This window comes from Ferdinandcohnia sp. SAFN-114, from assembly GCF_059415045.1.
On sequence record NZ_JBPFDQ010000002.1, the window covers coordinates 57672 to 115342 of the forward strand.

Below are 57671 nucleotides of genomic sequence, written 5' to 3' on the forward strand. Positions count from 1 at the left end.
AAACGCTCTTCATTTGCTTTGATTCCTGATAGACAATAATCAGTAAATGCTCTGAATGCGTTATTCATAATGCTAAGTGATTGCAATAAATTAAATGCTAAAACTGGTTCCATTACATTCAATTCTAGTTGGCCAGCTTCAGTTGCTAACGAGATTGTATGATCATTTCCTAGCACTTGGAAGGCTACTTGATTAATCATTTCAGGCATAACTGGGTTTACCTTACCTGGCATAATGGATGAACCTGGTTGTCTTGCTGGTAAGCTGATTTCGCCGAGACCTGCACGTGGTCCTGAGGCCATTAAACGTAAATCATTTGCGATCTTTGACATACTCATCATATTTATTTTTAACGCAGCTGATACTTCTGCGTATGCATCGATATTTTGGGTAGCATCGACTAGATGTTCAGCACCTACTAAAGGCAGTCCACTAATTTCTGCTAGATATTTGACAACATTTTCGATATATCGTGGTTCAGCATTTAGCCCAGTTCCTACAGCTGTAGCTCCCATATTGACTTCATACAAATGCTGACGGGATTGTTGAATACGCTTTATATCACGTTCTAAAACACGGGCATATGCAGCGAACTCTTGTCCAAGTCGAATCGGCACTGCATCCTGAAGATGAGTTCTTCCCATTTTAATGATATGGTCAAATTCTTGCGCTTTTTGTTGGAAAACGCCTTTCATATATTCCATTGTGCTTAGTAATTTTTCAATTAAGTTAAGTGTGGCAATATGAAGTGCCGTTGGAAATGCATCATTTGTAGATTGAGACATATTCACATGGCTGTTAGGACTAACTTCATTATATTTTCCTTTTTCATGTCCAAGGATCTCTAATGCACGATTAGCAATGACTTCGTTAGCATTCATATTAATAGACGTACCTGCTCCACCTTGGATAGGGTCTACAATAAATTGATCATGCATTTTTCCGTTAATAATTTCATCTGCAGCTTGTACAATTGGTTTACCAATACCTTCATATAGATGCTTCACATCCATATTTGCTAAGGCTGCTGCTTTCTTAACCATAGCTAATCCGATAATTAATTCTTCATGGATACGGTAACCAGTTATCGGAAAATTTTCAACTGCACGTATCGTTTGGACGCCATAATAGGCATCAAATGGAACCTCTTTTTCTCCAAGAAAATCCTTTTCTATTCGAACTTGGCTCATGATGTCCTCTCCCTTTTACATATACATTCTAGTAGTATTTAATTCTCTTTCCTACTAGTTTGCAACTGTCATCCACCCCATTATAACATGTATTTTTTACTTACCAACTAAAACCGCTTACAATTTAAATAATCTATTATTTGGAAAAGTCCAAGCCTAGGTTTGTCCGGACTAAATGATGAAAAAGCGGAATAGTATATACTAAGTATTCCGAAACTTTTCTCACGCTCATTCGTAATAAACGGTATCAGCAGTTTGAGGAAGGAGGGATGAACAATGGTACGATACATCACATTTGCGCTCCTTGTTACTGCCGTAGAGGTAGCAATTCTTTATGGAGTTTCCCTCTATTTAGATGCAAATACGTTAACTACCTTGTTTATTGGCTCTTGTTTTTTTATAATAGTCGCAATCTTAATGGGCTCCTCAGGCGATATCTTTACAAAAAACTCAGAGATGGCCGTTTTTAATACATTTCTCGGTAGTTACAGAGAAAAGCATGAAAAAGTCCGACTTCGAATTAGTCCATTTTTAACAGGATCTATCCTTTGTTTGATTTTGTATTTTGTATTGGATTATTTTATGTAGATTTAAAATTAATATCAGCATCTATCCATTTTGGAGATAGGTGCTTTTTTACGTCATTACAATTTCCCGTTGCAGCCTTCTCATTCTAAATAGATAATCATAGCAGAAACTTTTTTTAGATGGAATAAATCTTTTTTCAAATCTTTTCGTCTTAGATAATTGAGGTGATAAAAATGCCTGAGGATCAAGAACTAATTGAAGAAATCCTGCAAGGTAGTCAAGCGGCGATGGAGGTTTTGACAAGGAAGTATTATAAATCGATATACGCTTTTGTCTATCGAAAAGTGGGAAACAAGGAAATGGCGTACGATTTAACACAGGAAATTTTCATAAAAATGATGCAGCGGATTAAGTCTTATTCAAATAAAGGTAGTTTTAAAAGCTGGCTCTATACAATTGCCGTCAATCATTGCCGTGATTATTGGAAGAGTGCTGATTATAAACAAACCACTAAAATAACAGAGCTTCAAGATTCAATTAAAAGTACAAACAGTGATGTTCCCTACATATTTGAACGAAAGGAATCGCGGGAGCAGGTAAAGGCAGCGATTAATCGCTTACCAGATATTCAAAAAGAAGCCGTGATTCTGAAATACTATCATGACATGAAAATTAAGGAGATTGCCGACATCACGAAAGCGAATGTGTCGACCGTTAAATCAAGATTGAAGCAAGGCCTTGGGAAACTTGCAACATCATTAGAGAGAGGTGAGGGAAATGATCAAAAACGACAGACAAACCATTAAATTTGAGATCGATGATGAGATTTTAGAATTGGAACAGGAATTGGAAATGTCCCTTGACGAGTTTGATGTCGAATTTCCAAGTGAATCTGAAATTATGATGACAGTTGATGAGCTCCGTCCTCACGTTCCTAAAATAGAAAATAAATGGGATACACTTGTTGCCAGTGTGTCAACCGTAATGAAGTATTCTACAAGGGAAGTCTTTTATTTTTCACCATTGTTTTGGGGGTTAAATCTATTATTTTTACTAATCGGAGTAACTTCAACTCTATTTTACGAGGTAGATCCATATCTCATTATGCTGTATGTGGCTCCACTCCCAACATTCATCGGGATGATTGAAATATTTAAGAGTGGAAATACCGAGATGGCTGAACTAGAGATGTCATTTAAATTTAGCCTACAAGAAATTATTTTATCGAGAATGGTTGTTGTAGGAGCCTTCAATATTACCCTGAATATCCTTTTGACGATTAGTTTTGCAGTCCTTCAACCTGAGGTGATGATTGGAAAATTAATTCTTTATTGGGCGACACCATTTACGATCGTTACAGCGATCATGTTAGTGGTAGCTTCAAAATTTCGTGGATCATACACGCTAACTGGTGGACTAGTTGTTTGGACAGTTGTTGCTCTTTTTCTTGTACAACAAGATGTGATGGAAAGAATCGAAACGGTTTCAGCTGTTGTATATATTTTTGTAACTGTTGCTGCAACGATATTTATCTTGATTAAAATGAGTAGAATTTACAAAAGGGGAATTTCATATGAATTTAACCGTTGAAAATGTTTCAAAAGTCTTTGATGATAAAAAGGCTCTGGACTCTTTACATTTAGAATTTACAACAGGGGTGTACGGGATTTTAGGGGCGAACGGGTCAGGAAAGACGACATTGATGCGCATTCTTGCTAGTGTTATGAAGCCGAGCTCCGGAAGAGTATTGCTAGACGGTCAAGATATTTCGGTTTTGGATTATCGATATCGAGATGTCATCGGATATTTGCCTCAGCATGTGGGTCTTTACAAAAATTTTACAGCTGAAAAGTTTTTGCTTTATATTGCAACGTTAAAAGGTCTGTCAAAGGAAGACGCAAAAGCAAAGGTCATGGAAACATTGGAATTGGTAGGATTAACTGAGCACGCCAAGAAAAAGGTAGGGAAGTTTTCAGGCGGAATGAAGCGACGTGTCGGAATTGCGCAAGCTCTGTTAAATGACCCGAAAATTCTGATCGTAGACGAACCAACGGCAGGACTTGATCCAAAAGAGAGAATCCGGTTCCGAAATTTGATATCAAAAATCTCAACAAACCGTATTGTATTGGTATCCACACATATTGTGTCAGATATCGAATTCATTGCGAAGGAAGTTTTGATTTTAAAGTCAGGAAAACTGATTCAAAAGCAGACACCTCAATCGTTATTAAAAGGAATCGAAGAAAAGGTTTGGTCTGTCACAGTTGATACTGAATCTGAAACTACAAAGTTTCAATCTATATATAAGGTTGGCAACATTGCTCGTGTTGGGGATAAATTCAAGTTACGGATTTTAAGTGATGTTAAACCTCATCTAAATGCTGTAAATGAACATCCAAATCTAGAGGATCTATATCTCTACTATTTCGATGAGGAGGTCGCATAAATGGAGCTATTTAAATTTGAGTTATATAAAATTTTTAAGCAAAGAATGGTCTATGTTACGTTTCTTTTGTTGATTGTTTTTTCGACGGGATTCACCTATTATCCTAGTGCTGATCAAGAAAGAGCAATTTATAAGGATTGGGAAGGGAAAGTTACTGAGGAAAAACTTGAAGTTGCTGCAAAGGGCAATGAAGAGTTAATGAAAAAGCAAGACGAAATGATGGAAACCGATCAGTGGTTATCTGAAGATGAATGGACCCTGATGGGAGTTTACGAAAATCTCGCGTATGGCCATCAGGTGGAATTGAATGCTCAGGAAAAAATCAAAGAGCTAGCAGGGGAAAATAAATATAATACCGAGCTTCAAACAGCCATGCTAAAAGAGATCGATACCTCTTATTTCGCCTATAGCAAAGGTCCTGCAGAAATCATTGATTTTGCAAGTGTTTTTTCGGTATTCATCACCGGGGCAATGCTTTTGGTGGGGCTTTCTAGTATGTACACCCAGGAATATAGCACGGGGGTGGACAACTATATTCTTAGCTCAAAAAAGGGTAGAGGATCATTGCTAGGTGCCAAAATTGGAGCTGCCTTAATTTATACCGCTATTGTTGTAGTAGGGTGGGAGATTTTTAATATTGCGTGGAACCTTATTCAATATGGGAATAGTGGCTGGGAAACGTCCATCCAATATACATTTAAATACTATTTTTCGCCATATAGTTTTACAATGTTAGAGTACCATTTACTGCAATTAGGGTTCCATTTGTTCGGTGCGTGTAGTTTTGCCATTATGATTGTGCTTATCTCGTCTGTATGTAAAAATGCTTTGGTTTCACTTATCATAAATGGTGCTATCTTTGCGATACCATACTTTTTGGTAGAAACACTTCAACTTCCTAATTGGGTAGAGGATATCTTCCAATTTTCGTTTATATATTACATGAATGTTGAGCCATTTTTTGATGATTTTAACACAATCAATCTGTTTGGATTCCCTGTCCTGTATTCGATTGTTGCGCTTGTTGTGATGATTGGGGTTATCGTTGTGATTCCAATTTTAACATCACGCGTTGTGAAAAATAAGGAAGTTACTTCTTAAGTTAATTCACCTGTCCTGTGGGCGGGTGATTTTTTTATATAAAGAGGAAAACCCTTCGGTAAAGATCAGCGAATCCCGTTCATAAGCGGAATGAAGAGGAAAACTCCGCGGAAGTAATCGACGAATCCCTTTCATAAACAGTATGAAGAGGAAAACCTCGCAGAAAAAATCACAAATCCCCTTTATTAGCAACTAAGCAATTTCAGCACTATACCAATTTTGTTAAAACCCCCGTAATTTCATCCACCCCATGCATGATACCTAAAATACTGGAAAACCTAAACCCAAACTTACTTATTTAGGAAATGAGGGTTTATTGTGGCAAATGAGAAAAAGCTTCCCGAAGCACCCGAGCCTTTATGGAGAGTCGATGTTGACATTCCGGATTTTCCTCCACTCGAGGAAAATCTTGACGTAGATGTTGTGATTGTAGGTGGGGGGATTGCAGGTATAACCTCCGCGTATGTCTTAGTTAACGAGGGATTGAAAGTCGCCTTATTAGAGGCGGATCATCTACTAAATGGTACTTCCGGACACACGACTGCAAAAGTTACAGCACAGCATGATCTCATCTATGATGAAATCATTACAAATTTCGGAAAAACCACAGCGAGGCTATATTATGAAGCAAACACGGATGCATTAAATTTTGTCAAAAAAACAGTAGAAGAGCACCAAATTGAATGCGATTTTAAAGAACAGGATGCATACCTTTACTCCACAACGGATGAGTATGCACAAAAGATTGAGAACGAAGCCCAAGCCTATGAAAAAATTGGAATTGATGGTGGTCTCGTAGACAGTATTCCTTTTGACATTGAGATAAAAAACGCAATTGTGATGAAAAATCAGGCACAATTCCATCCAGTCAAATATTTAGCTCATCTTGTCAAAATCATTAAAGAAAAAGGTGGACTCATTTTTGAACATACGGTTGCGGTCAATGTTGAAACGGGGGAAAAAACTACCGTACTTACTCGCAATAATAAACGAGTATCCGGTGGTTTTGTCCTTGCGTGTTCTCATTTCCCATTTTACGAAGGAACGGGGCTTTATTCAGCAAGAATGAAAGCATCGCGTTCATACGCTGTTGCCGTTAAAGCGCAGGAGAGTTACCCGGGTGGCATGTATTTAAGTGTTGATAAGCCAACCCGTTCGATTCGATCTGTTTCAACGAATGGAGAAGAGTACATTGTTCTTGGAGGCGGAAGCCATCAAACGGGTGAAAGAACGGACACAAAGGAAGATTACAATTCCTTACGTATTTTTAGTGAACAGGTTTTTGAATTAGAGGATATTAAATACCACTGGTCAGCACAAGATCTTGAGACACTGGACAAAATTCCATATATCGGGGAGTTAACAACCAGTGAACCAAACATTCTAGTCGCAACTGGTTTCCGTAAGTGGGGCATGACAAACAGTACCGTGGCTGCCTTACTATTTAGAGATATTATTTTGAAACGAAATAATCCATATCGCGATTTGTATTCACCAGCTCGATTCTATGCACATCCTTCTCTGAAAAATTTCTTTGTGAACAATGCGAAAGTGGTGAAGCATTTAGTACAAGGAAAAATGGAAATTCCTCAAAAAAATGTGGATGACATTCAGAATGGGGAAGGTGCCGTAATCTCCATAGATGGGCAGCGAAAAGGGGCTTACAAAGACGAAAGTGGGAAACTATACATTGTTGATACAACTTGTACCCATGTTGGCTGTGAATGTCATTGGAATAATAGTGAAAAATCCTGGGATTGCCCATGTCATGGATCACGTTTCTCCTATACGGGTGAAGTTTTAGAAGGGCCGGCAGAAAAGCCACTACAGCAATACGATTACACAATGCTAGATAACTTAACATCAGAGGATTCTGGTTATTAAAAGAATCAGGTGCTTCCTACGGGAGGTGCCTGATTCTTTTCTATTACCGCACCAAAGCGGCGGGTGGACCACAGGGACGGTTCCTGTGGTCCTGAAAAGTTGAGAACCATGAGAACCGTCCCCGTGGTTCCGTGGTTCCATATTACTGCACCAAAGCGGTGAATCTATGTGAAAGACTATAATACTAGTTAAATTAGATATTTTGGCTTGTACATTTTGGGTGTGAAAAATATTTTGTGGTAGTAAATAACCGAATATTACAAAAGATATTGACGGTCACAACTGGAAAATTGTAGTGTAATGGAGGCAGAGGACATTTCAATTTTTACAAACGTCAAACGCATTTTACATCTTCTCAACAATTCCTCATCAACCGATTTCACAAAATACATAATCTTGACAGTCAAAAGTGAAAAAGTCATCAACTTAGTCGACTTTTTTTACTTTTTTTCTGTATATACACGATACATAGAAGGGAGTGTGCCACTGACTTATATCATACGAGTTGTTTTTCAAAACTAAAAACGGAGGTATGTAAATGAAGAAATTAGTCAGTTTTGCGATTGTGCTTTTACTCGTTTTAACGATGTTTGCAGGTGTAACTTTTGCCGAACAGCCTGACAATGCGGGGAAAGGGAACCAAGACTTTGTTGAAGGCGAACTAATCGTTTCAGTGGAACCGAAACAAAAGGGCAATTCGGATTTCACTATCCAGAGCGCAGATAGTCTGACAGGCCAGGATGATGCGTTGAAAGCAAAAGGATTCTCAATCATAGACACTCTCCATGTAGAAGATACTTCAGTCAAACCACTCCTAAATAAAAATTTTAACAAAAAAGTAGTCGAGAAAATGGGCTTAGTCTACTTAGTCAAATACTCTCCGGACCAGTTCAAATCTAGTAATATGGCAATACAAGAATTGCGTAAAGAGTTAATGGATCTTGGTTTCAAAGTTAGATATATTTCCGAAAACTATAAGATGATGGCCATTGAAGGAACAGCAACAATTCAAGCTGTTCATCAAAATCAAAAATGGCATTACGACATGATTAAGGCTCCGCAAGCATGGACAGTTACGAATGGTTCAAGTGCTGTAAAAATTGCCGTGTTGGATACTGGAATCGACCATAACCATCCTAGTCTAGCCAATTTTGTGAACACGAGCTTAGGAAGAACCTTCGTCGGCGGAACAACGATGGATGTTCAAGGCCATGGAACTCACGTTGCTGGAACGATTGCAAGCTATGGATCAGTATCGGGTGTCATGCAAAATGCAAGTCTTATCCCAGTGAAGGTATTAGGTGATGATGGGTCAGGTTCCTTATATGGAATTACACAGGGTATTTTATATGCGGCGAATATTGATGCAGATGTCATCAATATGTCTCTTGGTGGGGGAGGCTATAATCAAAGTATGGATGAGGCGGTGCAAACTGCAACCTCACAAGGAACGATTGTTGTAGCAGCTTCTGGTAATGACGGGGCATCGAGTATTTCGTATCCAGCCGCTTATAGTAGTGTAATTGCGGTAGGGTCGGTAACATCGAACCGAACACGCTCAAGCTTTTCAAACTATGGATCAGGTTTAGAGCTTATGGCACCAGGCTCGAATATTTACAGCACCTATCCAAATAGTCGCTATACATCCTTATCCGGTACATCAATGGCGACTCCACATGTGGCAGGGGTAGCGGGATTAATTAGAGCGGCCAATCCGAATATTTCAGTCTCACAAGCTAGACAAATCCTTCGAGATACAGCACAAGAGGCTGGTAGCTCCACGCAATACGGGTATGGGATTGTTGATGCCCATGCAGCAGTTGTAGCGGCTTCTGGAGGCGGTGGAACAACACCTCCACCACCAACATCAACTGAAACAGTTACAACTGTATCCACAAACTACAGCTACTATTATCGTGGAGAAAACGTCTATGTCACAAGTACAGTAAAAGATTCAAATGGAGCTGCGCTTGCAAATGCCTCCGTGAATTTTAAAATCACACGACCAAATGGAACAACGGTAACATCAACTGCAACAACTAATTCGTCAGGTGTAGCAACTTGGTCGATCGGCACGAGCTATTCAACCGCAACAGGAACATATCGACTTGACGCAACTGCTTCAAAGAGTGGATATTCAAGCAGTACGGGTTCTACAACGTTTAGAGTTTACTAATTATTTGCCATAACAAGTCTATTTTTAAGGAGTCTCGCCTTTAGAGACTCCTATTTTTATTGTTTATTTGTTAACTAAAAATAAAATAAGGTTGACAAATAAACTGTTTTCTCATTATTTTAATTATATAGATAAAAGGAGGAGGCTAAGGAAATGAAAAGGAAGTTATCAACGATTGATATTAGTTTAGTAGGGATGTTTGTAGCGTTAATGGCAATCGGAGCCAATATTACATCAATTGCGCCATTTATGGTTGTTGGCGGTGTGCCCATCACGTTGCAAACCTTTTTCGCCATCTTGGCGGGGGCGATTTTAGGTAGTCGTCTTGGTGCGATCAGCATGTGTGTGTATGCATTTGTAGGCTTAGTAGGGGTTCCTGTATTTGCTAAGTTTAGCGGAGGATTTACTCATTTATTGAGTCCGACTTTTGGTTTTATTGTTTCATTTATTTTTACGGCATATATAACAGGAATCATGATCGAAAAGAAAAAGGCGCTTCATACATATATTGTTGCTTCCCTCATTGGGATGTCCATTAATTATCTTTTCGGAACGAACTGGATGTATTTTTCTTATCAATTATGGGCGGCGGCCCCAGAAGGATTTACGTATTCGATGGCATGGTTGTGGATGATTGTCCCGTTACCAAAAGATATCGTCCTCGCGATTGTAGCAGGGTTATTCGCGCATCGCTTTGAACGGACACTGGTTAGTCGGGGCTATTTTGCAAGTTTGAAAAAATCAGTTAATTAAAAAAGGTGGAGGAGAAAACAGATGAGTAAATGGAATCAATTAGCGTTAAAGGTGATCGATGGCTATGAATTAAGAAATGATGAGGCGTTAGATATCTTAAACTCCCAAGATGAAGAAATATTAGAGTTGCTTCATGGTGCTTACGTGATTCGTCATCATTACTATGGTAATAAGGTGAAGTTAAATATGATTATTAATACAAAATCTGGGCTATGTCCGGAAAATTGCGGGTACTGCTCACAATCTAGTATTTCAACTGCACCGATTGAAAAATATCGAATGATGGATAAGGAAGAAATTTTGAAAGGGGCTGAAAAAGCTCATCAAATGCAAGTTGGCACCTATTGTATCGTTGCAAGTGGACGCGGACCTAGTAACAAGGAAGTCGACCACGTTGTATCTGCAGTAAAGGAAATCAAAGAAAAATATGATTTGAAAATTTGTGCTTGTCTAGGAATCTTAAAATCGGATCAAGCAAAAAAACTAAAAGACGCGGGTGTTGATCGGTATAATCACAACCTTAATACATCTGAAAATCACCATGAAAGTATTACAACCTCACATACCTATCAAGACCGGATTGATACCGTGGAAACCATTAAAGCGCAAGGAATCTCACCTTGTTCCGGAGTAATCGTGGGAATGAGAGAATCAAAGCAAGACGTTGTGGATATGGCAAAAAGCTTACGCGTCTTAGATACCGATTCCATACCGGTCAATTTCTTGCATGCGATTGATGGAACACCTTTAGAGGGTACAAACGAGCTGAATCCACGATATTGCCTGAAGGTACTGTGCCTTATGCGCTTTATCAATCCAACAAAGGAAATACGCATCTCAGGAGGAAGAGAAGTAAATCTTCGAAGCCTTCAACCACTTGGCCTCTATGCAGCAAACTCAATCTTTGTAGGAGATTATCTCACAACTGTTGGCCAAGAAGGCTCGGCTGACCACAAAATGCTAAAAGACCTCGGCTTCGAAATCGATTGGGAAGGTAAACTGTCCCAAAATAAAGTGAAAATGACAATTGATTAAGGTGAATTAGGTACTTTCCTTTTGGGGAGTACCTTTTTTAGTTTCGTAATCTAGGAATGAATCACTAAATGTGTCGTGAGTGTAAATTTTATTGAGAGTCGTTTTACTTTTACTATGAAAATAAACCTAGTTCCCTCGAATCAACCTAAAAAAGAATCTCGAAATACTATCCCTATTTTTCTACTAAATCCCAAGTATTTTACATTTAATTCCAAAAATAAAAGCCGTTATTCCTGTTTTAGCCCATTTACAAAAAACACGATGCACATTAATACTATCTTAAAAATGTACAAGCATAATTGCGTTGTAAATAACTTTTAGGATTCAAATTAAAAGGAGCGAATAAATGATGGATCGACGTAAATTCTTAACGTATATGGGTAGTGGAACGGCAGCGGTGGTGGCAGCAACATCTGGACTGGGAGTACTAGCTCCTAAGGCAAGTGCAGCAACAGCTAATCATTTAATGGATGGAAAACCAAATGGCAAGGGGAAACCACTTACGGTCCCTTTTAAAGAAATTGATCGTTCATGGGAAAATGAATTACTCCTACCAAAGGGATATAACTATAATATTATCGTTTCTTATGGCGATGTGATTAATTCGAAAGGGGAAAAATTTGGTGACGCGGCTGACCTTACCGTCTATTTTCCAATGGACGCGCTAAAAGGCGGTACAAATTCGGAAGAAGGTTTAATCTGGGTTAACCATGAGTTCCCTGAACCAGATAATTATATGAATATATTAGGAATTAATCCGGATACATACAAAAAAGAAAATCTTGCACAATATCCAGCCTTTCTAAAGATGCAGAAAGAATCTGTTGGTGGTTCTGTTATCCATGTAAAAAAGGAAAAAGGAAAATGGGTATTAATCCAAGATGATACATATAATCGACGTGTGGATGGGTCAACTCCAATTCAACTGACTGGACCTGCAGCTGGAAGCTCTGCTGTAAAAGGAGCGAAAGTAGTGGAAGGTTCACTTGGAAACTGTAGTGGTGGACGCACACTTTGGAATACAGCTCTTTCTTGCGAGGAAAACACGGAATATGGTGATGATTATGGCTGGCCAAACTTTACTGATGAGCACTATGGCTGGGTAATGGAGGTTGATCCATTTAACATTGATGCACCTGTTCGCAAACATACAGCTCTTGGACGCTTCGCACATGAAAATGCTGCAATGGGACAAACAAAAGATGGCAGAGTGGTTGTCTATATGGGTGACGATAGTCGCGGAGAAAGTTTCTATAAATTTGTGAGTAAAAAGAAATTCAATCCAACTAATCGAGAAGCAAACTTTAATATTTTGGAAGAGGGTACATTGTACGTAGCAGACCTTGGCAAACAAACATGGATTGCATTAGATTATGAAACAAATTCTAAACTACAAAACTATGAAAAAGATGGGAAAAAGTTTTTTACAAGTCAAGCGGATGTACTAACATATACGCGCGAAGCAGCTGCAGCTGTAGGGGCGACTAAGTTAGATCGTCCAGAAGACGTAGAAATCCATCCAATTGACGGAAGTGTATTCTTAGCACTAACAAACAACTCTAATCACGGAAATTTCCATGGCCAAATTTACCGTTTCGTTCCTGCAAATGGTGATCATGGTAGTGATAAGTTTACGTTTGAAGTATTTATAGCGGGAGGTCAACAAAGCGGGATAACTTGTCCGGATAACCTTCACTTTGATAGTAAAGGAAATCTTTGGGTAGTCGAGGATTTTAGTGCTACCGAGGATAATGTGTATTCAGAATATAAAAACTGCGGTGTCTTTATGGTTCCGACGGATGGGAAAAATTATGGAGATCCATTCCAATTTGCATCAGGTCCGAAAGGCTGTGAGGTTACGGGCCCTTGGTTAACTCCGGATGAGCGGACTTTATTCCTAGATGTCCAACACCCTGCTACATGGAACCCATATCCAGGCAAAACATTTGGTCGTTCATGCTTGGTAGCTGTTCAAGGCGGGGCATTTAAATAATCGATTACGTAAGGTTGAGGTGTAAGCGGGAAAGGATCGTTTACACCTTTCTGTAAAAGACGAGAGGAGTATTTTGCATGATTGTCGTGTGTAAACAGCATGTGAATCAAGGCTTAGAAATGATATTTCTACCACATATCCAACCGATTCCAGACGAAATGAGAATCTCAGGAAGTTTTAAATGCCTGATCTGCGAGCAGAAGGCGGATTATAAATTATTCAATTTTGAAAACCATCGAAAATCAGCCATTAAAAAAGCGATGTAAACAAGGAGGAACTATTAATGCTGCAAAATATTGGAATTCCAGGTCTTATTCTAATTCTCGTGATTGCGTTAGTTATCTTTGGTCCGAAAAAGCTACCCGAAATTGGACGTGCTTTCGGAACAACATTAAAGGAATTTAAAAAATCAACACGTGAATTGGTTGGGGAAGATGAAGAAAAACCAAAAGAAGAACTTCAAAGAACTGAAAAGAAATCAACAGCCATTTAATGAGATCACTGTAGATGTAAGTACCTTACTTGCATCTTTTTTTAGAATAGAGGTGTGTTTATGAATAGCGTAGAAATGAATTTGGTAGATCATTTAACGGAGATGAGGAAACGTATTATTATTATCCTCGGAAGCTTTATGCTTTTATTAATTCTTGCGTTTGTTTTTGTAAAGGATATTTATGATTGGATCATTCAAGATTCGTCAATTAAGTTGGCGATTTTAGGGCCAAGTGACATTATATGGGTCTATTTAACACTATCAGGCATCGTTGCCATTGCTGTTACAATTCCAATTGCTGCTCATCAAATTTGGCTCTTCGTAAAACCAGCATTATCTTCAGCTGAGAGGAAGGTTACATTGGCCTACATACCCTCTCTGTTTATTTTATTTATTGCAGGCATAAGTTTCGGCTATTTTGTTATTTTTCCAATCGTATTTGATTTCCTGCTTTCCTTATCAGGGGATTTGTTTATGAACTTTTTTACGGCTGAAAAATATTTTGGATTCATGGTTAATATTGTTCTTCCATTCGGATGTTTGTTTGAATTGCCAGTAATCATCATGTTCCTAACAAGCCTTGGAATCTTAAACCCGTACCGCCTACAAAAAATGAGAAGGTACTCATACTTTGGATTGATTGTCACAGCAGTATTAATAACACCCCCAGATTTTGTGTCAGATGTAATTGTGATCGTGCCACTACTGTTCTTGTATGAATGTAGTGTGTTACTTTCCAAGATCGTATACAGGAGAAAGCAAAAACAGGAATTAGACTTAACATAGCGAAGGGTGATAAGGGCTTTTGTTGAACATTCGGAGGAGCTTATTTTACAGGCTCCTCTTATGAGTACAAAGACCTGTTAATAATTAATTTCTTAATATGATTTGCTATTTTCTTTTATATCTGTTATTCTAAGGAAGAATTATTTTTGTTCTTATTCAGATAAAAGATTCATTTTGTTTTTCGTCTAAGGTATTTGAACAAGGATAGTAACAAAATGTGTGGCAATCACACTAGGAGGCAATTTACATGGAACAAGGTAAAGTTAAATGGTTTAATTCAGAAAAAGGTTTTGGATTCATCGAGCGTGAAGGCGGAGAAGACGTATTCGTACATTTGTCAGCAATCCAAGGCGAAGGTTTCAAATCATTAGACGAAGGTCAAAGTGTAACTTTTGATGTAGAGCAAGGACAACGTGGTCCACAAGCTTCTAACGTTCGCAAAGCTTAATAAGTGATCTTAATAAGCTAAGGGATATACCGATTTCGGTATATCTCTTTTTTATGTTCTAGGGAACCACGGGGACGGTTCTTTTGGTCCCCTTAAGAACCGCCCCGCGGTCCGCTTAAAATCTCCTTGCTTAATCAATTTTCTTTAAAAGCACTGTTTGCGCAGGTGCCATGCGGTCTGGTGCCAAAATAGTAAGCTCGTATTTTACCCCATCAACTAGAAGTTCCGCAATTTTCGTACTCGTTACATGATTAACAATGGACAGCGTCTCTATGTTCTTACCTTCTTGGGTTAGATAATCAACAACTGCATCATGGAACTTCTTTGGTTCTTCGTACCATTTATACCATTCATCTAATTCGATCCGAATCACATTGCCTCTTTCAAAAAATGATTTTACAAACCTCTTAATCATATAAAATCTCCCATTCCAAATACTGGTTTCTAATCTGTACTTATTTTTACTATAATAGAATTTGAACTAAATGAAAAGGATGCAAATGATGAAAAGAAAATTAGTATTTAGTGGAATCGTTATTATCATTATTTTTCTGGCTTTATACGGCAGCTACAAGTTAATGAACTCAAGGTCATTCCAACTATTTGGCGGGCTTACACAACAAGTTGAGACAAATCAAAAAGTGGTTGCATTGACATTTGACGATGGACCGACCGAAAATGTGAACGAAATCCTTCCGCTATTGGAAAAATATGATGTGAAGGCAACTTTCTTTTTAATCGGACAAGATATCGAGAAATATCCAGAGGAAGCGAAGGAAATCGCTGAAGCGGGGCATCAGCTTGGGAACCATACGTATTCCCATAACCGAATGATTTTCAAATCCCCATCCTTTATTAAAGAAGAAATTGAAAAAACAGATGAACTTATCCGTAAAGCAGGGTATGAGGGAGAAATTGACTTCCGCCCACCAAACAGCAAAAAACTCGTTGGATTACCTCATTATCTCTATAAGCAAAAGATAGACACAATCACCATGAATATTGAACCGGACACCTTCTACACCGAAACCGAGGATAGGATCCAGTATGTCAGAGAACAAATAATCCCTGGTTCCATCATCTTGATGCATCCGATGTATGAAGATAGCGATAAAGTTTTAGCGGAAATTGAGGGGATTATCCAATCGCTAAAGGATGAGGGGTATAGGTTTGTGACGGTTAATGAGTTGCAGGGGTATTAGATTGTCTTGAAATAATAGAAATTACTAAGAAGAACCATTATTTACAATGGTTCTTTTTGCAATAAAAGGAAAACGACAAATTTTGTAGAATTATATTATAATATTAGTAAAAAAATGAGGAAACGTTTCCATAAGGATGTGTTGGTGTTGGTAACAATAAAGGATGTCGCGAAAGAAGCCAGAGTTTCAATTTCTACTGTATCGAGAGTACTTAATAAGAGTGGGTATACAAGTGAAAAGACGAGAGAAAAGGTCCTTAATGCAGTTAAGAAACTTAATTATCAAGGTAGTCTAGTAGCTGCAGCAATGATTAAGAAACAAACATTAACTCTTGGTTTAATCATACCTGACATAAAAAATATTTTTTATTCAGATTTGACTAGAGCAATAGAAGATCGAGCAAATAGTCATGGGTTTAACATTTTTTTATGTAATACTGATAACAATTTACAAAAAGAAGCAGAGTATATACACCTATTGATTGCTAAGGGAGTCGATGGGATTATTTTTTCATCCCCAGAAGTAGATGATGAAAATATTAAAGAATTGAAGCAAAGGTATCCTGAACTTCCTATTGTTATATTAGGAGGCAAATTTCCGAACTTAATTCTTAATGAAATAGTAGTTGATAATGTTGATGGAGCACTTAAAGCGATGAGACATCTTCTAGAGTTAGGACATAAGGATATTGCATTTATAGGTGGGGATTTTGAATCTTATGCGTCAATTGAAAGGCACCAAGGGTACAAATTAGCATTGAATGAAAGTGGAGTTCCTATAAATGACGATTTTGTTATTTTTGACAAATTTTATATTGAAAGCGGGTACAAAAATGCATTGAAATTATTACAAAAAAATAATAGACCTACAGCAATATTTGCGGGAAGCGACAGTATTGCTGTAGGAATCTATAAAGCTGCAAGGAAACTTAATATTAATATTCCCGAACAATTATCAGTTGTTGGTTTTGATGATTCCCAATATGCAGAAATTTTGTCTCCTATGCTGACAACCATTCGTACACCCATAAAAGAAATGGGTCAAAGGGCAATAGAAATCATTGTTAAAACAATTAAGGAAAAGCAAATAAATAAAGAAACGATTCTTTTTTATCCAACTCTTATTGTAAGGGAATCAACTATGGAAGTAGAGATAAAGTGAGTAATCGAGTGAAAAAACAGAACAAAAATGATTCAGAATAATATTGATAGAATCGAAGGTAATTTTTATATTAATATAATTTTATAAATTTTCAAAAAAGTCTTGAAAGTGGTCTGTTAAGTATGTATAATTTGATTTAAATAAGTGGAAACGTTTCCACCTATTTAAATCATTTTTTTGTTAACGAGATAAAATGTGTAATATTTACGCAAAATAAACACTTAATGTATATGTGCAAATAACCAACTGCAGAAGAAACCTCACATGTATAGACACCTTCATGAATCTATAACAAACAGTATTTCATGTTTCCTCAATTATGCAAATCGTAAGTTTCAATAATGAATTGGTTGGAGGTGGGTTTTTCTGGAAACGTTTCCAGAAATAGTCCTTTAGGGCTATTTACTTATTCATTTACTGACGTAGTTCAATCCTGAAATTTTAGCATTAATCTTCATTAAAAGATAACATTTATTTTTTCAATTACATTTTTTGATTCAATCTCTTGCTAGTTTTTCAAGGTGTATAACTTTATTACTAAGGAGAAAGGGGATCGTAATGTTCGACTACAACATATTTATTCAAGGATTTCCCGGAAAGTCCTCAACCCATGGGGGGCTTGGATGGAGTACAGTTACCTTGTTGTCTCACAATGACCAAAACATTATTATTGATGTCGGCAGTTTCGGTGTCAGGCCTCTAATATTAGATAAATTACGTGACAAAGGTTTAGCTCCGGGCGACATATCCATGGTTTTATTGACCCATACGCATTGGGATCATTGTGTAAATTGGACTTTGTTTCCTAACGCAACCATTGTAGTGGGGCGAGTGGATATGAATTGGGCATTGAATGAACCACCTGGAGGATGGCATGTACCTGAATTGTATGTTAAGGAATTAAATTCCTCCCAACAAATAAGGTTAGTTGACCATCTTGAAGAAATTGTTCCTGGAATTGTTGCGCATCAAACTAAAGGACATTCACCAGGTCATTTGGCATACAGCGTTAACAATGGTGATTTTGATTTGATATTTAGTGGGGATGCCGCTAAAAATAGGGCTGAGCTTTTATCAAGGAATGTAGATATGACACTAAATCTTTCTGATAGCCAAAATTCAATTGATTATTTATGGAGTATGTGGAAAGAAAAGAAGAACAGTATTTTAGTACCAGGACACGATATACCTATGAAACTTGTAAATGGGGAACCTATTTATCTCCATAAAAGGGAAGCAGATTTACAATACTGGGTTTCGGATACATTAGAGGATTATACAACTATAGAATTGGCTGAGGAAACAATGTTAGCTAAACATACAAAATAAGATTACCCAAACTTCTTTAAATTTAAGGGGGTGGTTAAGTAAATATAATGAAAGGGTTTACATGTTGGTGTCTTGTAAATTAGCAGTTTAGCGTTTTATTTACATTCAGTAGAAATAGAGATGATTGTGTATCAAGTAAGTCGTTTGTCGGCAGAATTTTACCCAAACGGAATTAATAACTGAAATTAGATGGGGTGTGAAAACAATTGAGTGATAAACAAAAGCAACGTGTGATTGTGACTGGTGGCTCAAAGGGACTCGGCCGAGGAATCGCCCTAGCTTTCGCTGAGATAGGTGCTTCGGTAGTCATTGCTGATATTGATGCTGATGCGGGTGAGCGATGTGTGCAGGAAATCAACGAATCTGGAGGCCGAGGTCTATTCGTATATACGGATGTAGCTTCAAGTGATGATGTAAAAAGACTCTTTGAGGAAGCTGACCATTTCCAAGGCGGTATAGATGTGCTTGTTAATAATGCAGGCATTGGTCACGGTCCACTCTCAGAAAGACACTTTCTAAAGACTGACTACGCTATGTGGGAAAATCTAATGAATATACACGTTAATGGTCTTTACCACTGTAGCCAAATGGCAGCAAAAGCCATGGTTCACCAAGGTGAGGGCGGGGTCATTATCAATATGAGTTCTGGTGGAGCTACACGCGCACATCGAAATCGTGTCGCTTACGACGCGACGAAAGGTGCAATAGAGGCGGCTACACGAGCAATGGCACTTGATCTAGCTCCATGGAAAATTCGTGTGAATGCCGTAATGCCAGGTGCTATCTGGGTTGAAAATCGAACAGCAGTTGGTGAAGAGTCCTCGCCAGACAATCTCATTCCGCTTGGTAGACTCGGAATGCCTAAAGACGTTGGTCAAGGTGTTCGCTTCTTAGCATCACCGGAAGCTTCTTACATCACAGGCCATGTCTTAGCTATTGATGGTGGACTTACTTCTCAGCTTCGGGCACCAAGTATGGATGCCGATGTTGCACTCTCTATCGATGAAATTGAATTCGGTATGGCTTCAACCGGGATCAAAGAATAATTCCGTTGCCATCTGTTTATCTTTGGCAACTAGAAGATTCATAGAAATGAGCAAATGATTAGAATTTCAAACAGTATAACCAGGAGTCAACCATGTTAAGTACATGATAAATATAAAAAAAAATGAGGAGGAATTATTATGAAAACGTCATTTACAAATATTTTCGGAGTAGAAAAACCAGTATTAGGTATGGTTCATTTAGGACCACTACCTGGATCACCCCTATATGATGGAAATATCGAGCGAGTATTAGAAGCTGCAATCCGTGATGCAAAAAGTCTGGAAAAGGGTGGGGCAAGTTCTGTTATGGTAGAAAACTTTAATGACTACCCATTTTACCCTGAAACAGAGGAGCCTGAAACAGTGGCAGCGATGACATTGATTGCTCACGAAATTCGCCGTGAAGTAAAGCTACCAATGGGTATTAATATTCTAAGAAACTCTTGGAAATCTGCGTTAGCAGTTGCAGGAACAGTTGGGGCTGATTTTATTAGACTTAATGTCCTAACAGATGCTTACGTGACCGACCAAGGTCTAATCAATGGTACGGCGCACTTAGTAGCGAGATATCGAAAGTTTCTTGGTTTAGAGAACAAAGTCAAGATATTCGCTGACATTCAAACAAAACATGCTGCTCCATTAGCAGCTCGACCTATAGATGTCTTGGCTCGTGATACAGCTTATCGTGGAATGGCAGACGCTATCATCCTTGCCGGAGAGGAATCAGCTCAACCTCCTTCAATTGAGAATTTAGAGGCAGTAAGGAATGCAGTCCCTGATGTTCCAATCATTATCGGCAGTGGAATGAAAGTTGAAACTGCTCATTTACTCAAATATGCGGATGGAGCTGTCTTTGGATACGGGGCGAAAATTGACGATATCATGACGAATCCAGTTGACGAGGACAAAACACGTCGTTTCTGCGAGGGTGTAGATAGAGAAAGAAAATCACTATTAGTTAAATAATAAGAAATCCGTTCTTAATTTAAACATTACTTTAGAGTCTATTGCTTCGGTTTAGAATAAAAAATTATAAAAATGAGGAGGAATTTGTAATGAAAACGTCATTTACAAATATTTTCGGAGTAGAAAAACCAGTATTAGGTATGGTTCATTTAGGACCACTACCTGGATCACCCCTATATGATGGAAATATCGAGCGAGTATTAGAAGCTGCAATCCGTGATGCAAAAAGTCTGGAAAAGGGTGGGGCAAGTTCTGTTATGGTAGAAAACTTTAATGACTACCCATTTTACCCTGAAACAGAGGAGCCTGAAACAGTGGCAGCGATGACATTGATTGCTCACGAAATTCGCCGTGAAGTAAAGCTACCAATGGGTATTAATATTCTAAGAAACTCTTGGAAATCTGCGTTAGCAGTTGCAGGAACAGTTGGGGCTGATTTTATTAGACTTAATGTCCTAACAGATGCTTACGTGACCGACCAAGGTCTAATCAATGGTACGGCGCACTTAGTAGCGAGATATCGAAAGTTTCTTGGTTTAGAGAACAAAGTCAAGATATTCGCTGACATTCAAACAAAACATGCTGCTCCATTAGCAGCTCGACCTATAGATGTCTTGGCTCGTGATACAGCTTATCGTGGAATGGCAGACGCTATCATCCTTGCCGGAGAGGAATCAGCTCAACCTCCTTCAATTGAGAATTTAGAGGCAGTAAGGAATGCAGTCCCTGATGTTCCAATCATTATCGGCAGTGGAATGAAAGTTGAAACTGCTCATTTACTCAAATATGCGGATGGAGCTGTCTTTGGATACGGGGCGAAAATTGACGATATCATGACGAATCCAGTTGACGAGGACAAAACACGTCGCTTCTGCGAAGGTGTTGATAGAGAAAGAAACGCTCAATTGGTTTAGTAGTACACGGTTTTAATAGAATCAAAGTTTGAAGGTTTTGGGGCCACTTTTGGCCCCTTCTACAAACCGAAACCTTACTCTAATAAGAGTTTGGAATTAATACATCCTATATTTTTACTATAAATAGAGTGGCAAAATTTTAAAATATGTAAGGGGAGGATTAGAAATTATGGTGGAACGAGTAATTATTGACACTGATCCGGGTGTCGACGACCTTGCCGCAATCTATCTTGCGCTCGCGTCCCCGGAGCTACGTGTTGAAGCTTTGACAACAGTGTATGGAAATATTGAGGTGGAAACTGCAACGCATAATGCGCTTTCATTACTTGAATTAGCAGGTAGAACTGATATTCCCGTTTACCGTGGAGCCAGCAAACCTCTCATACGTCAACCGTACTTTGCCAAGCATATTCACGGCAACAATGGATTTGGTGGCGTAGAGGCCCCGAGCCCTACTGTTTCCGAGGCGAAGGAGTTTGCAGCAATGGAGATTGTAAGGCGCTGTAATGAAGCACCAAATGAAATTACAATTTTAGCGTTGGGGCCAGTAACCAATGTTGCTCTTGCTCTCTCAATCGACCCTAGTCTAGCAGAGAAGGTGAAAAGAATCATTGTTATGGGTGGTGCAGTCCGTGTTGCCGGAAACTATTCCCCTGTTGCGTCCTTTAACTTAGCAAGTGATCCTGAGGCTGCAAGAGTTATGTATGAATCCGGTGCGCCAATTGTTCAGGTAGGTCTAGATGTATGTACAAAGGTGCGAATTTCACAAGAAAATCTTGAACGTATTAGGGTTACGAATACTCGTCCAGGAGCTTTCCTCCTAGAGGCTGCTGAATTCCGACGTAAGGCATACATTGCCGCCAAGCAATCTTCAGAAACGGAGACAGGTGTTTATTTTAATGACGTACCAGCAGTTGCCTATGCGCTTTGGCCTGAACTCTTCGAAGTACAGTCTGCCTTTGTTTCTATTGAGACAGCTGGGGAACGTACAGCTGGTCAGACTGTCGTTGAGTTTACGGGACAGTGGGGTCATTCAGAACACAATACCTCGATCCTAATGGATGTTGACGGAGAGAGTGTGGCGAAACGTTTTGCCGAACGTATTTCTACTTTAGAAACACAATATGTCGGGCCTTATAAATAAATTGATCAAAAAATTTAAAAAAGCAGTCACAAGTCTAAATTTTCGTCTTTATTCATTTTATTAGATAAGTTCTTAAAAGGGGTGGCATAATGTCGACTCTCATTAAAAACGCGACAATTATCACGATGGACGATCATGCAAGTATCATCCAGGGCAGCATTATGGTGGAAGAAGGGTTCATAAAAGAAGTTATCCCACACAACTTTGGGAGTGAACCAACAATTCAGGTCAATGAAACAATTGATGGGTCTGAAATGATTGTAATGCCTGGTATGACAAATGCACATTATCACTCCTACTCGAATCTATTGAGAGGGACAACTAGCGATTTTCCATTGGAAATATGGTCTCTATATACAACGGCATATGGCTATTCGCTTGATGATGAAGATATATACAATGCGGTGCTTTTAGGTTTAATAGACATGATCAAAAGTGGTGTTACTAGTTGTATTGACCATTTTCCACATATAAAAAGATCAGAAGCAGCACTTAAAGCATATGAGGCTTCATCAATCAGAGTTGGATTTGCACCAATGATGCATGATGTACCAGATCATCATTTTCTTCCAGTTGAGTTACCAATAGAAATGAAGAGGAAACTTGATGAAACGCCACCAATATCAGTCGAAGAAATGAGAGCGTTTTATATATCTCTAATTAACAAGTGGCAAGATAAGAATAATAGAATTCAAATTTTAATAGGTCCAAATGCACCGCAGCGATGTTCGGAGGAAATGCTTGCGTTAAGTAAAGAATTAACTGATCAGCATGGAGCATATGTTCATACTCATCTTTTGGAAACGAGAATTCAAAAGGAAATCGGGGATGCTACGTTTTCGGGTGGAATAGTAGGCAGACTACAAGAGCAGCAATTGCTCTCAAAACGACTGTCCACTCCCCATTCTATCTGGCTTGAAGATGATGAGCTAAACATTTTAGCGGAGCATGGTGTTTCTCTTGTTCATAATCCGGTTAGTAATATGATGCTTGGAAGTGGGAGAGCAAAAGTCTCATCCTATCTCCAAAAAGGGATTAATGTAGCCTTGGGAACAGATTCCTCCAATTGTGGGATCTCTCATAACCTTTTTGAAGCAATGAGGATAGCTGTTATGCATAGTCGACAAGAACAATCTAACTTCAACGAATGGCTAAAACCAATAGATGTGCTTAAAATGGCTACAACTGGCGGAGCATCCTTACTAGGTGAAGAGAAAAAGCGAGGGAAAATTAAACAAGGTTATGAAGCGGATCTTGTGCTGTTAACCAAACAATCACCTGCTTTGGCTATGAATGCAGATCTTATCTCTCAGCTTGTGTATTACGAGAATGGAAGTTCGATAGAGTCGGTAATGGTCAAGGGAGAATGGGTCCTTAAGAATCGTAAAATCACTTCTTTTGATGAAGAGGCGGTCCTGCAATCAGTAAAAGAAAAATATGAATCCCTTGTTGAAAAAAGTAGAGCAAGCCTTCAATTGGCGAATGAATATGAACCTTACTTCACCAATATGTATGAAAAAATTCATCATAATTTTGGGGAGAAAAAAGCTAGTAGTAGATTGGATTCTACTAATGAGCATGTAATTCTTGAAGAAAATAAAACTCTGTAAAACCCATATAAAAAGGAGGACGAAATATGAAAAGTATAAAAAAGGATTTTACACTTATTGCCATTTTGCTCATTCCCATTGGTGTTGCAGTCAATGTAGTAGCTGGAGAATTGGTTGAATTATTAAAGATCCCTCTCTTCTTAAATCAGATTGGCACAATGATTGTTGCGATGGTAGCTGGTCCTTGGGTTGGTGCTGTAACAGGTGGGGTCTCAAAACTAATATTTGGGATATTTAACCCTACTCAGTTGGCGTTTATGCCGGTTTCTATGGCTTCAGGAATTGTAGTGGGTCTCCTAGCAAAAAAGGGGATGACAAAAAATGTTTGGAAGGTTGCTATTACAGGTTTCATTGTAGCAATTGTTGCAATCTTAATCGCGACCCCAACAACGGTTATTGTATTTGGTGGAGCATCTGGAACTGGGTCAGATACTATCACCGCCGTACTTTTAGCTTCAGGCAAAGAAATATGGACAGCAGTTATTACACAAAAGATATTTGTTGAAAGTATTGATAAAATACTTTCGATAATGGTTGCCTATATGATTGTTCGGAAGATGTCAGATCAATATCTATCTAAACAAAACTATGGTCACTTATATATTAATAATAACAATAATAAACTTGGAGCATAAAAGATTTTCATAAGCGCATGGGGTGAAAATGTCCAGAAATCTGCGGTCACTGCACCTGTCACCCCATTATGTCGTTTTTCTACTATCCTTATAATTATATAAGAGGGCTTGAGAGTATTAACCCAATTTTTTGCCATAAATCAGCGAAAAAATGAACCTTAATATGAAAGGGGAGATACACATATGAAAAAACTAAGAAGCTTTATTCTAAATCTTTATCCAACTACTAAATTCTTTGTTGCCGTCTTTTTGATGATAACCCCATTACTGTTACCAGGTTATTTATATTCATATTTGGCCCCCGTGTTGTGCTTAATTATTGCGATGGTAGCTGGAAAAACAAAGCTATATATAGACATCGTCTTTAAGGGATTGATATCGATTGTTGTCATGATTTTTCTTTTGCAATCATTTTTCTATCCTGGAGATACCATATTATGGTCATGGAGCATATTCTCCATTAAACAAGAAGGAATTGATTTTAGTTTACAACTAACATCCAAAATATTAGCGGTTGGATCAGCAATTGTTTTATTTTTTCAGATTACAAAAATTAATGATTTATCCCGTTCTTTAGAAATATTAGGAGTTTCGCCAAAAGCTACATATGTCCTTTCATCTGCACTTAATATTATTCCAGAGATGAGGCTGCATTTATTACGAATTATGGATGCACAAAGAACTCGTGGTGTGGAGACAGAAGGTAATCTTAGTATACGAATGAAAGCATTTATCCCTGCATTAACCCCACTGATATTATCATCATTTTCAAGTACAGATGAGAAAGCTATCACTTTAGAATCTAGGGCTTTTACAGCTCGGACCAAAAAAACAAGTTTACACAAATTAGAAAAAACTAAGAGTGATAATTTAGTAAGGGCAATATTATTGATTGTATTTGTTTCCATCTTGATTTGGAGGTTTTTCTTATGAGTGGAATAGAGATTCGAAATCTATCTTATAGGTATCCTACTGGAAGTGAGAAGGTTTTGCATGATATTAATCTTACGATCGAAAGCGGAAAGTTTTATGCCTTAGTGGGTGTTAATGGCGGGGGAAAGACAACACTTTGTAATGTTATTCGAGGTTTTATTCCACACTTTTTTAAAGGAGATCGAAGTGGAGAAGTGTTGATTGACGGTAAGGATGTTACTGATTGGGATACAAGTGATCTTGCGCAGAAGGTGGGTTTTGTCTTCCAAAATCCTTTTACCCAAATCAGTGGTGTAAAAGAAACTGTTTTTGATGAGATCGCTTTTGGACTGGAGAATCTAGGGGTTGAAGTGAGTGAGATTAAACAGAGGGTTCAAGATATCATTAGTTTGCTTGGTATTGAGTATATCCAACACAAAAACCCGAATGAGCTATCAGGTGGACAAAAACAAAGAGTGGCTTTAGCGTCGATTATCGTAATGGAGCCAGATATTCTTATTTTTGATGAACCTACATCACAACTGGATCCACAAGGTACCGAGGAAATATTTAAAGCAATTGATATTATGAAGAAAAAAGGAAAAACAATTATATTAGTAGAGCACAAAATTGAGTTAATTGCTGAATATGCAGATTATGTTGTCGTTATTCAGGATGGATATATTAAGAGACAAGGAAGAACGGAAGATGTGCTTTCTGAAGAAGATACACAGGACTATGGTGTAGGATTAACCCAGTATACACTATTAGACTTACAAATGAGAAAACATAATATGAATACAGAAAGAATTCCTATTACTGAAAGAGACTCCGTTCAAGTGATGAAACAATGGATGGAATTACAAGGGGTGAGATCATGAGCTTTTTAACTTTAAATGACGTTACCTATTGTTATCCAAATGGTTTTAAAGCTGTTGAAAATGTCAGCATGTCTTTCGATAAGGGTGAATCGGTAGCCATAATTGGACAAAATGGGGCTGGGAAAACAACAACAGTGAAAATGATGAATGGATTAATAAAGCCAACACAAGGTGATGTTATCATTGATGGCTTGAATACTAAAGATTATACGACAGCTCAGATTTCTAAAAAGGTTGGTTATGTCTTTCAAAATCCTGATGATCAAATTTTCCATGAAAATGTAAGAAGTGAAATCAGGTTTGGGCCAAAGAACCTTGGGTTTTCGGAGCAGAAAATTGAAGAAAACGTAATGAAGGCAGCAGAATTGACAGGAATTGTGCCATTCTTAAATATACATCCGTATAACTTGCCTTATTCCCTGAAGAAATTTGTCACAATTGCCTCGGTAATTGCAATGGATACAGACACGATTATCTTAGATGAGCCAACAGCTGGTCAAGACTCATTAGCCATTGAAAGATTAGGGTTCATTATTGATTCATTAGTTCGAGAAGGGAAAACGATTATTACCATTACACATGATATGGAATTTGTCGTTAATAACTTTGAACGTGTCATCGTGATGGCAAATAAGAGAGTAGTTGAGGATAATCATAAGCAAGAAATTTTCTGGAACCTTGGTGTCTTGGAAGAAGCGATGTTAAAACAGCCTCATATCAGTCGACTAAGTAATACATTAAATCTTAATGAAAAAGTATTAGATATAAATCAAATGATAGATGTACTAAAAAAAACATCAAGTAAGTTAGAGGCTATTTAATAAAGAGGCAGTATGAAACTCTCTAACTACTAGAATACAAAGGAGAATCGAAATGAAAATTGGTATTATTCATGCAACGTGTAATGCTGTCCCACCTTTAAATGCAGCTTTCAAACAGCTAGCTCCAGAAGTAACAGTTTTAAACTTTGTTGATGAAAATATCCAGTACCACGCGAATCAAATTAATGGACTCGATGACAAATTATATCGAGATTTTGTCAATATGGCCAATAAAGCACAAGAAGCGGGAGTAGATGCGATTATTGTAGCATGCACCGTACTGACCCCTGTAGTGGATACTGTTAAGCCATTTATCTCAGTACCAATCTTTGCGGTGGATCGTCCGATGTTAGAGAAGGCGGTTTACAATTACAAAAAAATAGGGGTTGTGGCAACAACAGCACCATCTGGACCAGCAACAAAAGCCCAATTAGAGAAACTTGCCAATGAATTGGAAAAAGAGATTGTAGTAGAAACACAAATTACCACTCAGGCCATGACAGAATTGAAAGCTGGAAATGAGGAAGAACATAATCGTCTTAACCGTATTGCGGCAGCGGAGCTAAAAGAAAAAGGATGCGATGTCATCATTCTTGCACAAATTACACAGGCATGCGCAGAATCTGAAACGAGCACATTAGGACTTCCAGTGTTGACAAGTCCGAAAGAAGCAGTAAATGCAGTTATGGGTGCTTTGGAGCGAGTAAAAGTAAATAGTTAGTGAGTACGAACTTATACAATACCATCCGAGTTACATCATAGAACTGCAAAAACTTCAAGTAAAAGGAGAGATTTTCAATGAAAGTAAGTTTTATAGGATTAGGCGTAATGGGTACAGGAATGGCATTTAATCTTGCAAAAGGTGAAAAAGAAGGTGAGTATGATTATCTAGTGTGTGATGCAAATCCAAATGCATTAGAGCAATTCAAGGCTCAAGGGATTAAAACCACAACGAATGTGATGGATACAGCAGATAGTGATTATGTATTTCTTTGTTTACCAGACTTAGAGATTGTAAAAAAAGTTGTATTAGGCGAAAACGGCTTATTAAAATATATGGAACCAGGTCAGAAGATTGTTGACTTTAGCACAATTAGTTATTTAGGCGCCATCGAAATTGCAGAAACCTGTAAAGAGAACGGAATTGAATATATGGATTGTCCTATTTCTGGACATCCGAGAACAACTGTAGATGGAACGCTTAGTATCATGTGTGGTGGGAACGAAGAATTATTTAACACAATAAAACCTATGCTTGATCGTATGGGAAAACAAATTCTCTATATGGGTGAAATCGGGGCAGGACAACTGACGAAGATGATTAATAACTGTGTATTAAATATTTGTTGTGCTAGCTTTAGTGAACTATTACCAGTAGGTGTAAAACTTGGTTTAGATCCAGAAAAACTAGGTGACGTATTAATGACAGCAACAGGATCAAGTTTTGCTTCAAAAACATTGATCCCTAAAATATTAGAAGGAAATTTTGAACATAGTTTTTCACTAGAGAGAGCATATAAGGATATGGAAAGTATGAACGAAGTACTAATGAAATACCAGATTCCACTACCAACTTTGAGTGGAACCATGCAAACATATCAACTTGCATTACAAAACGGACACGGTGATTACTACAAGCATGCAATGATTCGTTACTTTGAAGATATGTTGGGCGTGGAAGTACGTAAAAAGAATATTGAAGAGGCAGAATTGGTTAAATAACAGTCATGATTAGAAAAATCATCTTGAATAAATAAAAAGGGGTGAATCTAATGCGGTTTGGAGTTATTGCAGATGATTTTACCGGCGGAAGTGATATCGCTTCCTTTTTTGTAAAAGGTGGACTGAGTACGGTTTTATACAATGGAGTACCGAAAATCGATGAGGCTCCAAATGTGGAGGTATGTGTAATTGCCTTAAAAACCCGCACTCAAAATCCAAAAGACGCTGTCAAAGATTCACTCGAGGCGATAGGCTGGTTAAAAGAGCAAGGTGCTCAACAGTTTTACATCAAATATTGCTCTACATTCGATTCGACACCCGAGGGTAATATAGGACCAATCTGTGATGCGGTCATGGAAGAGCTGGATGTTCCTTATACGATTCTTTGTCCTGCACTTCCGGTAAATGGACGTACTGTTAAAGAAGGATGTTTATATGTAAATGGAGTTCCATTGCATAAGAGTCCGATGAAGGATCATCCACTTACACCAATGTGGGATTGTGATCTGGCTCGTTTAATGGATGCACAAAGCAGATTTCCAAGTGTGAAAATGTCAGATGCTTTATACAAGGAAGAAGTAGATGAACTAATTACAAGAATAACAACACAAAGTACGCATTCACATTTTTATATCGTGCCAGATTACGAGATAGAGGAAAATGCGGAAAAGCTGGTTCAGTTATTTGGAGGGCTCAAACTTTTAACTGGTGGTAGTGGCCTTGCATACCCATTGGCGAAAATGTATAAGGAAAAAGAAGAAATGGATGGATTTGAACGTTCTAATACTCCAGCGTTACTATTAGCAGGAAGTTGCAGTGAAGCGACTCGAAACCAGATATTAGAATATCAAAAGTCTGGTGGTAAAACTTATTTCATGGATCCGATTAAATTGATTTCAGGTGAAGAAACGGTCGAAAAGATTTGGGATGTGATTTCTCAAAACAAAGAAGAATCAATCCTGGTATACAGCAGCGACACACCTGAGAATGTCAAACGTATTCAACAACAAGGAAAAGAAGAAGTTGCTGGGAAATTAGAAAAGGCAACTGCAGATTTAGCAGAACTTGCTGTTCAAGCTGGGTTTCACAGAATCATAGTTGCAGGCGGAGAAACGAGTGGAGCTGTAGCAAAAAGGCTTGGGTATAATGGATACCATATAGGAGATAGTATCACACCTGGAGTACCCATCATGATACCAATGGAAGATAATCGAATTCGAATGGTGTTTAAGAGTGGAAACTTTGGAAAATCTGATTTTTTCCTTCAAGCCTTATCTTTAACATAAGAGAGAAGTGGTAAATATGGATCATACATTAGATAAGAAGATTGAAGATGCTATTTGGGTTGCCAAAAGTCTCTTTCAACGTGGGAAAGCAAGTGGCAGCGTTGCGAATCTAAGCTTCCTACATGAAGATAAAATTTATGTAACTGCTACTGGAACATGCTTTGGAACGCTAAAACCAGAAGAGTTTACTGTTATGGACTTGGATGGAATTCAATATGATGAAGTAAAACCAAGCAAGGAATGGCCGTTACATTTGTCCGTATACAAAGCTAAACCAGATACTGGAGCAGTTCTTCATGTGCATAGCACTTATAGTGTGCTTTGGAGTTGTCTACCTGATCTAAATGAATCAGATTGTATGCCGGATCATACTCCATATTTGAAAATGAAATTGGGAACGGTTGGCTTAATTCCATATGAAAAACCCGGTAGTCAAGAATTGTTTAACGTATTTGAAAAACGCGTAAATGCTAGTGATGGCTGGCTGTTGAGCCATCACGGTCCGGTTGTACCAGGTAAAGATATCATGGAAGCATTTTTTGCATTAGAAGAGTTAGAGGAAAGTGCGCACATTGCTTGGGAGCTTCGAAAGCTTAATACAAAATGACAAAGATAATTTTTGTCACACATTAGAAGTAGGTGAAGAGGGTGAAAATAATGTTGCATATTATATTAGCTGTTTTTGCTGGTTTATTGATTGGCTTTTTATTTGGACTGACTAAACTACCGATTCCAGCACCACCAACTTTATCTGGTATTGGAGGAATTCTTGGAATTTATTTAGGATACAAAATCTATTTATCTATCTTACCTGTAATAACAAAGTTATAATCAAAAAGACCTTGTCGGATGTTCCGCAAGGTTTTTTCCTTTAAATTGCATAATGATAATTCCCCGAACAACTATAGTAAAGAAGAAAATTTGGGTAATGACAGTCACCCATTATGGCATTCTTTTAAATATTGGACACACGGTTAATACTAAAGGTGTATACATTATTTAAAAGAAGAATAGAGGTGTCATTCTGGGTACTGTTGAGGTGTACGGGTTAAGTCAATATTCCAAGGGTGAACTAACATCAATGGTCATGTCTCACATTGACGAGGCTCTTGATGATTTTGATCTTGAAATTAAGAAGATAGCCATTATCGGGAGTCGTTTATACGGCAATTTTCATGCTGAAAGTGACTTGGATATTGTCATCGAATATAGTGGAACTGAACGAGAAGATGATGTTTTTCATAATCTTATGGAGGAACCTCTTTATATCGACCATATAAAAGTTGATTTTTTGCCGTATTGGGATATGAATGGTGATGGAATTGGAAATCGTAAGCATATTATTCTTTTTGATGATTCATATCATTACTAATATATGACGTTGGAAACACATGGGGCTAGCTAAGAAAAATGAAACTTTTCCCGTTTTGTATCGTATATATGGTATGCTTACAAAACAGGAGGGGATATAGTGAAGAAACGATTTTTAGTTTTTTCTTTAATAGGGTTGCTATTTCTTGGGGCTTGTTCCGTCCTTGAGGATGTTAATAATACATTAACGTATGTGAATGAGGCAACGGATTATGTCAATGAGGTAAGTACTTTTGTTAACGAGGCTCCCAGCCTAGCAGAACAGGCTGTTACCGATGAGCAAGCAAGAGCAGATCTTGAAACGATGTTAACTGAAATGCAGGAAGACATGAATTCATTTAACGCGCTGCAACCACCAGGAGTCGCAGAGGATCTTCATCAGCAAATCGTCGATTATAACCAACAAGCAGAAGAAGGCGTTAATTTGTATCTTGATAATATCGAGAATGGACAATTCGACCCAGCTCTTCTTGAAAATAGTGAGTTATTTCAAACGTTGGAGAACGTAACGAATACGATTGATCAAATACAACAATTAGGCAATTAAACATAAACCAGGCGCAGCTCTTTTTAATAGAGCAAGCGCCTGGTTTATTATTTTATAGAAAAAAATATACTAAATTTTCTTTACATTTAAAACATTTAGAAATATAATTGTATACAAATATTCAATTATTTATTTATATTAGGGGAGGTGAATAAATGCATTTGAAAAAACCGACGTTGACAAGAGTTTCTGCAAAAGACATTGCTTACTCAGAAATAAAGGAGCGTATTCTTAAATGTTCTTTCAAGCCTGGGGAACAAATCGTTGAAGATGAGTTAGCGAAAGAATTAGAGATTAGTAGAACACCCCTAAGAGAGGCGCTTCAACGTTTAGAAATAGAGGAGTTAGTTGAACGACAGTCAAACGGTCGTTTAAAGGTTGCATCTATTTCTGTACAAGAAGTGAAGGAACTATTCCTTGTCCGAAGCTTGTTAGAAGGAATTATTATTGTCGAGGCAATTGATAATATTACGGAAAATGACATTAAGCATCTTGCGTATCATGCTTTTATGATTAAAAATAATTCAAGCGAAAACAACTATGAGGATGTAGATCATTTTGGAGGTCAGTTTCACACAACTCTATATACTCTTAGCAACAACCAGACAGTTATAAAAATTTTATTTCAATTAAATGATAAAATCTCTAGATATAGGCGTCTAGCACATCAAGTGGATACAAAGAAAACCTCAGATGAGCATGAGACAATCCTAAACTTTATTATTCAGAAGGATAAAATAAATGCAGAATTAGCAATCAAAAAACATATTTTAGATTCAATGGAACAAGCCGTAATGGGGGTGAAACAATATCTAGAATCTTTAAAATGACAGATCGTTTTATAGGTTAAGTATTAAATTAATAGATGCAAGGAGGAGTTATATGTCTTTTGCGGTTATTGGAGCAGGTAATACAGGTCAAGCTATTGCTGCATACCTCTCTCTACAAGGAAAGAAAGTTAAGCTTTATAGTCGAAGTCCAGTAAAAGCAGAAATTCTATCGTTTCAGGGTCTAGAACTAAAAGGGATCTATTCAGGAAAAGTTCCGATTCAAGCATCACCGCATATTAAAGAGGTAATTGAAGATGCAGAATACATTATTATAGCAACTACAGCATCAGGCCATAAACCTATATTCAAAAAGCTAAAACCACATTTGAAAGAAAACCAAACCATTGCAATATTCCCTGGATATTGGGGAGCAATTGAATGCAGAGAAGTTCTTGGTAACGATATTGAAGAAAAGAATCTTACAATCGCGGAAACAAGCGCAATGCCTTTTATTTCAAAAGCAGAATCCACTGGTACTGTAACAATCAGTAGAATTAAGCAAAATGTACAAATTAGTGTAATACCTACCTCTAAGAATCGTACTATCTCAAAATACTTCCTAGAAACATTCCCACAATTAATTTCAGCAAACAATGTTATTGAAACATCTTTAAACAACTCTAACGTCGTAGTACATACTCCAATTACATTATTTAACGCTAGTAGAATTGACTCTGCAAGTGAATTTAGATTTTACGGTGACGGAACCTCACCATTGACTGTTTCGTACGTTGAAAAACTTGATGAGGAAAGGATCAGACTTGCTGAACATTTTAATATAGAGACACAAAGTATCCTATCTATCTTAAACGAGTTCTATAAAACTGATTTTCCAACTTTACTAGAAGCTTTACCAGGGTTATTCCCAGACGGATTGGCACCAACCACTTTAGACTATAGATATATTACCGAGGATATACCATATGGGCTTGTGCCTATATCAGAGTTAAGTAGAAAAATAGGGTTAGAAACTCCATATACAGACTCACTTATTAGTACTGCTTCACTGTTAATGGAAAAAGACTTTAGATCGGATGGTGTCAGTTTTGAGGGACATACAGCCGAAGATATTAATCGTTTGAAAGGGCTTACTCAATATATTTAAACAAAAAATAATGAATATGTAGGAGGTTATGTGATGACACAAGTAGAGTTAGGTACAAAGCTTTCAATGGTAAAAAGAAAGGTAACAGCTGTTGATTTAATTACCATCGTAATATTTGCAGTCTTATATCGTGTACTCTGGTATTTCTTCAAATTTGCTGGTGTTGTTTTCCCGTTCAACCATACTTTTGTTTACTTGTTCTGTGCTTTTGCTTTAGTGCTATGTTGGGTAGTTGTAAGAAAGCCTTATGCATCAGTTTATTTTACAGCCGCGTGGTGTGCTATTAATTTCTTTCTACAAGGCGAACTCCCAATCTATTGGATTCTAGTTGTCATTGCACCAATTCTACCGGAATTATATTTAAATAGCAGAAGTAAAGCTTTTGCAAATCCGAGTGATGTTTATTCTAGTACAAAAGATTTGATTGTAGCTGCCTTACTTTACAACGCAATTTATGAAATTTTTGTTTGGTGGAGCATTGTGTATCCTTACCAAATCCCAGTGCCGTTCTATTTAATTGCGATTGTTTTTGCAATCTCACTTGTTGGAATGATTATTGGAACAGTCATTGCTAAGCCACTTGGGCTAAAATTAAAAGCTCTTTTAGGATAATGAAAATTGATTTGTATGGAGGTGTAAGCTATGGCAGCAAGCGATTTTGTTGTAAATCTAGATAAAGGAACGTGGGTTCATAAGTTGGACCCACGTGCTAAATTACTTTTGATAATTGGATTCGTCGTAACACCATTGTTATTTATGGATCCCCTCTATTTAACGATTATCCTGCTGATAGGTATACCTATTTGGTTATCAGCGAAGATTCATATGAGATCAATTATGCCTTTACTTGGCACAATCGTTATACTTGCCATGTCAGCAGTTATTTTCTCTACTTTTTATAATTATGAACAAGCAAATGCCAATGTCCTATTTTCAATCGGTTCGCTTCAAGCGACAGATATCGGCCTATATTCTGGTTTGGTGCTTGGATACAGAATAGCTATACCATGTTTTATGACGATTGTTATTATAACGACAACTGACCCCGCATTGTTGGCAAAGGGTTTAATGAAGATGAAGGTTCCTATGAACATCGCCTTTATGTTTTTAGGAACATTAAGGTTCTTCCCATTAGTTTTCGAAGAATTAACAAATATCTCAAATGCACAAACCATTAGAGGCGTTAATAAAAAAGGGATAAGAGGAAGTTGGAACAGTTTTAAATTAGCGGCATTTCCTCTGCTGATTAATTCGTTAAGAAGAAGTAGAACAATGGGCCTTGCTGTTGAAAGTAAAGGATTTAGCAAAATGGCTTGGCGGGAATATTATCAAGATATGAAACTTGAAAACAAAGATTATGTAGTCATCGTTCTAACTATTGTATTCTTTGCCGGTGCGTTGTATGTAAGATATGGTCTCGGATTAGGGGCAGATAATTCATTTATAGCATAAGTACAATGTTACACTAAATCCTTTGCAAAGGAGCGAACTTATGAGCACAGATTCAATTATTCATGTAAAAGATCTTAATTTTTCGTATCCTAATGTCGATAAAAAGACGTTGAAAAATATAAATTTACAAGTAAACAAGGGAGAATTCGTCCTTATATCAGGTACAAGTGGAAGTGGAAAGACAACCTTAGCAAAATGTCTCAATGGAATTATTCCGCATTTATCTGAAGGAAACCTAGAAGGAGACATTGTTATTAATGGGAAAAACACTCAATACGTTCCAATGCATGAACTTTCATCCGAGATTGGAATGGTGTTTCAGAACCCAGAAGATCAGATTTTTTCAATTCGTGTAGAGGACGAAGTGGCATTCGGAGTAGAATGTCAGGGCTATACTCAAGCAGAGATTAAAAAACGCGTTGCGTACGGTCTTCAGAAGTTACGATTAGAAGATATTAAAAAGCATATTACGTTTTCCTTATCAGGTGGACAGAAGCAAAAAGTTTCCATAGCTAGTAACCTAGCGATGTTACCATCTATCCTCATACTTGATGACCCAACCACTGACCTTGATCCGGTTAGTAAGCAGGAAGTAATGGATATTCTTGCCGAGTTAAAGCAAGAACTAGATACTACTTTTCTAATTATTGAGCATGATCTGAATGATTTAATTGAATTTATAGATCGAGTGGTTATCATGCATGAGGGGGAAGTCTTGTATAATGGGTGTCCTGGTGAAATCTTTAATAAACATTTTTATGAACTAAATGAATTAGGGATAAGAATCCCTGATCATATAAGACTTGCAAAATATTTATTTGAAAAAGGTTTTACTTTAGATACTTTTCCTATAACGAAAAAGGAAGTTTTGGAGTGGGCAAAGCAGCTCTTAAAGTCTAAGAAGTTAACATTTCCAGAACAAAAAATTAAGCCGAAACAGGATTATTCCGAATTGGTTGCAACTTTACGAAAAGTAGATTTTAGTTATAGTAAAGAAAAACAAATACTCCATGATATTAATTTAGACATCCGAAAAGGTGAACTATTAGCAATCGTAGGTCATAATGGCTGCGGGAAGTCTACATTAATGAAGAACTTAATAGGACTGTTAAAACCTACACATGGGGATGTCGAAATCAACTCTAAAAATACGAAAAAGAGCAAGGTCCAAGATATCATTTTAGATATTGGATATGTTTTTCAAAACCCAGATAATCAGTTGTTCTGTAACACTGTTGAAGATGAAATTAAATTTGGGTTAAAAAATAGAGGCTATGCGGAAGACATTATTAATCAACAATTAGAGTTAGCTATTAATACAGTTGGACTTCAAAATAAAAGAAAAGAACATCCTTTCTCTCTGAGTAGAGGAGAACGTCAAAGATTAGCAGTCGCAACCATGTTAGTGTCAAATCCGAAAATTATTCTGTTGGACGAACCAACTACGGGACAGGATGAACAAAACTTAAAGTCGTTATTATCCTTAATGGAAACGTTAATCAAGAATAATCAAGCAACCATTGTTATGATTACTCATGATATGGAAGTGGTAGCTCAGTATGCTAGTAGAGTGGTTGTAATCGACGCAGGAAAAGTTGTGATGGAAGGAGAGCCGAATGACGTATTCTTTAGTAATTATGAAAAGCTACGTTCATTAAAGCTTAAGCCGCCAATTATTTCTCAATTTTCTGCAGAGCTAAGTGAATTTGGATTTCCTCATGTCTCGAATTGGAACAAATTCAGTGAGCAATTCATTCAAAAAGACAAAGAATTAGCCGAAGAATCTAAAAGGTCAATTGTTTAATAGTATCTTAATACACCTACTTATGCAGTAGGTGTATATTTCATTTCATTTAAATTTGATATAACCATTATTAATGAGAAAGGAATGAGGGAAATCAAAATCAAAAGTAGTCTCGTTATAGGTTTTATAGGTATAGGTGTTATGGGGAGTGCTATGGCTAAAAACCTTTTACTTAGCGGTTATAAACTAAATATTTACACCAGATCCAAGAAAAAGGCTTCGAACTTAATAAAGTTGGGTGCGATTTGGAAGGAATCTGTAAGAGAAGTTGCATTAGATTCAGACGTAATAATTACTATGGTAGGCTTACCTTCTGATGTTGAAAATCTTTATTTGAAGAAGGACGGTATTATAGAAGTTGCGAAAAAAGGCACATTAGTAATTGATATGACAACGTCAAAGCCTTCCTTGGCCAAAATAATATTTCAGAAAGCATTATCGAAAGGGATATCAGCACTTGATGCACCAGTTTCTGGAGGTGAGGATGGTGCTAAAAACGGTAGTCTTACTATTATGGTTGGAGGTTCAGAGTATGATTTTAATAAAGCACTACCTATATTAGAAATTATGGGTAAAAACATCTACTATGAAGGTACAGCTGGAGCTGGACAGTATACAAAGATTTGTAATCAAGTGGCAATGGCTATCAATATGGTTGGTCTATGTGAAGCAATAATCCTTTCGAAAAAAGCCGGTCTGGACCCAAAAGGAATAATTAGAACATTAACTAATGGAACATCGAATAGCTGGGTTATGGAAAACTTAGCACATAAAATGATTGAAGGTGATTTCAAACCAGGATTTTATGTAAAGCATCTAATTAAGGATTTAACCATTGCTTATGAAACCTTTGAAGAAATGAATGTGGATGCGCCTGGACTGAAATTAAGCTTATCATTGTTTAAACAGCTGGCAGAAATGGGAGAAGAAAACAATGGCACGCGAGCAATAATTAAGGTATATGAGACTGAATAGGAAATTTTATGTTATTTGCAATATATAGATGGTGAAAAAAAAGTTGATAAATATATTGACAATTATAAATATTTAAATTAACATAACTGTATACAATAATTGTATACAGTTTTTGAATACAAAGAATGCATACAAAAATACGAATAGCGAGGTAAGTCAATGCATAATCAGTTCAATAGCCCACCAACAAAAGGTTCAGCGAAAGACTTTGCTTATTATGAAATTAAAAGACGGATAATAGATGGTATATTACAACCTAATCAACCTGTTAGCGAAGAAGATTTATCCTCAAAATTAAATATCAGCCGAACACCTTTAAGGGGTGCTTTAGAGAAACTTGAATTTGAAAAAATGGTCATACGTCAGCCTAATGGAAGGCTAAAAATAGCTCCAATTTCTGTAGAAGAAGTAAAAGAAATATTTAACGTTAGATCTAAATTAGAAGAAATTGCCGTTGCTGAGGCAACAGAAAATGCTACAGACGAGGATATTAGGAATCTAAAAGTTATTGCAGATAACCTTAGAGATGCCTCTAAAGAGGGGAACATAGAAGAGCTTTTAAAGTATGGAGTTGATTTTCATTCGTATATTTATGAATTAAGTCGTAACGGGACAGTTAATAACTTTTTATCACAACTATATGATCATATTCATAGATACAGGCGCTTAGTTCCAAATCAGAGTGTGAAACGAGCAATAGAAGAGGGAGAAGAACATCAGCTTATTTTGGAATGTATTACAAATAAAGATATAAAAGGAGCTGAGTTAGCAATGAAAAAACACATACAAAATAGTTTGTCTTCTGCCATAACGGCAATTGGTATATATGAAAAAAATAACTCTATTTGGTAACTTATCTTACCAACTACGTTTACTTCCAAATGAACTTACTATTAAACAAAATGGAGAGGGGTATTAAAAGGTATGATGAAACCATGGAAATTTAACACTCAAGCTGTTCACAATGAGCAACATCCAGATGAAAAGACTGGAGCAGTATCACAGGTAATAATACCAGCTGTAGCATATTCATTTGAAAATGCAGAATCTGCAGTTGAAGTTGTAACAGGGAAAAAAGAGGGGAGATATTATGGTCGATATGGCAATCCGACTACTAGAACATTAGAAAAAAAAATAGCGTCCTTGGAAGGTGCTGAAGATGCCTTGGGAGTCAGTAGTGGCATGGCGGCGATAAGTGTAGCATTAATGGCTCATCTTTGTTCAGGTGATCATGTTGTTGTAACTAAGGATGTATATGGAGGAACCCACAAATTTTTATCAACTATTGCTAGTAGGTACGGGATTGAATATGATTTTGTAGACTGTACAAATTTAGCTAACATTGAAAGCGCTATCAGAACAAACACACGTGCTGTATATATAGAAACACCTTCGAACCCGAGTCTTACTCTGATTAATATTAAGAAGGTCTCAGAAATTACTAAAAGATACAACCTTGTTTTAATAGTAGACAATACGTTTATGACACCATATTTACAAAAACCATTGGAGCTTGGAGCAGATGTAGTTGTTCACAGTGCTACAAAATATTTAAATGGGCATGGTGATGTTATTGCAGGTATTATTTGTGGAAAAAAAGAAATGATTGATTTTATGCGTAAAGATATTATGGGAGACTTAGGGCAAAATCTGAATGCTTGGGAATCATTTCTAATCTTAAGAGGAATAAAAACACTCGGAATACGACTGAAGCAACATTGTCATAATGCACAAAAAGTAGCAGAATATCTTGAAAGCCATCCATCTGTAGAAAATGTTTACTATCCTGGTTTACAATCTCATCCTCAACATGAACTTGCAAAACAACAAATGAAAGGTATGGGGGGGATTGTGTCATTTGAGGTTAAGGGAGGTGTTCAAGCAGGAAAAGAGTTTATTAGTACCCTAAAAATTGCCATGATTTCTTTTAGTTTAGGAGATCCGGAGACTTTAGTACAACACCCGGCTTCAATGACTCATTCATCAATTCCAGAAGAAAGACTTTCAGATTTTGGGATTGCAAAAGGTCTAATTAGATTATCTGTTGGGTTAGAGGATGTCGAGGATATAATTGCAGACTTAGAGCAAGCGTTAACGTCTATTACTGTAACAGTTAATAAGTAATAAATGTGAGATATGCTTTATCATAAATGAATGATATATTTTTTTACTATAAAGTTTCTGAATATTCCATCTTGTGTACAGTTATTGTATACAAATCGAGGCGTGAATTTCTAATGAAAGGGAGGGTAACTAGATGCTATCTTTAAAAAATCTTCGGATATCATTTGATAATAACGAGATTCTAAAGGGGATAAATCTAACAGTTAATAAAGGGGATGTTGTAACTTTTATTGGCCCAAGTGGAACTGGAAAAACAACTTTGTTGAGATGCTTAAATTATTTAGAAAAGCCAAATGATGGGGAGGTGATTCTCTCAGGACTTCATATTGATTATAAATCAGTGCAGAAAAAAGATATCCTAAAACTTCGAAGAAAAACAGCGATGGTCTTTCAACAATTCAATCTATTTAAACATAAAACTGTCATTGAAAATATAATGGATGCTCAGATAGTGGTACAAAAAAAGTCTAAAAAAGAAGCATATGAAAAAAGTCTTTTGGAATTAGAACGAGTAGGTTTACTTGATAAAAAGGATATGTATCCCTCACGTTTATCAGGAGGTCAGCAACAAAGAGTAAGCATCGCTAGGGCGTTAGCACTAGAACCAGAGGTTATTTTATTCGATGAACCTACTTCTGCACTTGATCCCGAATTGGTAGATGAAGTTTTGAAGGTAATTGAAAATGTTGCGAAATCTGGAGTAACAATCCTTTTGGTAACACATGAAATGAGGTTTGCAAAAAATATTTCTACAAAAGTTGTATTTATGGATAAAGGGTATATTTCAGAAGAAGGGCCGCCCTCCCAAATTTTTGAAAACTCAAACAACATAAGAACAAGAGAATTTTTAAAGAGTTTTTATGAGGACAATTTAATTTCAAATAATGGATGAAAAGGGGATGGAACAAGATGATTAAAAGAACAAAGTTATTTATATTTTTAGGCTTAGTCTTATTATTAGCAGCATGTAGCGGTGAAGCCTCATCGGAAAAATCAGAAACAGGTGTTAGAACGATAGAAGTTGCTGTTCCTCCGACTTCAAAACCATTAAGTTGGGAAGAAAATGGGAAACTAGTAGGATACGAACCTGACATTCTTAGGCTTGTAGATGAAAAATTAGCAGATTATGAGTTTAACCTAGTAGGTGTTGCTGATAGTGCAGCTGAAATAGGTCTTGATACAGGTAAGTACGACATAATTGCTCAAGGCTTATTTAAAAGTGCGGAACGTGAAGAAAAATATCTATTACCTTCTGAAAACAATGGCGCAAGTTTAATGAAAATATATACGAACAATAAAGATATTAAAGAAATGAAGGATCTAGTTGGTAAAAAAATTGTTCCTACAACTCCTACCGGAGGGGTTTTCAATTTCTTAATGGCCTGGAATGAAGAAAACCCTGAACATGAAATTGAGTTCCAAACATCAGACGCAGGTTTATCGTATGCTGATCGTTTAAAAGAAGTTGATTCGGGAAAATACGATGCTTTAATACTTCCATCCAATTTGGGGCAAAGCAAAATTATTGAAAATGAGAACTTGAATATTCATGTAACTGATCCGGTTAAGGTTTTTCCAACATATTTTTTAATCTATAAAACAGAAGAAAATAAAAAATTCGCAGAAGAAGTAGGCAATGCATTAAAGGAACTAAAAGAAGAGGGTAAACTATCTGAATTATCGATTAAATACTATGACGAAGATGTATTTATACATGAATAAAGTTGACTAAAGGGAAAAACAACTGGACCCCATTATAATGAGACAAAAATGCAGAACTTGCTTGGATGAGAATGGGGTCTATGAAAAACTTTAAAGATTCACATATACCAACATGAATCTGCCATTGTTCTAATTTAGTGAGAGAAGGGTTGCCGATACAATGGATTTTATATTTATGATTGAAATACTTCCGAAGTTTTTAAGTGTCCTTCATATAACCATTCTGATCATTATTGCATCCTCAACATTAGGATTAATTTTAAGTATTTTTGTAACAATGATACGAATAAAAGAGATTAAATATCTTAGTAAAATTATGACTTTGTATATTTCTTTTACAAGAAGTGTGCCAATTGTCCTTCAATTATTCTTAGTCTATTATGCTCTTCCAGTCCTTTTTTCACTAGTGGGAATTAATATTAGTAATATAAGTGCTGTGATAGCCACAATCCTTGCATTAACTCTATATAATGGAGGTTATTTGGCTGAGGTTATTCGTCCTGCTTATTTAGCGGTTGAACGGGGTCAACATGAAGCAGCGCTAAGCTTAGGCTATACACCATTTCAAAAATTGACAAGAATTATTGCACCTCAAGTCATACCAATAGCACTACCTGGATGGGGAAATGCCTTAATTTATCTCATTCATGATACCTCATTAATATTTGTTATTGGAGTGCTCGATATTATGGGTGTTGCAAATTTATTAATTTCTCAATCCTATGGATCTAATCAAGTTGAAATCTTTCTAACAATAGCCGTTTTATTTTGGATTCTATGCCTTGTATCAGACAATATTGTCCGTTTCCTTGAAAAGAGAATCAAATATTCACAAATAGGTAGCGGAATAAAACAGTAAGGGGGGGGTAAATTGTTCAAATTTGATATTCTTGTAGAGGATTTTGTAGGCATTTTAACGGTTGTCCCTAAGACACTATTATTAGCTTTAGTTATACTACTAATCTCAACACTCCTAGGGGGAATTATTGCAATCATTCAACAATATAAAATCCCTGTAATCTCCCAGTTAATCACAGTCTTTAAATCATTTTTAAGGGGAACCCCAGCAGTGGTATTGCTTTATATTATGTATTACGCCTTACCTCAAATCAGTCATCTTCTATTATCGTTAATAGGAATAGAATTTAATCCAAATAATTTAAACCCAGTTATCACAGTTATCGTTACCTTTTCATTAACCTTATCTGCTTTTCAGTCAGAAATTATTAGAGGTGCATTTCTTTCTGTAAATTATGGGCAGATTGAAGCAGCACATTCATTAGGATATAACTTTTTACAGACTCTTTGGAGAGTCATCGTACCACAAGCATTAACCGAAGCTCTTCCAGACTTTTTGAATTCTTATATGGTTATAATAAAAGCGCTTTCACTAGCATTTTTAATTACTGTTGTAGACATTTTTGCTAAAGCAAAAATAGTAGGAGCAATGACGTTCAGATATTTAGAAGCTTTTGTTGCGGCAGCTCTGATATATTGGTGCATCAGTGCATTATTAACTTATCTTGTAAATAGATATGAGATTAGCCTAAGAAAAGGGCATTAATTCAACTATTTTGATAAAAAACCTATATTTCAAAAGGTTAAATATATTAAGTGAAGGAGATTTGTGAAATGAATAAGTTTGAGCGTATTAAGGGTGCATTGAATTCAAAGGAAGTAGATCGAGTACCTGTTAGTTTGTGGATGCATTTGTCAAAGGATGATATTAACCCAGGTATTCTGGCAGACTCTCAAATAGAATTTACTAAGAAATACGACTATGATTTTATAAAATTGATGCCCTTTGGTTTATATTGCGTGGAGGATTGGGGAGCTCAAGTACAATACTTTACAAGGACGAATCGTCCTCCAATCATTAAAAAATACGGAATTCAATCAATTGAAGATTGGGGGAAATTAAAGGCCTTACCAGCTTACTATGGCACCTATGGAAAACAACTTCAATTGGCACAATATGTTAGTGATAAAGTGAAAGGTGAAATACCATTTGTTCAAACTATTTTTAGTCCGTTAACGGTTGCAAGAAAACTTGCTGGAGATCGAATACTGTTGGATATGAAAGAAAGACCTGAACTAATTAAAAACGCGCTTGAAATAATAACAGAAACGACTATTAATTTTGTTAAAGCAAATATAGAAGCCGGTGTAGATGGATTCTTTTTTGCGACTCAATGTGCATCGTACGATCTTTTAACAGAAGAAGAATACAAAATATTTGGCGAACCTTTTGATTTAAAGGTAATAGAAAGCTATAACAAGGAAACATTTTTAAATATTGTGCATATTCATGGTGATAAAATTATGTTCGACTTAATTAAGGATTATCCAGTTAATTGTTTGAATTGGCACGATCGTTGGACTGCTCCTACATTAGCTAAAGCACGAACACTGACCAATAAGTGCTTACTTGGAGGAGTTAGGGAAGTACCATATTATGATGAGAATAATAGAATAATAAGAAATAGTTTATTAATTGATGGTACTGTAAATGAAGTAGAAAACCATGTAAAAGAGGCTATAGAAGAGGTTGATGGTAAAGGGTTAATTATAGGTCCAGGTTGTGTAATAGACCAGGCTACACCAGAGAAAAGTCTTTTTGCAGTTCGGAGAGCCGTTACTGCTAATCAGCATACATTAACGTAGCTTTACCATAAATAATGAATAAGGGCTTCGTCCTCTTACGGAGCTCTCTCAAATTTATAAAGGAGTATTCATCTTGCAAGAGTGGAGTAATCGTATCATTTTACTACTTATTATTACCTATATTATCACACAATTTTATTCACCTCCTGTACTTTATATGGTTACCGTAATTTTAACAACTTTAGTGATGATAGTTAGTATGATATTTAGCAAGCATCTCCCTCGTATATTTAGTGGTACTATGGTAGGCATTGGCACTATTATTCTGTTTATACAAAAAGCTGGTTTTGATGCTTGGGCAGAGAGCATTACAAAAAACCTACCACTTGTGTGCTTGATAATTGTAGTTCCAATTTTAACTGTTCCTATTGAAATAGGAAAATACGATGGTTATATTGCACAATTTACTTCCAAGTTTAATGGTAAACCACAATTGCTTTATATATTATTATCAAGCACTTTCTATATTTTAGGTCCAATAACCAATTTAGGATCCATCCATATTATTCATTCCATGGTAAAAAGATTGAACCTTCCAGTAGAATTTTTAGGCAGACTATATATTAGAGGGTTTTCTTCAATTAATACTTGGTCCCCTTATTTCGCATCCGTTTTTTTAGTTGTGTATTATTTGAATATACCAATGTTGTATTTCTTACCATTTGGATTGTTACTCAGTTTTTTTCAATTCTGGACAGCAAACATCTTATTTTCAATTAAAGAAAAACACTCTATTAATTTTGAGGCTATGGAACCGAAAGTCAATATTCGCACAAAAAAACTATATGAACTACTTTTTTTCCTTCTATTATTAAGTGGAACAATCTTTTTTCTGGAGGCTAAAATTGCGATTAATGTAAGTGTATTAATAATAATTACGGCAGTTGTTTATTCTTTCATTTGGGGAAAATATTTAAGAGAATTTAGACGTTTCAAAAAAGAAGCAATCCTTTTTCGAAAAAATATAATGCCATCCCAGGCAAACGAGGTTTCCTTGTTTTTATCTGCTGGTTTCTTTGGAGTTGTACTGTCAAAAACAGTTATTTCCGATTACTTTAGTTATTTGTGGACTCAAATTTCTCATTTATCTATTTTGTTATTGATTCTATTTACAATCGCACTTGTAGGTGTTTTATCATTTGTTGGTATTCATCAAATTGTCGTTATAACCTCTATTCTTTCTAGCGTTTCACCAACGAATTTAGGTTTGCATGATATTACGTTTGCGATGATTTTACTAAGTGCTTGGGCAGTAGCAGGGACTGTATCACCAATCACCCCTACAAATGTTGTTACTTCAAATATAATTAAAGTTGATGTATATCAAATTATCTTGAAATGGAACCTACTGTATACAGTTATAATTATGAGTGTACATACAATGGTTATATATTGTGTGCACTTGTTGTTATAAATCATGGTTATAGAATTATTAAGAAAAGCAGCTTATCAATTACTGTGACCACTGAATAAAACAGGCGCAGCTCTTTTAATAAAGATTGCGCCTGTTTTCTATTTAATACACAAAATAAATCAATATCGAAGTCACAATCCCAATCCACACACTTAGTAGAATACAATAGCCCATAATGTGACGAATATGAAGTCCAACAATACTTAAGATCGGCAATGCCCAGAATGGCTGGATGAGGTTCGTCCATGCATCTCCCCAGCCGACTGCCATCGCGATAACGGCAGGATCGGCACCTAGTTCCATCCCTGCAGGTACTTGAAGTGGACCTTGTAGTGCCCACTGACCGCCACCTGATGGAGCGAGGATATTGACGAGTCCAGCTGTCCAATACGTAAAGACACCAAATGATTCTGTGCTTGAAATGGATGTCATACCCCTGATAATGGTATCGGCAAGTCCGGAGCTACCGAGTAGTGCGATAATCCCCGCATAGAAAGGAAATTGTAGAATGATAGGCGAAATAGATCCGGCAGCTTCCTTAAATGCATTTCCATATTGTGCAAGTGAGCGGTGGAAGAGCAGTCCTAATGATAAAAATAAGATATTAATAAGGTTCAAGTTGAGGTCCACACTTTTAGCGAACTGTAGCAACACATAAACGATACCAACTAAGCCAATTAAAATACCCAATATTGGTGTGTTCTCTAAACGAATGGCAGGTGAATTAACGTCTTCTTTTGTAACAACTTCTGCTTGTGGTGGTTCCGCTTTTGCTGTATATGGGATGATATTCTTTTTGGGAGCCATTAATAGGATAAAAATAGGAATTGTAATGAGTAGTGCAAAGAAAATGATGACCGTACCCGGGTGGAAGATGGTTTCAGAGGTTGGGATAACGCCCATTACATCGGCGAGAAAGTGATCTTCTGTTGCAATCGTTAGAAGGATTGAGCTCGAAAGACCAGCTGTATAAAGTACAGTAGGAGCATAGGCACAAGCGACCAAAAGTGGGAAATGAGCGTTTTTATTCCTTTTTCCTACCTCACGAGCGACGATGGCACCAACAACAACAGCGAGCCCCCAGTTGACATAATACGCAGCAGCCGAAATTAAGAACGTGAATAAATACGCCTTTGTTGCCGTATTAGCTTTAGCTGAGATAGCCTCTAAACCCTTTCGAACAAAAGGAACCGAAGCAAGGACCATCCCCGTCATAAGCAAAAGCACCATTTGCATCGTAAACGCTAAATAAGTCCAAAATCCATCTCCGTAAGACTGAAATAAATTCGCAGGATCAGCAGGAGCTGTAAAAAAGGCCAAGACAAACACAAACAAAGTCATCAAGACAGCAATAACAAACGCATCAGGCAAATACCTCTGAATTACTCGTGAAAAGCGTTCTGACACTCTGTTTAACATTTTTATCCCTCCTTTTACTACAAAAGGTATGAGGGGAGCGAATTTTGTATGACTTGTTTTCAATAAGTCTCTTTGGAGTATTTTTCCTTAACTGAAAAATGAACAAGCAAGGCCAAATGCCCTTGCTTGTTGTTTAATTCTTTCTTATTTTAAAGACTGCTCATGATATAACTCTGGGTCTGCTTTCACTTTCGGTCCTTTTTTAGGTTTTGGTCCCATATTGTCAAAACGGGCTTGATCATAGATGGCGGAACCTACGATTTCAGCAACATCTTGGAGTTTTTCCTTACTTATTTTGTCTAACGAGTCTTCTGGTGTATGATACCAAGGCTCTGAAGGGCTATGAATAAATAATGCAGCAGGGATTCCAGCTTCTGCAAATGGAACATGGTCACTTCTGCCACCAGCATAAAATGGAGTAGGTTCTCCATTCAATCTTGTACTTGATGCTTGTGCAAGCTCAGTTACTAGATTTGGTTTACCATCAAGTGTCGCCATTGTTAGGTTACCTGCATCACGACTTCCGACCATATCTAGATTAAAGTTTGCAATAATACGATTGAGGTCGTCCTCAGGTAGATTTGCCACATAATGTGCGGAGCCAAGTAGCCCATTCTCCTCAGCACCAAATGTTATGAAACGAATTTCAGTATCTGTAGGTAGGTTTTTAAAGACACGAGCGAGCTCAAGTGTCATAGCGGTCCCTGAAGCATCGTCATTTGCTCCAGGTGCACCAGCAACGGAATCGTGGTGAGCCCCAACAACAATGACATCATTGGTATCTTTTTTCTTATTGGTTGGCTTTTTCGTTGCAATTACATTATGAGAAATACTCTCACCTGCTCTAGCACCTTCAACTTGGAGTGAAGTATGTAGGACCTCTCCACTTATAAGTGCTTCATGCAGTGCATCACCTTCTGCTTTCGTTAGCGCAACAGCAGGTACATACTTGTCGTTCGCTTCTCCAAGTGTTCCATTAACTGCTCCTGACGTATTGTTGAAAATAATAACTCCTATTGCTCCTTTTTCAGCAGCATTTAAGACTTTCTCCCCAAACGAGATCTCGCCACGCTGAATAAGCGCAATTTTTCCAGTAAGGTCAGTGTTTTGAAGTTCAGCAACTGTCCCTAATCCTGCATAAACTAGTTCCCCTGAGACATTTCCATTTACAGTATAGGTGAACGAACTTGGGTTGAGGGTACCATCATAACCATTAACTGAAAGTTCAATTGCACTTGGAGGTGTATAGCCATAGAAGGTAAATTGTTGAATTTCAGTTTCGTAACCATAGGATTCGAATTGTTCTTTTATGTATTGAACAGCGTTGTGTTCTGCTTCAGTCCCTGCAACACGCGGTGTTTCAGAAAGGGATGCAATATTGTTATAAATATTGTCTACATTAAGTTGATTAATCACCTTGTGATCAAAGAACTTCTCCTTCTGAGATTGCGTCACTACGATTGGTTTTGCAAATACTACAGGTGTAGCAATAGCCCCAAATGCAAGTGTTGTAGTGAGTCCAAACGATACTACTAGTTTTTTCATGAAATTCCTCCTTTTACTAGATTCATAGTACAAGGTAAAGTTTATATCATTTGGAAAATTCTAATAAGTGTAGGAATCCTTAGACAAACATAGGCTTAAACTCATATTTATACTTCAAAGTGGCTAGAAAAGGACTTACTCCCTATGAGGAAAATACTTCCAGAAATAAATCGAGGTTTGGGTATTGTCACATTGAAGAAGGTGGCATGCTGGGAGGAGTTTAATGGTTTGTCAAAAATCTTCATCAGCATTCCAGCAAGTTTCCGTTTCATTTGCCTCCACCAAAATGCAGTCTGAATTAATTCTTCTAGATTAATACTGTTTTCAATCCCCATTTTTTTTATAAATCTTGACAATATCTTCGGTACATACATTACCTACAGCTTTATTGGCAAATGGAATCCTTCAAATTCATCAATTGATGAATTACAACGATGAACTCCAGCCTGTGTATCCTGCAAAAAAATTGGGTTGAAATTTGTTGGGGTGGCGATTGGACGTCATATTTGCCAAAAAAAGAGACAAGATTTAGCCCTTCAAATATCTAGTAGTCTTTTAATAATAATTAATGAATAAAATGGCAATACGTAAATAATTGTTAAAATCATCGGATAGGAAATTAGGACGTGCAATTAGCTCAACCATACTCAGTAATAATAATAGGGAGGGGAAGACATGAGTTCAATATCAAGTGTTTATATGCCTAAAGCTATTTTTTATGGATCTGATTCCTTTAAACAATTAGGGATTGAAACTAGGAAACTAGGAACTAGAGTTCTTATCATTAGTGATAGGGTGATGGAGGATATTGGGTATGTTAATGATTGTAAAAATATATGCAATGAAGAAGGAATTGAGCATTCAACCTATTTGGATATTACATCCGAACCGACTGACATATTCGTTCATGAAGCTTTGAAAGTATTTAAACAAAATAATTGTGATGTCATTATTGCACTAGGTGGAGGAAGTTGTATTGACACAGCAAAAGCTGTTTCAGTAATTGCTACAAATGGGGGAAGTATTAGTGATTTTATAGGGAATAAAAAAATCGCTGATAAGAAGGCTGTTCCACTAATTGCAATTCCGACCACAGCGGGTACTGGATCTGAAGCAACAGATGTTACAGTCATAACAAATACTAAAAATGATGTTAAAATGATGATTAAACAACCGGCTTTTTTACCAGAAGTCGCTATAGTTGATCCTTTGCTTACACTTTCTTCTCCAAAACATATTACTTCAGCAACCGGGATAGATGCCCTAACACATGCAATCGAAGCATACATTTCAAGACGCTCACATCCATTCACAGATACCCTTGCATTATCGGCGATCAAATTGATTTACGATAACATTGAAGAAGCTTATAAGAATGGTAACAATATATTAGCAAGAGAAAAAATGTCATTAGGAGCCTTAAAAGCTGGCATCGCATTTTCAAATGCATCTGTTTGTTTAGTTCATGGAATGTCCAGACCAATTGGAGCTTTATTTCATGTACCACACGGAGTTTCAAATGCAATGTTGCTACCTGCAATATTAGAATATAGTAAATCAGCTTGCATTGATAGATTAGCTAATATTGGACTGTTAATTAGACCAGAGTTAAATGGTTACTCAAATGAAGAAATTGCAAATATCGTTGTAAGAGAAATAAAGCAACTTTGTTCGAATTTGAATATCCCTAATATGAAGGAGTGGGGGATAGACAAACAAGAATTAGATAAAGTAGTTGGAAAAATGGCGAAAGATGCTATTTCAAGTGGTAGTCCCGGAAACAATCCAAGAATTCCAACAGAAGATGAAATTATTGCATTATATGAACTTTGTTTTGATTACAAGATGAATGAAGGTGTTAATGAATCAACCTTTTAATTGGTCAATTTCATTTGAAACGGAAAGCCGAAGAAGTAAGAAGGGCCAAGTAGCTCTTCTTTTTTCACAGTAATATTTTACCATGTTTTTGCATTTTTTTGTAAAATATTGTGATATAATCTTGAAAAATAGGGAAAATTTGTTTTGGGAATTACTGTATCAACTATACTTGAGGTGAAATATGCTTGAATTTTTATTAATTTTTACAGTTGCAATCCTATTCATCCTAGGAATACCAAAAGTAAAAGGGTTCCTAGGAGAAGCATCAGTGCGTCTTTATTTAAACAAACTAGATAAAGAGAAATACCAGGTGTTCAATGATGTTCTCATTCCGTTAAAAAACAGAAAATCGTCACAAATTGATCATGTTGTAGTGTCTCCTTTTGGAATTTTTGTAATTGAAACGAAAAATTACAAAGGGTGGATTTATGGTGATTCTAAGAGCAAATATTGGACTCAGGTCATTTATAAACGCAAAGAGAAGCTTTATAATCCTATTTGGCAAAACTATGGCCATATTAAGGCATTGCAAGAATACTTAGGAATGGAGAACGAAGAACCCTATCATTCTATTATTTCCTTTAGTAACCGGGCTACACTAAAAAAAATTGAAACTAATAGTTCAAATGTAAGTGTCGTGTATTCTTCACGCCTTGTAGGTACTATCCTGGAACATAAACAAGTACATTTGTCTGCAGGAGAAACCAAGAAGATTGTTAATAAACTTGAGAAAACATTGAATGCTGATGGAGACAAGAAAAAGCAGCATGTTAAAAACATTAAAGATTCACAACGATTTTATCAATATAAAATTAACGCAAATATGTGCCCAAATTGTGGTTCGGAACTGGTCGAAAGAAAGGGAAAATACGGAACTTTTTTGGGTTGCAGCAGCTATCCAAAATGTAGGTTTGTTGAGAGTAACAAACAGGCAAATTTGTAATAGACAGCTTTTATTCGTCTTGTCTACACTGGCTACTAGTCAAAGCAGGCAAAAGGAGTTTCTATTAAATGGCAACATATTTTAGAATCCATAATAATATTTAGCCAAACATGTTATTGTAGAATGACAGGAGGTGTCCATGTGAATCAACAAAAGACATTACATATTTTAAATGGAATGGAAATGTATACATATTTTAAAAAGACTTCATTCTTAGAAGACGAGTTAATGATCCCGTTTAACGAAGCAATGTGCTATGGAAACACCTGTGAAGAATTATTTTCTGAAAAATTTACTGAGATACGGTCGAAAGTTCATCATGTTACACCTTCACAATATGCTGAAATTACCCTAAACCCATTGCAGCCTCTTTTTGATGGAGATTTTAATCGGATCATATTATGGTTTGATGAAGATATGTTTTGCCAGATTAATGTTCTCACCATTTTGGCTTGGTTAGACCTAACTGATTATAAAGGAGCAATCGAAATTCATATCGTCGGTGATGCTTTTCAAGCTGTGGATTCCTTTACATTAACGCCGAATGGATATTATAAACTCTACAAACAGGTAGTAATCGACAAAAAACTTCCTCAGGGTGTTTACCCAAATTCTCTACAGAAGGGGATTGGATTATATTTCAGTTATCTTACTAGTAATAGTGATCTGATGATGTATATTCAAAAGCATCAAGATATCCCAACAAATGAACTCGTTCAACTACTAATCCAACACTTTAAACATTATGGGTTGGGGGATACACAATACGTTGAAATTATTGAGGCCACTTGCAAACATTAAGCAATTTTATATGTTTTATAGATTCAATCAAAAAATAACGAAGGAATCTTGAATGCTAACTGTAACTTGTTTTGATGAAAAATTTGGGTATTCTTTCCTATAATCTGGGCAGTGTATTAATAGGATTACACAAGTGGGATATTTAGAATTAATTGGAGGTTGCAAGCATTGAGTCAGAAAAATCCTATTAATGTTTCAGAAGTAGGCACCCTTTGGCAGACATACTTAGAAAAGACGCTTATTATGAGGCTTTTGGAATATTTTATTGAAAAAGCGGATGATCATCAAGCTCGGAATATACTAGGAGGTCTGTGGCAAGAGCTAGATTTTTATGTGAAAGAGATGGAGGAAGTTTTTAAGGAACAAGGTATGGTAAAACCTGTAGGGTTTACAGCTGCAGATGTCCATTTGGATGCGCCTAAGCTGTATGACCACGGATTTGATATTATGTTTGTTCGGGTTTTAAAGGAAGTTAGCATGGGTTTATATACTTTAAATATGAACATGTCTTACAATAAAAGAGTGATGGCTATCTATGAAGGTCTTACATCGATCACCCAAAAAATTTATAAACTTGCAACTGCATATTTACTTGAAAATGGGATACTTTCTCCACCTCCATTCGTTACCATGCCGAAAGAAGTAGAATTCATTGAAACAAAGAAGTACTTAGAGGGCTTTAAGATTACCGGTGATAAACGAGCATTTAATAGCCTCGAAGTCGGATTCCTTCATCACACACTCGAATCTAATAATATAGGGATGCAGCTGATTACAGGGTTTGCCCAATGCGCTCAAAACAAAGAGGTGAAACAATACTTTCTGAAAGGGAAGGAACTTGCAAAGAAGCAAATCAAATTCATGGAAGATATGTTACTAAAAGCAGATATTCACCTTTCTGCTAACTCTGGTGCAACGGTCACGAAGTCAACGGTACCTCCTTTTTCGGATAAGTTAATGATGCACTGCATTTATATTCTCAACGGATTTTCAATTGTTGGATCAGGAAGTGGTGTTTTTTTCAGTTTACGGAATGACATTGCCATGAAATCAATGATAATTGCTAAAGATATCTACTTATATGCAAGAGAGGGAATCGAACTTAAGATAAAAAACGGTTGGTTTGAAGAACCTCCCCAAACAGAGAACAGAGCAGAAATTATAAAGGGGAATGAATAAGTCGTAGGGGAAATAACGAACCTTGGATGATAATTAGAAAATATGTACATAAAAGTACGGAAGGCGTTGATCCAAGGAGGGATTAACGCCTTATGTGGAAATATTTATACTACAGAACGGGATTAAAAAGAAGCATTTTATGTTATAGGAGAATTATGATGCTTTTGGGAAAGGTTGTAGATATAGTGAGCTATGAAATTATTACATTACCAGGCTATCGGGCAGTAGGATTAAGATGGGAGGGTACATTTTCTGAGATTGTACCTAGTTTGAAAAACGTGATTCGACAAGTTGAAGAACGTGTTAAGGAGATAGATCACAAGGTAAATCCAAATGTTCAATTAGGTCTATCTTATCATGTAATTGAAAATGGATTTGTGCACTATGCAATGTATGAAGTAAGTGATAAGCAGGAACTTCCTAAAGGGATGATCGAAATAGAAGTTCCTGAACTAACGTATGTGAAGACCACACATAACAAAGGGGAAGATATAGAACAGACATATACGGATCTACATAAATGGTTATTTGATAGTGAGTATATCCCATTTAGGGAAGAGGGTGTAGATTACTATGATCCATATATGCCAATAAAACATGAACGTTATCCAGTTGATCGTGACCCTATTGATCCGCATTTTGATATCTATATTCCGATTGTCAAAGAATAATATATTCTTATTATCGGAAATGATTCGAGTACCTAAAGGCAACAATTGAAGGTTTTTAAAAGTCTTTCGAAAAAGGCAGGGTTATTAATAAGAATCTCCTTCGAAACGCTAATCCGTAATTATAGATACCAAATACACCCAAAATGTAATCGTTCCGATCACAGTATCTACACGATAAATTAGTAAATTTTATCCAATGTCCTTAGAAAAAAGGCTTTATCAATTCATATAATATGACACGATGTCATATTTTTATTGACAAGTGACATGGTGTCATATAAAATTTTTATTGTAAATGACACTGTGTCACTACATTGTGAGTGAATATGGTTTAGAAAAGTAGCCCATAATGTACGTTAATTGAAAAATAAGAGATTAATTGGGAAAGAGGACATAATATGGAAACCAATTCTAAGCAAAGAGGAATGAAAGGGCTTAAGACGGTTGCGCGAGCATTAACCGTTATGATCGGGGCATTTATAACTGCATATGGACTGGAAGCGATATTAATCCCAAACAACGTTTCAGATGGCGGTGTAACTGGCCTGAGTATCGTTGGATCACAATTAATGGGAATTCCTTTAGGCCTATTAATTGCAGTATTAAATATTCCATTCATATTCCTAGGTTATAAACAAATTGGGAAAAGTTTTGCTATTTATTCTGTTATTGGAATTGCTTCATTAGCTTACGGGACAAGTATTATGCATCATATTCCAACCATTATTGAGGGAGATACACTGTTAGTAACTGTCTTTGGTGGTATTATCATCGGTTTCGGTATGGGATTGGCTTTACGAAATGGCGGTGCATTAGATGGCATTGATATGTTAGCTGTATTGCTATCAAGAAAATTACCTTTTGGGACAAGTGACCTCATTTTATTCTTAAATTTATTTGTATTTATCATCGTATCGACTGTTTTTGGGCTACAAGGCGCCTTCCTATCGGGAATTGCTTATTTTATTGCTTCCAAGGTGATCGAAACTGTTGAAGAGGGGTTAAGTGGTTCTAAAAGCTATAAAATTATTACAAGTGAGCCTGAATTAATGGTAGAAACAATACGTGACCGTTTAGGTAGAAGCGCAACATATAACCTAGCTGAAGGCGGTTATTCAAACGAAAAAATCAAAGAAATTACTTGTATTATTAACCGTTTAGAAGACAGTAAAATGAAAGAAATCATTTATCAAATTGATAAGCATGCCTTTGTTGTTGTATATGATGTAGCGGAAGTTAAGGGTGGCAACTTTAAGAAAAGGGACATACATTAATAAATATTGATTCCATGTATTGTTTCGAAGGTAATGAGTGGATCCCTTTGTGAGAAAATATCGATCGGATTGAAAAGGTGAATTTTAACTAGCTAAAAAGTACCATACTTTAAAAGAAGTATGGCACTCTAATTATGAGCCTTTTCTAGGGCGAGTTTGATTCCGAATCCAACCAGGATCGTACCTGTGATTGCTTCAATGATCTTCTGTGATTTAGGTTTTTTCATAAAGGCACTGACCTGGTTGATTAGTAAGACATAGAGAAAAAACCAGATAGCGGTCAATACAGTATACGTAATTCCCATCAGGAGAAATGGAATGAACGTGTGGTTTCCTGCGTCTACGAATTGAGGTAAAAAGGTTAAGAAAAAGACAGCAACTTTGGGATTTAGGATATTGGTTAGGAACCCTTGTTTAAAACAAGATGTATTTGCAAACTGTCTTTTTGCGTTGGAATCAATGGTGGCAGCTTCTTCCTTCTTCCTCAATGACCATAACGTTTTAATCCCTAGATAAATTAAGTAAATAGCCCCTACATATTTGAATGCAGAGAATAACAATGCGGACTTCACAATGATTGCTGAAAGTCCGAATACAGCAGCAGAAGTATGGATAAGGAGGGCACAACACGTGCCTAAAGCCGTTTTTAGGCCTCCAATTCTCCCAACTGTAAGAGTATTCTTTGTAGCAACGGCAGTATCAGGACCAGGTAATATAATTAGAAAAATACACATAAGAACAAACAGATAAAAGTTTTCCATTTCCTTATCCCCATTCTTATTAAGGTCAGATATGTAATTCTTACAGTATATTATATAGAATGCGTGTTGTTTATTGAACAGAAATATTTGTTTAATTGATTTGATTTTTAAGATTTTATATAGAATTACAACCCAAAAATACAAAAACTCACCAAAAACGGTGAGTAAATTTTTTGAATCATTCCTTAATCTCAATTTTACGATTTTTAAATGAACCTGAATGCTCTAATTTGATATGTGCTTCAATCGATTTTATACTATCCTCGCGAAGTAATGTATCTTGACTTTTTAGCTTTTTCCAATCAGCATTATACTTTCGGAAAAGCTGATGTTCGAAGTTTAAAAAATCGATATCATGCTCCAAACCTAATCGATATAATTGTCTGATTTCAGAAATGATGCCTTTTTGTACGTATTCTTCCATGGCATTTACATGAAGTGTGTTGTTTTTAATGCGATTGCTGACAATCGCGTTAGCCAGAAAAAGGACTGTAAAGCGAAAGTTTCCGTTTTGTTCTTCGGGAATGATAGTTACCGATTGGTCTTCAAGTACCGCAATAAATTCTGGATTTCTTTCATTGGGTAAAAGTAAGGAGGCACGTACAGTTTCAGGAGCTATCCACCGCATGCCTTTTAGTTTCTCATACGGAAAATAGCCTTTGTATTTCTGGTTATCGAGAAAAAATGCTCCATCAATCGCTAGTTTTGCCTCATCTTTTTTATTTTTCTT

Annotated in this window: 59 protein-coding genes (2 of these 59 cut by a window edge); 53 read left to right on the forward strand and 6 right to left on the reverse strand. The window is 36.7% G+C overall.

All coding sequences use genetic code 11. The features are described 5' to 3' along the window. Positions 1-1190, reverse strand: the 5' portion of a protein-coding gene (gene aspA / locus ACR65M_RS01030) for an aspartate ammonia-lyase (RefSeq protein ID WP_341332158.1). Its footprint begins 229 nt before the window's first position; the window shows 1190 of its 1419 coding nt (coding positions 1-1190); its start codon is at positions 1188-1190; its stop codon lies off the left edge, out of view. 276 nt (positions 1191-1466) lie between these two features. Between aspA and ACR65M_RS01035 the strand changes: the two genes are divergently transcribed. From ACR65M_RS01035 to ACR65M_RS01100, 14 genes are all read left to right on the forward strand, one after another. Next, positions 1467-1778 carry a hypothetical protein gene (locus tag ACR65M_RS01035; RefSeq protein WP_341332157.1) on the forward strand — a complete coding sequence of 104 codons (312 nt, stop codon included), beginning with the start codon at positions 1467-1469 and terminating at the stop codon, positions 1776-1778. 173 nt (positions 1779-1951) lie between these two features. After that, on the forward strand, positions 1952-2524 hold the full coding sequence (locus tag ACR65M_RS01040) for an RNA polymerase sigma factor (protein ID WP_341332156.1): 573 nt from the start codon (positions 1952-1954) through the stop codon (positions 2522-2524). Beyond that, on the forward strand, positions 2496-3308 hold the full coding sequence (locus ACR65M_RS01045; RefSeq protein ID WP_440272311.1) for a hypothetical protein: 813 nt from the start codon (positions 2496-2498) through the stop codon (positions 3306-3308). Before ACR65M_RS01040 ends, ACR65M_RS01045 begins: the two co-directional genes overlap by 29 nt. Continuing rightward, positions 3292-4164, forward strand: a complete 873-nt coding sequence (locus ACR65M_RS01050; protein WP_341332154.1) for an ABC transporter ATP-binding protein — start codon at positions 3292-3294, stop codon at positions 4162-4164. Before ACR65M_RS01045 ends, ACR65M_RS01050 begins: the two co-directional genes overlap by 17 nt. Further along, positions 4165-5265 (forward strand): hypothetical protein, encoded by a 1101-nt coding sequence (locus ACR65M_RS01055; RefSeq protein WP_440272312.1) that lies wholly within the window; start codon positions 4165-4167, stop codon positions 5263-5265. A gap of 318 nt (positions 5266-5583) precedes the next feature. Next, positions 5584-7149, forward strand: coding sequence for an FAD-dependent oxidoreductase (locus ACR65M_RS01060; RefSeq protein ID WP_440272313.1), 1566 nt, complete (start codon positions 5584-5586; stop codon positions 7147-7149). 538 nt (positions 7150-7687) lie between these two features. Then, positions 7688-9325, forward strand: coding sequence for a S8 family peptidase (locus tag ACR65M_RS01065; RefSeq protein ID WP_440272314.1), 1638 nt, complete (start codon positions 7688-7690; stop codon positions 9323-9325). A gap of 153 nt (positions 9326-9478) precedes the next feature. Beyond that, positions 9479-10078 (forward strand): biotin transporter BioY, encoded by a 600-nt coding sequence (locus ACR65M_RS01070; RefSeq protein WP_440272315.1) that lies wholly within the window; start codon positions 9479-9481, stop codon positions 10076-10078. 21 nt (positions 10079-10099) lie between these two features. Then, on the forward strand, positions 10100-11113 hold the full coding sequence (bioB, locus tag ACR65M_RS01075; RefSeq protein ID WP_440272316.1) for a biotin synthase BioB: 1014 nt from the start codon (positions 10100-10102) through the stop codon (positions 11111-11113). Positions 11114-11462: 349 nt separating this feature from the next. Next, positions 11463-13106: a PhoX family protein gene (locus ACR65M_RS01080; protein WP_440272317.1), complete on the forward strand. Its 1644-nt coding sequence runs from the start codon at positions 11463-11465 to the stop codon at positions 13104-13106. Positions 13107-13183: 77 nt separating this feature from the next. Then, complete coding sequence (locus ACR65M_RS01085; RefSeq protein WP_440272318.1) at positions 13184-13372, forward strand: hypothetical protein; 189 nt, start codon at positions 13184-13186, stop codon at positions 13370-13372. A gap of 17 nt (positions 13373-13389) precedes the next feature. Next, on the forward strand, positions 13390-13599 hold the full coding sequence (locus tag ACR65M_RS01090) for a twin-arginine translocase TatA/TatE family subunit (protein ID WP_440272319.1): 210 nt from the start codon (positions 13390-13392) through the stop codon (positions 13597-13599). Positions 13600-13659: 60 nt separating this feature from the next. Beyond that, the gene (gene tatC / locus ACR65M_RS01095; protein WP_440272320.1) at positions 13660-14385 is read left to right on the forward strand and encodes a twin-arginine translocase subunit TatC; all 726 of its coding nucleotides are present in this window, start codon (positions 13660-13662) and stop codon (positions 14383-14385) included. 247 nt (positions 14386-14632) lie between these two features. Continuing rightward, a complete protein-coding gene (locus ACR65M_RS01100) occupies positions 14633-14833 on the forward strand; it encodes a cold-shock protein (RefSeq protein WP_440272321.1) in 201 nt (66 codons plus the stop codon). Between the two features lie 130 nt (positions 14834-14963). Here the strand turns inward: ACR65M_RS01100 and ACR65M_RS01105 are convergent, their stop codons facing one another. Beyond that, entirely contained in the window at positions 14964-15248 is a 285-nt protein-coding gene (locus ACR65M_RS01105; protein WP_440272322.1) for a hypothetical protein, read from the reverse strand. An 88-nt stretch (positions 15249-15336) separates the two neighbouring features. Between ACR65M_RS01105 and ACR65M_RS01110 the strand changes: the two genes are divergently transcribed. The 33 genes from ACR65M_RS01110 (at position 15337) to ACR65M_RS01270 (ending at position 46470) form a co-directional block, all read left to right on the forward strand. After that, entirely contained in the window at positions 15337-16035 is a 699-nt protein-coding gene (locus tag ACR65M_RS01110) for a polysaccharide deacetylase family protein (RefSeq protein ID WP_440272323.1), read from the forward strand. A gap of 114 nt (positions 16036-16149) precedes the next feature. Further along, complete coding sequence (locus tag ACR65M_RS01115) at positions 16150-17196, forward strand: LacI family DNA-binding transcriptional regulator (protein ID WP_440272324.1); 1047 nt, start codon at positions 16150-16152, stop codon at positions 17194-17196. A 558-nt stretch (positions 17197-17754) separates the two neighbouring features. Further along, positions 17755-18525 carry an MBL fold metallo-hydrolase gene (locus ACR65M_RS01120; RefSeq protein ID WP_440272325.1) on the forward strand — a complete coding sequence of 257 codons (771 nt, stop codon included), beginning with the start codon at positions 17755-17757 and terminating at the stop codon, positions 18523-18525. A gap of 206 nt (positions 18526-18731) precedes the next feature. Then, entirely contained in the window at positions 18732-19571 is an 840-nt protein-coding gene (locus ACR65M_RS01125; protein ID WP_440272326.1) for an SDR family NAD(P)-dependent oxidoreductase, read from the forward strand. A 138-nt stretch (positions 19572-19709) separates the two neighbouring features. Further along, positions 19710-20537, forward strand: a complete 828-nt coding sequence (locus tag ACR65M_RS01130) for a BtpA/SgcQ family protein (protein WP_440272327.1) — start codon at positions 19710-19712, stop codon at positions 20535-20537. 89 nt (positions 20538-20626) lie between these two features. Continuing rightward, a complete protein-coding gene (locus tag ACR65M_RS01135) occupies positions 20627-21451 on the forward strand; it encodes a BtpA/SgcQ family protein (protein WP_304212473.1) in 825 nt (274 codons plus the stop codon). A 169-nt stretch (positions 21452-21620) separates the two neighbouring features. Continuing rightward, positions 21621-22595: a nucleoside hydrolase gene (locus tag ACR65M_RS01140; protein ID WP_440272328.1), complete on the forward strand. Its 975-nt coding sequence runs from the start codon at positions 21621-21623 to the stop codon at positions 22593-22595. 89 nt (positions 22596-22684) lie between these two features. Continuing rightward, positions 22685-24205 carry an amidohydrolase family protein gene (locus ACR65M_RS01145; RefSeq protein ID WP_440272329.1) on the forward strand — a complete coding sequence of 507 codons (1521 nt, stop codon included), beginning with the start codon at positions 22685-22687 and terminating at the stop codon, positions 24203-24205. Between the two features lie 26 nt (positions 24206-24231). Next, entirely contained in the window at positions 24232-24840 is a 609-nt protein-coding gene (locus ACR65M_RS01150; RefSeq protein WP_440272330.1) for an ECF transporter S component, read from the forward strand. A gap of 183 nt (positions 24841-25023) precedes the next feature. Continuing rightward, positions 25024-25773 carry an energy-coupling factor transporter transmembrane component T family protein gene (locus ACR65M_RS01155; RefSeq protein ID WP_440272331.1) on the forward strand — a complete coding sequence of 250 codons (750 nt, stop codon included), beginning with the start codon at positions 25024-25026 and terminating at the stop codon, positions 25771-25773. Continuing rightward, on the forward strand, positions 25770-26633 hold the full coding sequence (locus ACR65M_RS01160; RefSeq protein ID WP_440272332.1) for an energy-coupling factor ABC transporter ATP-binding protein: 864 nt from the start codon (positions 25770-25772) through the stop codon (positions 26631-26633). Before ACR65M_RS01155 ends, ACR65M_RS01160 begins: the two co-directional genes overlap by 4 nt. After that, the gene (locus ACR65M_RS01165; RefSeq protein ID WP_440272333.1) at positions 26630-27454 is read left to right on the forward strand and encodes an energy-coupling factor ABC transporter ATP-binding protein; all 825 of its coding nucleotides are present in this window, start codon (positions 26630-26632) and stop codon (positions 27452-27454) included. Before ACR65M_RS01160 ends, ACR65M_RS01165 begins: the two co-directional genes overlap by 4 nt. A gap of 52 nt (positions 27455-27506) precedes the next feature. Further along, positions 27507-28175, forward strand: a complete 669-nt coding sequence (locus ACR65M_RS01170; RefSeq protein WP_440272334.1) for an aspartate/glutamate racemase family protein — start codon at positions 27507-27509, stop codon at positions 28173-28175. Positions 28176-28252: 77 nt separating this feature from the next. After that, positions 28253-29176 carry an NAD(P)-dependent oxidoreductase gene (locus ACR65M_RS01175; RefSeq protein ID WP_440272335.1) on the forward strand — a complete coding sequence of 308 codons (924 nt, stop codon included), beginning with the start codon at positions 28253-28255 and terminating at the stop codon, positions 29174-29176. Between the two features lie 50 nt (positions 29177-29226). Further along, on the forward strand, positions 29227-30462 hold the full coding sequence (gene otnK, locus ACR65M_RS01180; protein ID WP_440272336.1) for a 3-oxo-tetronate kinase: 1236 nt from the start codon (positions 29227-29229) through the stop codon (positions 30460-30462). 16 nt (positions 30463-30478) lie between these two features. After that, a complete protein-coding gene (locus ACR65M_RS01185; RefSeq protein WP_440272337.1) occupies positions 30479-31069 on the forward strand; it encodes a class II aldolase/adducin family protein in 591 nt (196 codons plus the stop codon). Between the two features lie 50 nt (positions 31070-31119). Continuing rightward, a complete protein-coding gene (locus ACR65M_RS01190; RefSeq protein ID WP_099353743.1) occupies positions 31120-31293 on the forward strand; it encodes a XapX domain-containing protein in 174 nt (57 codons plus the stop codon). Between the two features lie 208 nt (positions 31294-31501). Then, complete coding sequence (locus tag ACR65M_RS01195; RefSeq protein WP_440272338.1) at positions 31502-31834, forward strand: nucleotidyltransferase domain-containing protein; 333 nt, start codon at positions 31502-31504, stop codon at positions 31832-31834. A gap of 99 nt (positions 31835-31933) precedes the next feature. After that, positions 31934-32380 carry a DUF6376 family protein gene (locus ACR65M_RS01200; RefSeq protein ID WP_440272339.1) on the forward strand — a complete coding sequence of 149 codons (447 nt, stop codon included), beginning with the start codon at positions 31934-31936 and terminating at the stop codon, positions 32378-32380. A 155-nt stretch (positions 32381-32535) separates the two neighbouring features. After that, complete coding sequence (locus tag ACR65M_RS01205) at positions 32536-33210, forward strand: GntR family transcriptional regulator (protein WP_440272340.1); 675 nt, start codon at positions 32536-32538, stop codon at positions 33208-33210. Positions 33211-33262: 52 nt separating this feature from the next. Then, positions 33263-34315, forward strand: a complete 1053-nt coding sequence (locus ACR65M_RS01210) for an NAD/NADP octopine/nopaline dehydrogenase family protein (protein WP_440272341.1) — start codon at positions 33263-33265, stop codon at positions 34313-34315. A 33-nt stretch (positions 34316-34348) separates the two neighbouring features. Then, positions 34349-34927, forward strand: coding sequence for a hypothetical protein (locus ACR65M_RS01215; RefSeq protein WP_440272342.1), 579 nt, complete (start codon positions 34349-34351; stop codon positions 34925-34927). 30 nt (positions 34928-34957) lie between these two features. Continuing rightward, a complete protein-coding gene (locus tag ACR65M_RS01220; RefSeq protein WP_440272343.1) occupies positions 34958-35767 on the forward strand; it encodes an energy-coupling factor transporter transmembrane component T family protein in 810 nt (269 codons plus the stop codon). 40 nt (positions 35768-35807) lie between these two features. Continuing rightward, positions 35808-37571: an ABC transporter ATP-binding protein gene (locus ACR65M_RS01225; RefSeq protein ID WP_440272344.1), complete on the forward strand. Its 1764-nt coding sequence runs from the start codon at positions 35808-35810 to the stop codon at positions 37569-37571. Positions 37572-37655: 84 nt separating this feature from the next. Continuing rightward, a complete protein-coding gene (locus ACR65M_RS01230; protein ID WP_440272345.1) occupies positions 37656-38546 on the forward strand; it encodes an NAD(P)-dependent oxidoreductase in 891 nt (296 codons plus the stop codon). 159 nt (positions 38547-38705) lie between these two features. Continuing rightward, positions 38706-39398, forward strand: coding sequence for a GntR family transcriptional regulator (locus ACR65M_RS01235; protein ID WP_440272346.1), 693 nt, complete (start codon positions 38706-38708; stop codon positions 39396-39398). A gap of 72 nt (positions 39399-39470) precedes the next feature. Continuing rightward, positions 39471-40670, forward strand: a complete 1200-nt coding sequence (locus tag ACR65M_RS01240; RefSeq protein ID WP_440272347.1) for a trans-sulfuration enzyme family protein — start codon at positions 39471-39473, stop codon at positions 40668-40670. A gap of 133 nt (positions 40671-40803) precedes the next feature. Next, the gene (locus ACR65M_RS01245) at positions 40804-41562 is read left to right on the forward strand and encodes an amino acid ABC transporter ATP-binding protein (RefSeq protein ID WP_440272348.1); all 759 of its coding nucleotides are present in this window, start codon (positions 40804-40806) and stop codon (positions 41560-41562) included. Between the two features lie 17 nt (positions 41563-41579). After that, a complete protein-coding gene (locus ACR65M_RS01250) occupies positions 41580-42392 on the forward strand; it encodes a transporter substrate-binding domain-containing protein (protein WP_440272349.1) in 813 nt (270 codons plus the stop codon). A gap of 175 nt (positions 42393-42567) precedes the next feature. Further along, positions 42568-43251: an amino acid ABC transporter permease gene (locus ACR65M_RS01255; protein ID WP_440272350.1), complete on the forward strand. Its 684-nt coding sequence runs from the start codon at positions 42568-42570 to the stop codon at positions 43249-43251. A gap of 12 nt (positions 43252-43263) precedes the next feature. Further along, the gene (locus ACR65M_RS01260) at positions 43264-43956 is read left to right on the forward strand and encodes an amino acid ABC transporter permease (RefSeq protein WP_440272351.1); all 693 of its coding nucleotides are present in this window, start codon (positions 43264-43266) and stop codon (positions 43954-43956) included. Between the two features lie 68 nt (positions 43957-44024). Further along, a complete protein-coding gene (locus ACR65M_RS01265) occupies positions 44025-45056 on the forward strand; it encodes a uroporphyrinogen decarboxylase family protein (protein WP_440272352.1) in 1032 nt (343 codons plus the stop codon). 73 nt (positions 45057-45129) lie between these two features. After that, positions 45130-46470: a hypothetical protein gene (locus ACR65M_RS01270; protein WP_440272353.1), complete on the forward strand. Its 1341-nt coding sequence runs from the start codon at positions 45130-45132 to the stop codon at positions 46468-46470. A gap of 102 nt (positions 46471-46572) precedes the next feature. On the opposite strand, the gene ACR65M_RS01275 is transcribed toward ACR65M_RS01270, so the two are convergent. Beyond that, positions 46573-47889 (reverse strand): short-chain fatty acid transporter, encoded by a 1317-nt coding sequence (locus tag ACR65M_RS01275; RefSeq protein ID WP_440272354.1) that lies wholly within the window; start codon positions 47887-47889, stop codon positions 46573-46575. A gap of 144 nt (positions 47890-48033) precedes the next feature. Further along, complete coding sequence (locus tag ACR65M_RS01280) at positions 48034-49434, reverse strand: M20/M25/M40 family metallo-hydrolase (protein ID WP_440272355.1); 1401 nt, start codon at positions 49432-49434, stop codon at positions 48034-48036. 675 nt (positions 49435-50109) lie between these two features. Here ACR65M_RS01280 and ACR65M_RS01285 point away from each other — a divergent pair. The 6 genes from ACR65M_RS01285 to ACR65M_RS01310 all read left to right on the forward strand — a co-directional run bounded on the left by ACR65M_RS01285 (position 50110) and on the right by ACR65M_RS01310 (position 56180). Further along, the gene (locus ACR65M_RS01285) at positions 50110-51312 is read left to right on the forward strand and encodes an iron-containing alcohol dehydrogenase (RefSeq protein ID WP_121445139.1); all 1203 of its coding nucleotides are present in this window, start codon (positions 50110-50112) and stop codon (positions 51310-51312) included. A gap of 181 nt (positions 51313-51493) precedes the next feature. Then, a complete protein-coding gene (locus ACR65M_RS01290; protein WP_121445138.1) occupies positions 51494-52255 on the forward strand; it encodes an NERD domain-containing protein in 762 nt (253 codons plus the stop codon). A gap of 141 nt (positions 52256-52396) precedes the next feature. Next, entirely contained in the window at positions 52397-53056 is a 660-nt protein-coding gene (locus ACR65M_RS01295) for a hypothetical protein (protein ID WP_440272356.1), read from the forward strand. A 168-nt stretch (positions 53057-53224) separates the two neighbouring features. Continuing rightward, complete coding sequence (locus ACR65M_RS01300; RefSeq protein ID WP_121445136.1) at positions 53225-54235, forward strand: DUF3231 family protein; 1011 nt, start codon at positions 53225-53227, stop codon at positions 54233-54235. A 158-nt stretch (positions 54236-54393) separates the two neighbouring features. Then, complete coding sequence (locus ACR65M_RS01305; protein ID WP_246006328.1) at positions 54394-54906, forward strand: GyrI-like domain-containing protein; 513 nt, start codon at positions 54394-54396, stop codon at positions 54904-54906. Between the two features lie 398 nt (positions 54907-55304). Next, complete coding sequence (locus ACR65M_RS01310) at positions 55305-56180, forward strand: YitT family protein (RefSeq protein WP_121445135.1); 876 nt, start codon at positions 55305-55307, stop codon at positions 56178-56180. Positions 56181-56308: 128 nt separating this feature from the next. On the opposite strand, the gene ACR65M_RS01315 is transcribed toward ACR65M_RS01310, so the two are convergent. Both ACR65M_RS01315 and ACR65M_RS01320 read right to left on the reverse strand, forming a co-directional pair. After that, entirely contained in the window at positions 56309-56941 is a 633-nt protein-coding gene (locus tag ACR65M_RS01315) for a LysE family transporter (protein ID WP_121445501.1), read from the reverse strand. 178 nt (positions 56942-57119) lie between these two features. Further along, a protein-coding gene (locus ACR65M_RS01320) for a Ger(x)C family spore germination protein (protein WP_121445134.1) crosses the window boundary here: on the reverse strand, positions 57120-57671 show its end. Its footprint extends 618 nt past the window's final position; 552 of the gene's 1170 nt are visible here — the last part of the coding sequence; its start codon lies beyond the right edge, outside the window — the gene reads right to left on this strand; its stop codon occupies positions 57120-57122.

Coding starts and splice junctions, on each gene's coding strand:
- ACR65M_RS01120 (WP_440272325.1), top strand. CDS start 17,755: ATGTTCGACTACAACATATTTATTCAAGGATTTCCCGGAAAGTCCTCA.
- ACR65M_RS01225 (WP_440272344.1), top strand. CDS start 35,808: ATGAGCACAGATTCAATTATTCATGTAAAAGATCTTAATTTTTCGTAT.
- ACR65M_RS01210 (WP_440272341.1), top strand. CDS start 33,263: ATGTCTTTTGCGGTTATTGGAGCAGGTAATACAGGTCAAGCTATTGCT.
- ACR65M_RS01080 (WP_440272317.1), top strand. CDS start 11,463: ATGGATCGACGTAAATTCTTAACGTATATGGGTAGTGGAACGGCAGCG.
- ACR65M_RS01050 (WP_341332154.1), top strand. CDS start 3,292: ATGAATTTAACCGTTGAAAATGTTTCAAAAGTCTTTGATGATAAAAAG.
- ACR65M_RS01130 (WP_440272327.1), top strand. CDS start 19,710: ATGAAAACGTCATTTACAAATATTTTCGGAGTAGAAAAACCAGTATTA.
- ACR65M_RS01070 (WP_440272315.1), top strand. CDS start 9,479: ATGAAAAGGAAGTTATCAACGATTGATATTAGTTTAGTAGGGATGTTT.
- ACR65M_RS01290 (WP_121445138.1), top strand. CDS start 51,494: ATGCTTGAATTTTTATTAATTTTTACAGTTGCAATCCTATTCATCCTA.
- ACR65M_RS01275 (WP_440272354.1), bottom strand. CDS start 47,889: ATGTTAAACAGAGTGTCAGAACGCTTTTCACGAGTAATTCAGAGGTAT.
- ACR65M_RS01185 (WP_440272337.1), top strand. CDS start 30,479: ATGGATCATACATTAGATAAGAAGATTGAAGATGCTATTTGGGTTGCC.
- ACR65M_RS01160 (WP_440272332.1), top strand. CDS start 25,770: ATGAGTGGAATAGAGATTCGAAATCTATCTTATAGGTATCCTACTGGA.
- ACR65M_RS01165 (WP_440272333.1), top strand. CDS start 26,630: ATGAGCTTTTTAACTTTAAATGACGTTACCTATTGTTATCCAAATGGT.
- ACR65M_RS01215 (WP_440272342.1), top strand. CDS start 34,349: ATGACACAAGTAGAGTTAGGTACAAAGCTTTCAATGGTAAAAAGAAAG.
- ACR65M_RS01175 (WP_440272335.1), top strand. CDS start 28,253: ATGAAAGTAAGTTTTATAGGATTAGGCGTAATGGGTACAGGAATGGCA.
- ACR65M_RS01085 (WP_440272318.1), top strand. CDS start 13,184: ATGATTGTCGTGTGTAAACAGCATGTGAATCAAGGCTTAGAAATGATA.
- ACR65M_RS01230 (WP_440272345.1), top strand. CDS start 37,656: ATGAGGGAAATCAAAATCAAAAGTAGTCTCGTTATAGGTTTTATAGGT.
- ACR65M_RS01155 (WP_440272331.1), top strand. CDS start 25,024: ATGAAAAAACTAAGAAGCTTTATTCTAAATCTTTATCCAACTACTAAA.
- ACR65M_RS01285 (WP_121445139.1), top strand. CDS start 50,110: ATGAGTTCAATATCAAGTGTTTATATGCCTAAAGCTATTTTTTATGGA.
- ACR65M_RS01280 (WP_440272355.1), bottom strand. CDS start 49,434: ATGAAAAAACTAGTAGTATCGTTTGGACTCACTACAACACTTGCATTT.
- ACR65M_RS01255 (WP_440272350.1), top strand. CDS start 42,568: ATGATTGAAATACTTCCGAAGTTTTTAAGTGTCCTTCATATAACCATT.
- ACR65M_RS01140 (WP_440272328.1), top strand. CDS start 21,621: ATGGTGGAACGAGTAATTATTGACACTGATCCGGGTGTCGACGACCTT.
- ACR65M_RS01135 (WP_304212473.1), top strand. CDS start 20,627: ATGAAAACGTCATTTACAAATATTTTCGGAGTAGAAAAACCAGTATTA.
- ACR65M_RS01265 (WP_440272352.1), top strand. CDS start 44,025: ATGAATAAGTTTGAGCGTATTAAGGGTGCATTGAATTCAAAGGAAGTA.
- ACR65M_RS01250 (WP_440272349.1), top strand. CDS start 41,580: ATGATTAAAAGAACAAAGTTATTTATATTTTTAGGCTTAGTCTTATTA.
- ACR65M_RS01040 (WP_341332156.1), top strand. CDS start 1,952: ATGCCTGAGGATCAAGAACTAATTGAAGAAATCCTGCAAGGTAGTCAA.
- ACR65M_RS01035 (WP_341332157.1), top strand. CDS start 1,467: ATGGTACGATACATCACATTTGCGCTCCTTGTTACTGCCGTAGAGGTA.
- ACR65M_RS01305 (WP_246006328.1), top strand. CDS start 54,394: ATGCTTTTGGGAAAGGTTGTAGATATAGTGAGCTATGAAATTATTACA.
- ACR65M_RS01245 (WP_440272348.1), top strand. CDS start 40,804: ATGCTATCTTTAAAAAATCTTCGGATATCATTTGATAATAACGAGATT.
- ACR65M_RS01090 (WP_440272319.1), top strand. CDS start 13,390: ATGCTGCAAAATATTGGAATTCCAGGTCTTATTCTAATTCTCGTGATT.
- ACR65M_RS01310 (WP_121445135.1), top strand. CDS start 55,305: ATGGAAACCAATTCTAAGCAAAGAGGAATGAAAGGGCTTAAGACGGTT.
- ACR65M_RS01055 (WP_440272312.1), top strand. CDS start 4,165: ATGGAGCTATTTAAATTTGAGTTATATAAAATTTTTAAGCAAAGAATG.
- ACR65M_RS01220 (WP_440272343.1), top strand. CDS start 34,958: ATGGCAGCAAGCGATTTTGTTGTAAATCTAGATAAAGGAACGTGGGTT.
- ACR65M_RS01170 (WP_440272334.1), top strand. CDS start 27,507: ATGAAAATTGGTATTATTCATGCAACGTGTAATGCTGTCCCACCTTTA.
- ACR65M_RS01235 (WP_440272346.1), top strand. CDS start 38,706: ATGCATAATCAGTTCAATAGCCCACCAACAAAAGGTTCAGCGAAAGAC.
- ACR65M_RS01105 (WP_440272322.1), bottom strand. CDS start 15,248: ATGATTAAGAGGTTTGTAAAATCATTTTTTGAAAGAGGCAATGTGATT.
- ACR65M_RS01150 (WP_440272330.1), top strand. CDS start 24,232: ATGAAAAGTATAAAAAAGGATTTTACACTTATTGCCATTTTGCTCATT.
- ACR65M_RS01065 (WP_440272314.1), top strand. CDS start 7,688: ATGAAGAAATTAGTCAGTTTTGCGATTGTGCTTTTACTCGTTTTAACG.
- ACR65M_RS01115 (WP_440272324.1), top strand. CDS start 16,150: ATGAGGAAACGTTTCCATAAGGATGTGTTGGTGTTGGTAACAATAAAG.
- ACR65M_RS01240 (WP_440272347.1), top strand. CDS start 39,471: ATGATGAAACCATGGAAATTTAACACTCAAGCTGTTCACAATGAGCAA.
- tatC (WP_440272320.1), top strand. CDS start 13,660: ATGAATAGCGTAGAAATGAATTTGGTAGATCATTTAACGGAGATGAGG.
- ACR65M_RS01100 (WP_440272321.1), top strand. CDS start 14,633: ATGGAACAAGGTAAAGTTAAATGGTTTAATTCAGAAAAAGGTTTTGGA.
- ACR65M_RS01110 (WP_440272323.1), top strand. CDS start 15,337: ATGAAAAGAAAATTAGTATTTAGTGGAATCGTTATTATCATTATTTTT.
- ACR65M_RS01145 (WP_440272329.1), top strand. CDS start 22,685: ATGTCGACTCTCATTAAAAACGCGACAATTATCACGATGGACGATCAT.
- ACR65M_RS01205 (WP_440272340.1), top strand. CDS start 32,536: ATGCATTTGAAAAAACCGACGTTGACAAGAGTTTCTGCAAAAGACATT.
- bioB (WP_440272316.1), top strand. CDS start 10,100: ATGAGTAAATGGAATCAATTAGCGTTAAAGGTGATCGATGGCTATGAA.
- ACR65M_RS01190 (WP_099353743.1), top strand. CDS start 31,120: ATGTTGCATATTATATTAGCTGTTTTTGCTGGTTTATTGATTGGCTTT.
- ACR65M_RS01045 (WP_440272311.1), top strand. CDS start 2,496: ATGATCAAAAACGACAGACAAACCATTAAATTTGAGATCGATGATGAG.
- otnK (WP_440272336.1), top strand. CDS start 29,227: ATGCGGTTTGGAGTTATTGCAGATGATTTTACCGGCGGAAGTGATATC.
- ACR65M_RS01315 (WP_121445501.1), bottom strand. CDS start 56,941: ATGGAAAACTTTTATCTGTTTGTTCTTATGTGTATTTTTCTAATTATA.